Genomic DNA, 41846 nt, shown 5'->3' on the forward strand with positions numbered 1-41846 from the left:
GGCGTGTCGGCTGTTCGCCACACAACACCGTCAACAGCTAATAGGTTCAAACCATTCCATGTTTCGAATGACTGTTGCTTATACATTGATTGAGCAGATTTATTGAAAACGTGTTTAACGGGATCATCACCTAACCTTTGTCTCGCCTGTACCATCGCACTTGGGGCAACGAGTGGGTTCTTGCCAGGTAACATGATATCTAGCTTATTAGCGATATTCCAAACTGATTCTTTTCGAAACAATGCCATGCCAATAACTGACCACAAAACGGCTTCAAGCGGTAATCTTCGCTTACGAACGGTTGCAATCCCTGCTTGTTGAAAACCTTGTTCAATGATTTCAGGGTCAAGAATTTCTGATAATTTTTCAAAGGTATGGTATCGGCTGCTTTCTTCAAGTGTTGCTTGCAGTGCTTGTTCTATATTCACAAAAAATCCGTAGTTAGTTTCCTAACTACGGATTTTGCATGATCGTTTGGATCGGTCAACCGGTCATTTTCTTAACTGATCGGCATTAACCTTAGGGTGCTTTTTTTATGTCTAAAATTTACCACTTCTTATCTTATTTAGCTTGCTCGAGCTACATCACACCTTGCATAACTATTTCCTATTCTTATTCTGAGTATGCATAAACCTTTGCAGACAAATTGATAGATATTCTCTATATTTTAAATAGTACAAATTTTAACTAGGTTGATAAAAGTAGCTAACGTGGGCTTATCTGTTTTTAAAGTAGTGTAGTAGGCTGTTATTTTAAGTTTATGATGATACGTTAAACATACATTTTTTTAATATTTTAATAGACATAAACGCACCTCAAAACTTACTTTTTTGGTGAATTTTTATTTATCAAATGTTTATATAATCCTGCAAAGTTACTGAAAAACCTCTTAAAATTAAAGGATATAGCATATAACAGGATAGACCTGATATTGCTTGGAATTTAAAAATAATAAGGGTATCGTACCCCAAGACTCCACCTCTCACTTTAACTTAAATTGCAGGATACCATCGCGTTATGTCTGACTTTCGTGAACAAGCACTACATTATCACTCACATCCCGTACCTGGTAAAATTAGCATTGAGCTAACAAAACCAGCTGAAACAGTTCAAGACTTAGCCCTAGCTTATAGCCCAGGTGTCGCTGAGCCTGTACGTGAAATTGCCGCAGATCCTGCAAATGCATATAAATATACCGGTAAGGGTAACATGGTTGCGGTTATCACTAATGGTACTGCAATTTTGGGCTTGGGTAATTTAGGTCCTTTAGCGTCTAAACCAGTAATGGAAGGCAAGGCGTTATTGTTTAAACGTTTTGCAGGGCTTGATTCTATTGATATTGAAGTAAAGCACAAAACAACAGAAGACTTTATTAACACGGTTGCCAATATTGCTGACACATTCGGTGGTATTAACCTTGAAGATATTAAAGCACCAGAGTGTTTTGAAATTGAAAAAGCATTAATAGAGCGTTGTAGCATTCCTGTTTTTCATGACGACCAACACGGCACCGCCATTGTTACGGCTGCCGGCATGTTAAATGCGCTAGAAGTACAAGGTAAATCAATTGAAGATGCAATAATTGTATGTTTAGGTGCAGGCGCTGCTGCAGTTGCGTGTATGGAACTGTTAATTAAGTGTGGTGCACTGCGTGAACACATTTATATGCTTGACCGTAAAGGTGTTATTCATACTCGTCGCGATGATTTAAATGAATATAAACAGCTTTTTGCTAACAATACCGATAAACGCACATTGCAAGATGTAATTGCAGATGCTGATGTGTTTGTTGGTGTTTCGGGTCCTAATTTGTTAGCTGCCGAAGATTTAAAACTAATGGCAGAAAAGCCGATCGTGTTTGCATGTTCAAACCCAGATCCAGAGATCGATCCTGCACTTGCTCACGGCGCACGCAACGATTTAATTATGGCAACAGGGCGCTCTGATTACCCTAACCAGGTTAACAATGTTTTATGTTTTCCGTTTATTTTCCGTGGTGCACTTGATGTACGTGCAAGCGCGATTAACGATGAAATGAAAATTGCTGCAGTTGAGGCTATTCGTAGTATTGCCAAAGAGCCTGTACCTGCAGAAGTTTTAAAAGCCGCAGGCGTAGATAAGCTAGAGTTTGGTGCGCAGTACATTATTCCAAAACCAATGGATCCGCGTTTACTACCGCGTATAGCTAAAGCTGTAGCACTTGCTGCGGTTGAGTCGGGTGTTGCGCAAATTGACTTGCCGGAAAATTATATGGCGTAATATATAACGCTTAAACAAAAAAACCTCAGCAATGCTGAGGTTTTTTTATTAAAAAGGTAACGATTTATTCTTCGTTTAAAATAGGCACTTCTAAACCCATTTCTTGCATTATCTTTTTAACTTCTTCTGGTACTTTTTCTGCGTTGTCTTTACGTAGGTCATCGTCATTTGGTAAAGGTTGACCAGTAAAGGCATGCAAAAACGCCTCACATAGCAATTCACTATTTGTTGCATGGCGGAGGTTGTTGATTTGACGACGCGTACGCTCATCCGTTAAAACTTTTAATACATTTAGCGGGATCGAAACGGTGATCTTTTTAACTTGCTCTGATTTTTTCCCGTGTTCTGCGTATGGGTGAATATACTCACCATTCCATTTAGCCATAAGATGTATCGTTGCCTCAGATTATTAATTTCTCACACGGTATAAAAAGCGTGTAAATATGCGTGAAATTCTATCGATTTAAAAAAGATAGTCAAATAATAGATACCGATCTATCTTAATAAGCCTATTTGGGATGTAAAAATAAGCTCACTTTTGTGAGCTAAAATATGATACTAGCAAACGCCTTCCCTAACTTTAGCCATCTAGAGCTTTAAAATCCTTTGACTTATTAAAACGGATAACTTACTCTTTTAGACGTCTAAACATCCAAATTAATCAGGTGACGAATATGAGCGAAAAAAACAAAGCGACCATTGCTGTACGTAACGGCGTTGATGCTGATAAACATCATGGTGCAGTGGTGCCGCCAATTTATTTATCAACGACTTATTCGTTTGCCGACTTTGATACTAAGCGTGAGTATGATTATGGCCGCAGTGGTAACCCTAATCGTGATATTTTAGCAGAGACGCTTGCTAAGCTTGAAGGTGGCGCTCGTGGCATAATTACGGCCACTGGTATGGCTGCCGTGCATTTAGCTACTCAGCTACTTAACAGTGACGACACGTTAGTAATTCCACATGATTGTTATGGTGGTAGCTATCGTTTATTTACATCGTTACAAAAACGCGGACTATTGAAGCTTGAAGTATTAGATTTAACAAAAGAAGAAAGCCTTCAACAAATTTTAGCAATTAAACCTAAGCTTATTTGGATAGAGACTCCAAGTAACCCAGTACTTCGTTTAACCGATATTAAAGCGGTTACCGATGTTGCTAAGCAATGCGGTGCATTGGTTGCCGCAGATAACACGTTTTTGTCTCCTGCCTTACAAAACCCTATTAAGTTTGGTGTAGATATTGTGGTGCATTCAACTACTAAATATATTAACGGGCACTCAGATGTAGTGGGCGGCGCTGTTATTGCTGCAACACAAGAGCTTGGTGATGAGCTTGCTTGGTGGGCAAATAATATTGGTATTACGGGCGCCCCTTTTGATAGTTATTTAACGCTTCGTGGTCTACGTACTTTAAATGTGCGCTTAAGGCAGCACCAAGAAAATGCGCTAGCAATAGCTAAGTACCTTGAAAGCTCCAATTTTGTAAGCCAAGTTTACTATCCAGGACTTGAGTCACATCCTCAACATGAGCTTGCTAAAGCACAACAACTTGGCTTTGGTGGCATGGTTAGTTTTGATATTAAAGGCGATATAAACGACGCCGCAGCATTTTTAACTAGCCTTAAAACGTTTAGTTTAGCTGAGTCACTAGGTGGCGTAGAGAGTTTAATTTGTCACCCTGCAACTATGACGCACGCAGGTATGGAGGCAAAGGCACGTTTAGAAGCGGGTGTGGGCGATACGCTTATTCGTATTTCGGTTGGGATTGAAGATATACACGATTTAATAGCTGACTTTGAACGAGTATTTGAACTTGTAAAACCAGGGAAAAATAAAAATGTTGGCCGTGTAGGCAAAGGTGCTGGCACTTCTGGTGGAAACGTTAAATTAAGTGCAGCCCGTCCAGCGCTTTGGTAAGTAATACCAATCCGCAATAATACCTAATCAATTTGAGGGATTAAACCGCACGATAACATCGTTAAAAATTCCTAATATAGAACAACTAAATAACGAAATTTTTGCCTTGTTATCGATACGGTTTTTTACCTCAAAATAGACAACTTAATTAAGCGAATTGGTATAAATATGGTCAATTGTGTACATAAATTTGGTGGTTCAAGCTTAAGCTCTAGTGAGCGCTATCAAAGCGTAGCTAAAATAATTATTGGGCATACTCAGCCGGGTGACTGTGTTGTGGTATCTGCTGCAGGTAAGACTACAGATACACTTGTGTCGTTGTGGCAAAGTTATCAGCTGCAAGACACGCAAGCTGTCGCTGATATTTTACTGCAGTTAAATAACCATCAAAGCGATTTAATTGAGCAGTTATTACAAGCTGATTTAAAGCGCTGCGCACTTAAAACACTAAATACCGAGCTTAGTAATATTGCAGAACTTGCTCAAGCTGAGCAGCTAAAAGAGGCTGCGTTACTTGCGCATGGGGAACTGTGGTCAGCACGTTTACTCGCTACTTATTTACAGCAGTTAAATATTGAGGCGTGTGCTCAAGATGCCCGTAGTCTTTTTACCTTAAACGATGGTGAATTAATGCATGCGCAAAATGCGCAGCAATGTCGACAGTCAATTTTACCTAATAAGATAAATGTTGTTACTGGGTTTATTGCCGCCGATACGAAAGGTGAGACCGTAACACTTGGACGCAACGGTAGCGATTATAGTGCAACACTACTTGCAAATTACTGTAATGCTAAGCAAGTATGTATTTGGACCGATACACAGGGTGTGTTTAGCACTGATCCTCGAAAGGTAAAAAAGGCGATTAAGTACGGCAAAATTTGTCGTGGGCAAGCTAATTTATTAGCTCGTTTGGGTAACCCTGTATTACATGCAAAAACATTATCGCCACTTAAAAACACAGATATTAAGCTAGCTGTTCGTAGTAGTTTTGATGTGCAAGCAAGCCCAACAGATATAGTAAAAGAAGGTTCAGCAAAGAAAAAGCGCTTTATAACCACGCTGCAAAATGTTGATCTGTTAATGGTTGAAGGATTAAGTGAAGGTGAGGTCGCAAGCGTTAGTCAGCTTATTCAGCATAGCCTTCATCATTTTAACCATAATGGTGAAGTGTATTTAGTAGTACCGGCTGCACAAACATATCAAGTTATTAATTACTTTGCTGGTAGAGCTAATATTAGTGAGTCAAATTTAAATGGCTGTGCAATTGTTGCCCCTGAGCAAGACGTTAGCGTACTAAAACTGCAAGCTTTAGAGGTATTAGCTGAGCAGACTATAAATCCGCGTTTTGTGCATCAAGATAATGGTTATGTTTTATTACTAACAGACCAATTTATAGATAGCGATATACAAAGCGCCTTACACGATAAGCTAATCAATAAAGGCCAAGAAATAGCCGTTATAGTTGCGGGCCTTGGCAATGTAGGCGATGCTTTTATTGAGCAGTTATCGGCACAATTTGAGCGTTTATCAGACGACTTTAGTATTAAATTGGTAGCGCTGGTTCGCTCTAAACATATGTTATTTAATGCAAGTGGCATAAATATACCGCAATGGAAAACTCAATGGCAGCATGAGGCGAATAGCTATGAAGCTGCGGATTTACTTAATGCGATAAGCGAGCTTGACTACGAACATAAAGTGTTAATTGATATTACTGCAAGTGAGCAGTTTAGCTTTTTATATACAGATTTTGTAGACAGAGATTGTCATTTAATTAGTGCTAACAAATATGCAGGTACAGCACCTACTTCATGGTATAAAGCACTTCGTAGTAACCTTGGCGAACGTAATTTACATTGGCGATATAATACAAGTGTAGGCGCAGGCTTACCTATCAATTTTGCTTTGGCTGATTTGCAAAATAGTGGTGATAAAATTACGCGTATTGAAGGCGTGTTCTCGGGTACACTTTCGTGGTTATGTAGTAAGTATGATGGTACGACTGCTTTTTCTGAGTTGGTATTAGAAGCACAGAAAATGGGGTTCACAGAGCCTGACCCTCGCGAGGATTTATCTGGACGAGATATGCAGCGTAAGTTACTTATTTTAGCCCGAGAGTTAGGTATAGAGCTTGAGCTTGGTGATATTAGCTTATCGGCATTAATGCCCGGCGAGCTTGCGCTAGGAAGCTGGGAAGACTTTCTAAACAATAAAGCCCAGCTAGATGCGTTCATTGAAGAGCATGCTGATACAGCAAAAGCTAATAACTCAGTACTGAGATACACAGGCCTATTAGATATAACAAAAACTGAAGTTATCGCTAAAGTAGGAATTACGTATGTCCCCAATGGGGATGCGTTAGCAAACCTTACACCTGGCGATAATATTTTTGTAATTAATAGTAAATGGTATAGTGATAACGCGCTTGTGATTCAGGGGCCAGGGGCTGGGAAAGAAGTAACCGCTGCGGGTGTACACTCTGACTTATATTGGCTTGTTCAAAACTTAAAATAAGCGATTATTTAAATTAAAACGGCAGCTTAAATAAGCTGCCGTTTTTTGTATTACAGAGATATTATTAAAATAGCTCTTCTTCGGTTTTTGTGTCTTCTTCAAATATATCGTTTGGCTGAGATAGCACATACTTTGTCGGTGCAGTGCCTTTTTCGAAGTATTCAAAGCGGCTGGTGTAGTCATTTTTGTGGCTTAGCAAACCAGTGGCTAAATCAATACGAATCGAAACAAGCCCCTCAGGTGGCTCAATTGGCGCTTCAGGTGTTCCCTCAAGTGCGGCTTTCATAAATTCAATCCATGCAGGCTGCGCTGTTTTAGCCCCCGATTCAGCACCAGATATTTGGCTGCTATCTAAGTTGTTATTGTACGTAGAACGGCCAAGAGCGTTACCTGGGTTATCAAAGCCCACCCACACAGAAGTCATTACTTTACTGTTAAAACCACTAAACCAGGTGTCTACAGAATCGTTAGTTGTGCCTGTTTTACCCGAAAGATCACGACGTTCTAAAGCTTGTGCGCGCCAACCTGTGCCACTCCAACCCGTTTTATGGGCCCAACTACCGCCGCCCCAAATACCACTGTGCATTGCATCAGCAATTAAAAATGCATTCTGCTTAGAAATAATTCTCGGTGCACATTTTTTTGTTGGTTCCACTTCATCACTACTATTATGAAGTGAGAATTCATTGCGTGTTGGTAAAGGCTCTTCATCACAGGCTAGGGCAGGGTTTGCTTTAAACAATACATTACCGTAAGCATCTTGAACTTCTGAAATAAAGTAAGGTTCAATTAAGTGGCCACCATTGGCAAATGCACTCATGCCACGAGCAAGTTCAAGTGGTGTAATGGAAGCACTACCCAGTGCTAGTGATTCACTGCGATTAATGTCTGAATCTTTAAAGCCAAACTTTAATAAATGATCAGCTGTACGTTGTAATCCAACGCCGCGTAGTAAGCGCACCGAAATAACGTTTTTAGATTGTGCTAAAGCACGGCGAATTCTTATCGGACCATTATATACAGCAGGGCTGTTTTTAGGGCGCCATGCTACGCCTTGGCTTTTATCCCATTGGTTTATAGGAGCATCGTTTAATATAGACGCAAGCGTGTAACCTTTTTCAAGTGCTGCTGAATATATAAAAGGTTTTATATTAGAACCTACTTGACGCTTTGCTTGTACCGCTCGGTTATATTGACTTTGCTCAAAGCTGTAACCACCTACAATAGCTTTAATTCTGCCATCTTGTGGGTCGAGTGACACAATAGCACTTGATGCTTCTGGTATTTGGCTTAGTAAGTAGCTGTCATCTTCATTTTTACGCACCCATATTTGCATTCCTGGCGTTAAAATATCTGTAGCTGCTTTTGGAGCAAAACTTTGGCGGTAACGAGTAATATATTTACGCGCCCATTTTAAGTTATCCCAAGTAAGAGTTGTGCGCTCGCCACTTTTAAGTAATACCGACGCTGTTTTATCATTAACACTAAGCACGGCTGCTGCTTTCAAAGTACCCAACTCATTTACGCTTTGTAATTTATTGAGTATTTGTTGCTCAGTTAAAGCAGGTTGTGTTTCAGGATCCCATAAAACATCTGTTGGTCCTCTAAAACCATGGCGCATATCGTAATTATGTAAGTTGTTTACAAGTGCGTTTTGCGCTGCTTTTTGAACTTTAGACTCTACCGAGGTGAAAATTTTAAAACCTGAGTTGTAAGCTTTATCTATTCCATAACGCGAGACCATTTCAGCGCGCACCATTTCAGAAATATACGGGGCGTATAAATTTATTTCAGCACCATGAAAATAAGCGGTGATAGGTTGGCTCGTTGCTTCGTTATATTCTTCTTGAGTAATATAATTTTCAGTTAATAAACGCCCTAAAACAACATTTCGGCGTGCTTTTGCACGCGTTGGGTTACGAATTGGGTTTAAAGCTGAAGGGGCCTTCGGTAAACCTGCAATCATCGCCATTTGTGCAAGTGTTAAATCTTTTAACTCCTTACCGTAATAAACTTGTGCTGCAGCACCAATACCAAAAGCGCGATTACCCAATTCTATTTTATTAAGGTAAAGCTCTAAAATTTCGTCTTTTGTTAATACACCTTCAATATGTAGCGCTATAAATATTTCTTTAACTTTACGAATATATGCTTTTTCGCGAGTTAAAAAGAAATTACGAGCAAGCTGCATAGTAATAGTACTTGCGCCTTGTTTTTTCTCGCCGGTAGATATAAGAACAATAGCCGAACGTACAATACCTATAGGATCTATGCCTATATGATCGTAAAATCGATTATCTTCTGTCGCTAAAAATGCATTAATGAGGGTTTGAGGAATTTCATCAATAGTCACTGGAATACGACGCTTTTCACCAAATTGATTGATTAAAAGCCCATCTTTTGTGAATACTTGCATAGGAGTTTGTAATTGCACGTCTTTTAAAACTTGCACACTGGGGATATCAGGTTTAACGTAGTAATAAAGACTGACCAAAGTGATCAGACCAATTAACACACAAATGATAAAAAATTGTAAAGTTCGTTTTAATAAAATCACTTATATTTCCCTAAATGGACTCCCAATTGCGAGTTTTGACTGCTAGTATATATTGATTAAAAAATGAATAATATTTTTTCAGATAAAAATTATAACTTGTTTATTATTAAAACAAAGGCCAAGTTGAAACATGCTAAGTCAACTATTTCAAAAACCGTCCCCGATGATGGTAGGAATTGATATTGGATCGCACTCTATCAAAGCGGTGCTTTTACGTGAAATTGAAACTGGATTTCGACTAGAAGCACTTGCAATTGAGCCTATGCCAAAAGGTGCGATGAGTGAGCGCACAATCCAAGATATTGAAGCGATTGGTAACGTTATTACAAAATTAAGAAAAAAATTACCGAAGTCGTTAAAATCTGCTGCAGTGGCTGTTTCTGGCCAAACAGTTATTACAAAAGTGATCTTCATGGATGTATCGTTAACAGATGCTGAACTTGAATCGCAAATTGAAATTGAAGCTGATAGTTTAATCCCTTACCCGCTTGATGAAGTGAGCCTCGATTTTGAGAAGCTTTCGACGAATGAGGCCGATCCTAGCAAAATGAATGTTTTGCTTTCGGCTGCTCGTACTGAGAGTGTTGAAGCACGGGTGGGCGCTTTAGAAGCCGCAAATTTAGAAGCCAAAATAGTAGATGTAGAAAGCTACGCATTGAGCCGTGCTATGGACGTTTACTATCAACAATTACCTAGCGATGCATTTAATAAGTGTGTGGCTGTGGTCGATATTGGCGCAGTTTTAATGCTTGTGAGTGTTGTGCAAGCTGGGGAAACCATTTATACCCGTGACCAAGTTTTTGGTGGCGATCAATATACAAATAGTATTGTTGCTTATTATAATAAAGGCTTTGATGAAGCCGAAATAGGCAAAACATCAGGTGATTTACCGCCAAACTATACCTTTGAAGTATTAGCCCCTTTTCAAACTTCGTTACTTCAACAAGTTCGCAGAGCTGTGCAAATGTTTTTAACAACCAGTGGTAAAGAGCAAATAGATTATATTGTATTAACGGGCGGTACATCGATGATAAAAGGTATCGACCGATTGCTTATTGAAGAACTCGGTATCCACTCAGTTGTTGCAGAGCCTTTTATAAATATGGAAATTTCCCCAAAGGTAGACCGTAATATAATGCAGCGTCACAAAACGCAGTTTGCAATTGCAACAGGGTTGGCATTAAGGAGTTTTTCAACATGCCACATATAAATCTACTGCCTTGGCGTGAATCACAACGCGAAGAATCGAAAAAGAAATTTGTAACTATACTTGTTGGTGTCGTCATACTTTGTTTTGCAAGTATGTATTTATTAAGTTCTTTTTATAGCGCTTTAAAAGACGGTCAAAATTTAAAGAATAATTATTTAAGCTCAGAAATTAGCATGCTAGATAAAAAAATAAGTGAAATACGAAGCTTAGATAAAAGAAAGGAAAATTTACAACAGCGTATGAGGCTCATTGAAGAATTGCAAAGCAGCCGTAATTTGGGTACGCAAATAATGGATGAAGTTGCCAAAATAGTGCCAGGTGGCGTTTATTTAACAAAGCTGGAGCGCAAAGGCAGCCAAATACATGTTTTAGGACGTAGTGAATCTAATAATCGCCTATCAACAATGCTCCGCCAAGTACAAAGCTCATATTTACTAGAGAATCCTTCAATGCAGGGCATTGTTGCAGGCGATCAATCTTCGCGTTTACTTAGTGATTTTAATATGGAATTTTATGTAAAACCATTTGATAAAATTGGTGAGGTTAGCGATGAACCTTGATTTTAAAGCACTGAGTGAAATTGATTGGAATGAAATAGAGCTTGATAACATTGGTGATTGGCCAATTGCTGTTAAAGCAATTTGCTGCACATTTGTTGCGGGCCTTGTATTGTTTTTTAGTTATAGCCTATTAGTTTCTGATGAAATTGACAGCTACCATAGTGCCGTGGCAAAAGAAGTTGAACTACGAACAACTTATCGAACTAAGTATGCAGTAGCGAGCAACCTTGAAATATATCGTCAACAAATGATTGAAATGGAAGATAAGTTTTCACAGCTATTAAAGCGTCTACCCACTTCGAACGAAACTCCTGGTTTACTTGATGATTTATCATATGTTGGGACAACGAGTGGTCTGACTTTTTTAAAAATAGGTTGGCTGCCAGAAGTTGAAAAAGAATTTTATACCGAGCTACCTATTAAAATCGAAGTAATAGGTAGCTACCATGAGTTTGGTGAGTTTGTAGGTAAAGTGGCCCAGTTACCCCGAATTGTAAGCTTACATGACTTTTCTATTTTATCATCGGGCGATAAACAGTTAACATTCAGTGTTGTTGCAAAAACATATCGTTATGAAGAAGGGGTTAAAAAATGAAACTCCTTCGCGTAGTACCTTTAGCTATAGCGTTTGTTTTAGCTGGTTGTAATGATGACACTTCTGAGCAAAAAGAATTTATTGATCAGGTAAAAGCAAGCACCACACCAAAGGTTGAGACGATTCCTGAACTGACAAAGTTTGAAATATTTGAGTACAGTGCTGGTCAGCTACGTAGCCCGTTTGTAGCGCCTCAGCCTGAGATTATTCAAAATAAACTAACGCAAGTAAAAAACTGTTTGCACCCAGATCAAGAGCGTCGCCGCGAACCGTTAGAGAAATACCCGCTAGATAATTTAGCAATGAAAGGCACAATTGGCTCTAGTGGACAAATATGGGCATTAATTACAGCAACAGATGACACTTTGCACCGCGTAACGGTAGGGAATTATCTTGGAAGTTATGATGGCAAAGTAAAAATAGTAAGCAACGACTATATAGAATTAGTGGAATTAATCCCTGATGGGTCTGGCTGTTGGAAAGAGCGCCTGACGAAATTAGAAATGTTAGAGGCGGCAACAGATGGCGCAAATTAATAATAAAAAAGGTAAAAATAGGATGCATAAGGATGTACTTTGGCTTCATCGTATTTCACGGACATTACTGGCTGCTGTTGCTTTAGTCACTGTAAACTCAGCCATAGCTGGGCCATTGCTTTATGATGTTCGTTATAATCCATTACTTAAAGGCGAAACTGAATTACAGCTTGTTTTTGATGAAGAGTTAACCTTTGAACCAAAAGTTCAAGTGTTTAATAGCCCAGCCCGAATCGAAATGTTTTTTGATACTGCAGAGTTAGAAGTTGGTTTAAATGATGTTGAAGTTAATCAAGCTGGAATTAGCAGTGTTACTAATGTTTTAACTAACAGTGGTTTAAAGGTAACGATAAACTTAGATAGATTAAAAATTTATGAGACTGAAGTTCATAATAATTTAGTATCGATACGTGTCTCTGATAACCCTCTTACAGAATCTGAAAATGAAGATGTAGTGATGGACTCAGGTGATGTAAGTGGAAATTACATTAACCGTATCCAGTCAATTGATTTTAGACGTGGTGAGAAGGGTGAAGCAAAAGTACTTGTATTTTTACAAGACACTCAAGCTGCAATTGAAGTCCATGAAAGTGGCGGGAAAATTTATGCTGACTTTCATCACACCGATATTTTAGACGATCTACTTTATGAATTAGATGTATTAGATTTTGGAACTGTTGTAAGTAATATCGAGACTTTTAAAGAAGATGGTTTAAGTCGTGTTGTTATCGAACCTAATGCTCAGTTCACGTTTACGTATCAGCAAATAGATAATATTTTAACGTTGACAATAGAAAAAGATGAAACGCAAAATGCGTACTTAGATGGTGGGGTTGAGTATCAAGGTCGTCCTATGACCTTAAATTTTCAAGATATCTCTGTGCGTGCAGCACTGCAAATTATCGCGGGTTACAACGACTTTAACTTAGTAACCAGTGATTCAGTAACGGGCAATATAACGCTGCGCCTAGATGGTGTACCGTGGGATCAAGCGCTTGACGTAGTACTACGTATTAAAGGGCTAGATAAGCGCATGGATGGCTCTATATTAATGGTAGCGCCTGCAGAAGAACTTGCAGCACGTGAAGCCAAAGATTTAAAAGCTAAACAGCAAGTTGAAGACTTAGAGCCTCTATATAGTGAATACATCCGATTAAACTATGCTAAAGCCGAAAATTTTGCTGACTTATTAAAAACAGATACAAACAGTATTATAACTGCCCGTGGTAGTGTATCTGTTGATCAACGTACAAATACTTTGTTAGTAAAAGATACTGTTAAGAGTATAGAAAACATTCGCCGCATGATTGAAACGCTTGATATTCCAGTGCAGCAGGTTGTAATAGAATCTCGGATGGTAACGGTACGCGATAACGTTACTGAAGACTTAGGCGTACGTTGGGGCTTTAGTGACCAAGGCAGTAGTGTTGGTATTTCAGGCTCTCTTGAAGGCGCAGAAGGTATTTATAATGCGACATCTACTTCAGATGCACCAAGTATTTCAGACCGATTGAATGTAAATTTACCTATCACTAACCCTGCGGCTAGCATTGGCTTACACATAGCAAAACTGGCTAACGGTACGCTGATTGATTTAGAACTAAGTGCGCTTGAAGAAGAGAATAAAGGCGAGATTATTGCAAGTCCACGTATAATAGCGGCTAATCAGCAAAAAGCGCGAATAGAGCAAGGTACTGAAATTCCTTATACAGAGTCAGCTTCAAGCGGTGCTACTACCGTAAGCTTTAAAAAAGCGGTACTGAGCTTAGAAGTTACACCTCATATCACACCTGATAATAAAGTAATTCTAGATTTAATTATTACTCAAGATACACGTGGTGATACTGTTCAAACAGGTACTGGTGAAGCGGTGTCTATTGATACTCAAGAAATTCAAACACAAGTGTTAGTCGAGAATGGCCAAACCGTAGTACTCGGTGGTATTTTCCAACAGCAAATCATTAATACTACGAGTAAAGTGCCAATTTTAGGTGACATTCCTTACGTAGGAAGACTATTTAAAACCACAAGTGAGTTTAATGAAAAGCGTGAATTACTTATTTTCGTGACACCGAAAATACAAATTGATTAAAATACAGTGGTTTTATGTTAACCAACGGGTGATTATTTAGATTAATTGCTCGTTATATGGCTTTTTATTCTAATTGACTTGAAATACCCCTGCAATTACTGAGATAATCCCCTCCTTAATTTTGGGGCCAGGTCGTTAGGCGGGGTTTTATTTCAAATTTTAGAGTTTGTTTGTACTAAAAGATATGGCTGAGAAACGTAATATATTTCTAGTTGGCCCCATGGGGGCTGGCAAAAGCACGATTGGTCGTCACATCGCTGACCAATTACACCTTGAATTTGTTGATTCTGATCAAGAAATCGAACGCCGCACAGGTGCAGATATTGCATGGGTATTCGATCTTGAAGGTGAAGAAGGCTTTAGACTTCGAGAAGAGTCTGTTATTGGCGATTTAACCGAGATGCAAGGTATTGTACTTGCTACCGGTGGTGGTTCAGTAATGAGCAAAGAAGTTCGAAACAAGCTTTCGGCTCGAGGTATCGTTGTATACCTAGAGACACCTATAGAAAAGCAAGTTGCACGCACGCAACGCGACAAGCGTCGCCCATTACTGCAAACTGAAGAAGCACCTCGTAACGTACTAGAGCGCTTAGCAGAAGAACGCGAGCCCCTATACAAAGAAGTTGCCGATTTTGTTGTACGTACCGATGAGCAAAGCGCTAAAGTTGTTGCTAACCAAATCATCGAGAAATTAGATTTTTAAAAACCAATAATAAGGAAATAACTAAGCATGCTTAAATTAACAGTTAATTTGGACGAGCGAAGTTATCCTATTTATATTGGGCAATCTGCACTTCAAGATAATGGCCGCCTGGTTCACCACATTGGTGATTGTCGGCCTATCATCATTACTAATGACACAATAGCGCCTTTATATTTACAAGCGTTACTTGACTCATTAGCAGATCAAAATCCGCTATCTTTTATTATTCCTGACGGTGAACAATATAAATCACTTGAATGGTTTGAAAAAATATCAGCATTTTTACTCCAAAATAACTGTGGCCGAGATACGTGCTTAATTGCGTTAGGTGGCGGTGTTATAGGTGATCTAACTGGTTTTGTAGCGGCGTGTTATCAGCGCGGCGTACCGTTTATTCAAATACCAACGACAGTGCTTTCACAGGTTGACTCATCGGTAGGTGGTAAAACGGCAGTAAATCATCCTTTAGGTAAAAATATGATAGGGGCATTTTATCAGCCTCAAGCGGTTTTTATTGATACACAAACATTACACACCCTACCAGCAAGAGAGTTTGCAGCAGGTATGGCTGAAGTAATTAAGTATGGTCTGATTTACGATACCGAATTATTTGCATACTTAGAGCGAAACGTAGCTAATTTGCAGCAACTAGATGAAACATGTTTACAGCATATTATTTTTAGATGTTGTGAAATAAAAGCACTTATAGTTGCGCAAGATGAAAAAGAGCATGGTTTACGTGCTTTATTAAACTTAGGTCATACATTTGCCCATGCAATTGAGGCAGAAATGGGCTACGGCATTTGGTTACATGGCGAAGCTGTTGCAACAGGCATGGTATTAGCAGCTAAACTTGCCAAGACACGCCAAGATTTAAGCGCAAGTGAAGTTGATCGAATTATTAAGCTGCTTGAGCTATATAATTTACCAACAGAAATTCCAAAGCAAATGACTAGCGAGCAGTTCCTAACGCATATGCGTAAAGACAAAAAGAATAAAAGAGGCACTATACGCTTTATTCTACCTACCCAATTTGGCCAGTGTGCATTAGTTGATGATGTTTCTGATGACCAAGTTAGAGACTTAATCGAGCAGTAAATGCAGTCACAAATTTTACCAAGCCGTGCGGCTTTGGTGGATAGAATCGCACTGCAATTTGAGTACGGACAAAATTTAATAGTTTTACTTGGCACATCGGGGCTAGGTAAAAGTTATATGCTCGAAACCTTCATTACAGATAAATACAATGACTTTAATAAAGCGTTTGTGCAAGTAAGTGCACAAATGACTGACGCTCAGCTAATGAGCGATTTATTAGAGCAAAGCTTTAATTCCCCTTTGGTTGATCATAATTTAAGTTTACCTGAAAACTATTACCAGCTGCTTGAGCAACAGCAGTGCGGACCTTGTTTATGGGTGCTTGATGGCGGTAGGCAACTATCTGAAGAGATACTAATTGAGCTTGAGCTGCTTTCTAAAAATAGCCCTAATACGTTGTATATCATAATTGCATCACAGTCTAAACTTGCTTTAAATGACGCTGTCGAAATTTACTTGGAGCCACTAACGCTTCGAGAAAGCAAGATGTTATTGCAGTGGTACTTTACTGATTTACCTTATGATGAAGACCCTGTTTTTAGTACTTTTTTAGCCGAGGCTCATGGTAACCCCAGTTTATTGCTTGCTTGGCAACCTAGCGAGCACATAGCCGATATTATCGTTAAAGATAAAGTATCTTGGCGATTACACTTATTGATTTTGATGTTGTTAATTATGCTTTTAATTATTGGTCTGCTTTATAAGTCTGATATGACGCAGTGGTGGCAACAATATTATCAGCAGGAAGAAACACAAGTCCTAAATACAGCAATATCTGTAGAGCAAGTAAGTGAGCCGGTTATAAAGCAAAATGACTCAGTAGTTACCTTAAATGACCCTGAAGGAGTTGAGCCAGATATTGAGCCAAAGAGCGTACACATTAATGATGTGCCTGCTATCATGCAAAGTCTTAGCGAACCTGCAAATACAGTTAAGGTATTAGACAATGCTATTGATAATAGCGCTAAAAACAAAAGCAGTGAAGCAGGTGACGTTGTATCTAAAGCTCTAAAAGTAGAGAAAGTAAATACAGCAGAGCAAACTCAGATAAGCCAAGATAATATTTGGTACATGCAGCAAGCAGATACAAATAGTGTTATTCAATTATTAGCGGTAACTCAGCAGGAAGTTCGCGATAATTTTATTGCTCAATTCAATCTACAGCAGCAAGCACACACTTACCAAACGAAGCGAAATAATCAAATATGGTGGGTTGTTACATTTGGCAGCTTTGAGAGTATAAACGAGGCAAAATCAGCAATGGATACTTTACCCCCTGGGGTTAGAAAAAATAAACCTTTCTATAAAAAAATTAGTAAAATAAAGCAAGAAATAGCAGTCGTTGATCAGTAAAACACACTGCTTTAGTGTAAAATCGCGCAACACCAGATTGAAGTAAAGAGCCAATGCAGCAAAAAAGTAGAGCCTTCCTTAAATGGGCCGGCGGAAAATACAGCCTAGTTGAAAACATTAATGCGCGATTAAACCAAGCTAGCAAGCATGCTGATACTTTGGTTGAACCTTTTGTTGGTGCAGGCTCTGTGTTTTTAAATAGTGACTTTAAGCACTATATCCTCAACGATATCAATGCAGACTTAATTAACTTATATAAAGAGCTTAAAAGCTCTCCAGATGAGCTTATTAGTGACGCTAAAAAGCTATTTGTTGATTTGAATAATCACGCAGATGCGTATTACGAATACCGTGTGCAGTTTAATCAAAGCCGTGATGTATACGAACGTTCAATCTTGTTTTTATACATGAACCGCCATGGTTACAACGGACTGTGTAGGTATAATTTAAAAGGCATTTTTAATGTGCCTTTTGGTAAGTATAAAAAGCCTTACTTTCCTGAAAAAGAAATGTATTTTTTTGCTGAAAAAGCACAAAAAGCAACGTTCACTTGTTTAGATTACGATGACGTTTTTAAGTTAGTACCTAACAATGCTGTTATTTATTGCGACCCGCCTTATGTGCCATTAAGTAAAACGGCTTCTTTTACGTCATACGCAAAAGGGGGGTTTAATTTAGATGATCAGGCTAACTTAGCTAATTTGGCAGAACAAGCCGCATTTGAAAATAACACGCCTGTGCTTATTTCAAATCACGATACCGTGTGGACGCGTAAAATTTATAGCCAAGCATCGCTTGAGCAAATTCAAGTAAAGCGCACTATTAGCCCCAAAGGTGGCTCTAGAAATAAAGTTGACGAGTTGATGGCTATGTATTTAGCACCCAAGCAACCACTGCGTAAATTGCGATAACAAAAGCAACAAATAGTACAATCGCAATTAAAATGATGGATAAAGGGGAATGTTGTTTAAAATCGACTTGGCGTTTATTTTCAGATTGAACACCAAAAAATGCAGCTAGCACACTTTGCAACGCGCTAAAAAATTGTAGCATTATTTAAAATAAAGGTTTTAAAGAAGGAGCGTTTTTAGAATCTTCAGAACTAGTAAGTAGTTCCAGTAAATCAAGGTAATGAAACTGAGCACTACGGCTATCGCCAGTTAACCACGAAAACCATGATGACTCTTCTTCAGCTTTAATACACGCAGTTAAAGTGTTTTGAGCACTTACCACTTGTGTATTATGACAATTACTCACTGAGCTTAATTCTTGCTCAGAGCTTGAACCAAAGCTAAACGCCCCGATAAGCAGTAATGCCGACGCAATTAATATCCCAATTTTAAAAGCACGCATGATGAAATCCAATAATTTGTTACTTTTTTAATCATAGCAAATACTGGTTAAATATCAAACTTAAAGTTACCTAAAATGGGGGCTATTACGCCATATTACTTGGGTAACATCTTCAATTAAGTTACATTAACGCAATACACTATTTATTGATGGAGTTAATCATGTTTAACCCAGAGCAAAAATATTTAATAGCCCCTTCTATTTTGTCTGCTGATTTTGCAAAGCTAGGCGAAGATGTTGATAAAGTTCTCGAAGCGGGTGCTGATGTGGTTCACTTTGATGTAATGGATAATCACTATGTACCTAATCTCACAATTGGTCCTATGGTGTGTAAAGCACTAAGAGATTACGGTATTACAGCACCTATCGACGTACATTTAATGGTTAAGCCTGTAGATAGCATAATACCTTTATTTGCTGAGGCTGGTGCTTCTATTATTACTTTTCATCCTGAAGCCAGTGAGCACGTCGATCGTACAATACAGTTAATTAAAGATCACGGCTGTAAAGCAGGCTTAGTGTTTAACCCAGCAACAAGCCTAAGTTATTTAGATCATGTTATTGATAAGCTAGATACCATTTTACTAATGTCGGTAAATCCTGGGTTTGGCGGGCAAAGCTTTATCCCTCATACGCTTGAAAAATTACGCCAAGCCAAACAGCGTATTATTGAATCAGGCCGAGATATTCGCTTAGAGGTTGATGGTGGTATTAAGGTCGATAATATTGCAGCAGCGGCTCGAGCGGGTGCTGATATGTTTGTTGCAGGCTCAGCTATTTTTAATCAACCTGATTACAAAGTGGTGATTGATCAAATGCGTGAGCAGCTTGGAAGTGTTAAGTAATGAAGTACGATGTCGCCTTATTTGATTTAGATGGTACTTTGGTTGATAGCGTTTACGACTTGTATATCGCTATTAATTTAACCTTGAGCGATTTTGCTTTTCCTATTGTTAGTCAACGCTTGGTTGAAAGTTGGGTTGGTAATGGTGTTGAAGTCCTTGTAAAACGCGCTTTGAGTGGCGATATGCAAGTGAGTGAAAATTTAGATGAGTCACTTAGTGGCAAAGCAATATTACAGTTCTATAAGTATTATGAACAACAAGTTGGTGAGTATAGTGTTTTGTACCAACATGTAGAAACAGGGCTTGCAGCACTTCGCGGTATGCCTAAAGCATTAATCACTAATAAGTCTCGAATTTTTACAGAGAAACTACTCGATAAACTGGCACTAACGAGTCATTTTGATGTGGTTGTATGCGGTGACGACATGGCAAAAAAACCATCGCCAGAACCATTGCTATTTGCCTGCAAAAAACTAAATGCGGAACCTAATAAAGCAATAATGATAGGTGATTCTAAAAGCGATATACTTGCAGCTAAAGCCGCTAATATAGACGTAATTGCACTTAGTTATGGCTATAACCAAGGTGAAAGTCTTGAGGATTATAATCCGCAGTACCTATGCGATAACTTCTTAGATATAATACCTGTTCTAACGCAGCGTTAAATATTATTCATTAAGCAAAATAAAGGAAAATCATGAGTAAACCAGTAGTTTTAAGCGGCATTCAGCCAACCGGTGGTATGACAATAGGCAACTATGTTGGCGCTATTAACCAGTGGCTAAAGTTACAGGAAGACCACGAAAGTTTCTTTATGTTAGTAGACTTACACGCTATTACGGTTCGCCAAGAGCCTGAATTACTGCGCTCTCGAGTGTTAGATGGTATTGCTCTTTATGCGGCATGTGGCATTGATCCTGAAAAATCTGCGTTATTTGTACAATCGCAAGTACCTGAGCACGCACAATTAGCGTGGGTACTAAATTGTTACGCGCAAATGGGTGAGCTTAATCGAATGACTCAGTTTAAAGACAAGTCATCTAAGCACGCAAATAACGTAAACGTGGGCTTATTTTCATATCCGGTATTGCAAGCTGCAGATATTTTATTATACCAAGCTGATCAAGTACCAGTAGGGGATGATCAAAAGCAACACTTAGAGCTGACTCGCGATATAGCCACACGCTTTAATAATTTATATGGCGACGTATTTAAATTACCAGAGCCGTACATCCCTGAGTTTGGTGCACGCGTAATGAGCTTGCAAGATCCACTTAAAAAAATGTCTAAGTCTGACGAAAACCCAAATGGTTACATCATGTTATTAGATGAGCCTAAGCAAATTGTGAAAAAGCTTAAAAAAGCAGTAACTGATTCAGATGAACAAGCACGTATTTATTTTGATCGCACAGAAAAGCCTGGCGTATCAAACTTGCTTACTTTATTGAGTGTTGCAACTAAGCGCTCAATTGAAGACCTAGTCCCTGAGTATGAAGATAAAATGTATGGCCATTTAAAGAAAGATACAGCAGATGCAGTTGTAAATATGATTGAGCCAATTCAAGCACGCTTTAAAGAGATCAGAGAAGATCAAAACCTACTTGATGGCATAATGAAGTCAGGTGCTGAAAAAGCAAGTGTACGCGCTGAGAAAACATTGAAATCGGTATACGATGCGCTTGGTTTTATTCCTCGCGGGTAAGTTTATTAAAATAAAAAAATGCCGCTTGTTAGCGGCATTTTTTATATAGCACATATCAACATGATAGACCCAAATAGAAACAGTAGCGATATCGCTAGTTTGTCTGTTTTATCCATTATTCAGCCCCTCTTACTGCTATATCTGCCGTGCTATCAATATCAACTAGAGAAACTTTATAGCCCTTGTTTTCAAGTAAGGTAAGTAAACTATCTTGTCCTGCAAGATGGGCAACTCCAACAAGTACAAACTCATTTTTGTCGTTGTTAAACATGGCTTCTACCTTTGGTAACCAATCATTATTTCTATCTGTAATGAGTTGTTTATAACTATTCGGATCATTTTTCTGCATATCTTCAAGTGCCACTTTATTCAGTGTGTCTGTATCACCTTTGCGCCAGGCAGCTAAAAGTCCTTTAAACATATCGCCATAGTTGTGAAGCTCGGCTAAGTTACGTTTAATGAAGTCGTTTTCGTTGCCTTGACCCATTTTTTTAAAAAGCTCTAACTGAAATTCGATTGTTTCTAAGTAATTTTTTGTTTTGTTATCTTCAGTCGCTTTTTTAGTAAAGTAAGCATCAACACCTTCACCCATTAAATTTTGCTTTTGAAGCTCCATCGACATTAAAACAATACCAACCATAGCAGGGCGAAAGCCATCTAACTTAGCGAGATTAGCGCCAAACTTGTTAAGCTTATTTTCAAGTGATGCCTTAATCTCGGGTTCTAGTTTTTGACTTAACGTTTCGTTATTTGTATACGATAGTGCGCCTAACATTTGCATTTGCGCATTAGTATCGGCTGGGTCAGATAACGGTGCTTCTAAAATAATTGTATCCGCTTGTTCATAAGCATGGTTAAACTCAGCGGGTAGTGGCATTTCGGCTTTAGGTAGTATGTGAACTGTACCGCCAATAAATAGTGAGTCATTACCATTGCTTACTTGCCATACAGAGCTTTGGGCCTGTGCTGTATTTGCTAAAAGACTACAACTAAGTAATACGCTGGCAGATACTAATTTTTTTGTGAATTTTTTCATGATAATTCCTTTATGTAACTTTTAATTTTATTGTTTTTAGTTCGATAACACAGTGCTGAAATATGCAGTGATTGAGGATGTTACCTTTGAAAGGTTTTTATCAATTTGCGAGTTTATTTTGCTCATTGAAGAGTCAAGCTCAGCTGATATTTTTTCATCTATCGAAGAAAGTAACGTTTGTGTATCAACATTACTTTTTAAAGACTCAGTGGCGTCTATGTTGTTTGTTTCTTGCTGCTTTTTATTAACTGGGTTAATCGCCTCTACGCTTTCACCAATTATGCATTGATTAAAATTGCTTTGAACGTTGTGTTGTTTAGCGTCAGCTGCAATAACTGAAGTTGTATTAAAAGCAGTTGCTAGTAGTAAAGCCGGTAGTACTTTTTTCATTGTGCTATTCATAATTAAACCTTTTATATTTTTAATTGCAGCCAATTTAGAATCACAAATGATTTTTTACTAAGCTGCTTGTTGATGACGGTTTAAAGAATATCGCTGAATTTATTGAGAGTCGCTTATCTAGTTATGAGCAATTAATAGATAAGGTTTTTAAATTAAATAATTGTTTTAATTTAGAGGGTTAGCCTTAAACCTTATAATGCTAATATAAGGTTTAAAATGCTTTTTCTATAAAATAAAGTGTAGATGTGATACGGTTTATAAAAATAAAAATACGTAAAGACTATGAATTATCAAATCGGACCTTGGCAATTTATTAGTAATCGCTGTGTGGTTACTTCAAACCATTTAGAAAGGGAATTAGATCCACTTTTAGTAAAGCTATTACTTCACTTTATAGACAAGCCTCAACAAATTGTTTCCCGCCAAGAGCTTATTGAGAGTGTGTGGCAACAGAGCTTTGTTGATGATAATGCGATTAACCGTGCAATCTCAGAGTTAAGAAAGCAGCTTGCCCACCCAATTGAAAAAGCGCCGCTTTTAAAAACGCATTACCGTAAAGGATATAGCCTAACAGTAATACCTGAGCGTTTAACGCAAGCAAACGTTTTGAAAGAGCCTGTAAACATTTTGCCTGACTCACCGGGTATTTCTGCCAAAAATGAAGAGATAGCTACTGCAACTACTTCTCAACCAGTTCAAAAAAAGAATAGTAAAAATTTTTTGATTTATTCTTTACTCGTCATTATTTGCCTGTGCTCTTTAGTATGGTTTGGGTTGTTTTTTATTAATGCACCTTCTAGCGAAAAGATTAACCAGATCACGGTTAATAAGGTAGCAAGCACGTGGAATATAGGCAGTGAGGTTCACCCTGAGATGTCCTCAGATAAACAATATTTAGCTTATACAAATGTTGAACCTGAAAGTGACATAATGCATGCATTTGTAAAGCGACTATCTGATCAAAGGGAGGTTGAAATTACCTATCCTGGCTTTCAAGTATCTATTTTATCGTGGCAGTTAAATCAGCACGCAGTGCTTATACAAGCTACAAACTTAAAACAACAGCAGTGCGAAATGGTACTGGTTGATTTAAGCCAGTTTCCTATTGTTGGTGAGGCTACATTAATTAAAAAGTGTGACCTTAGATACACCGGCTACGCACAAGTAGACGAAAATAATGAATATATTTATTACACTGAATATAAAAATGAGCAAGATGGCTCAGGTTTATATAAATTTGATTTAGAGTTACAAAAAGAGTCCATTGTTATTCCACCACCAGGTGTAATGTATGGCGTAATAATGCCGCGCTTATCTTCTTCAGGTAATAAAATAGCATATATACTTAGTCAAAAAGGTCAGCCTTTTTCGGTGTTCAGCTACGACTTTTCTACGCGTGAGACTAAGCGGTTATTTAAAGCAAACAAAAGTATAATTAGCTTCGCGTTTGACTGGCTTGCAGACGATAAAGGCGTGATTGTTTTTGAAGACTCTGACCTTTCAACCATTGTGTTTGATGAAAATAATATTATTAAACGCACACTAACGGTTACCCCAGCAATTTCACCTTATTATATTGCAGTTCAATCTGCTAATAGCCTCTTTTACTCAGCAAATAAAACACAAGCATTTTCGTTAATTAAAGCGACTAATCTTTTTAGCGATGTTCCTGAGTATGAAGCACTCTACAAAAGTGATGAAGACGACTACCACATTGTAGAAGTCATTAATGAGAAAGGGCCAGCGCATATTTTTGTATCCGAGCGCTCTGGCAGCAGTCAGTTGTGGTTATCTCAAAATGGACTTACAAAGCAACTTAGTAACTTTACTTATGAAGGGAAATCTACCTTTGCTATTGGCGGGCTAAGAGTATCGAGTAAGCAAGATCGTGTTTTATTAAGAGTTAATAGCGATATTGCATTTTTTGACGTTATGTCGAACAAACTCTATACCATAGCTGAGTTTAAAGGGCGAAAAATACTAAACTATGTATGGTCTAAAGATAATGAAAGTATAATTTATTTAGAGCGAAGTGGTTCAGAAAACCTATTTGCTCAGTTTAATTTATTAACGCGAGACACAACTATATTAGAGGATATTAAAGCCAACAAATTAATTTCAGGCGCTGACGGTACTAATTATGCAATTACTAATAATCAGTTAATTAAACTATCAAATAAACAGAGTTGGGAATTACCCAAAGACGCGCGACAAGCACAACTTTTTGCTATTAATGGTAATTACCTTTACTACTCTGATGCGATTTCAAGAGTTGCTCGGCTTAATTTAGAAGATAAGACAGTAAAAGATGTGCACGTGGATTTTAAACCTGTCGCATTTTTTATTAGTGATAACAATCAAATTTTCTTTACAGAATCAAAATATAAAGACATGCAAATAATACAGATAAGTTGGAATGACTAGGGTCTGTTGATCTTTCAAGGTTAAATTTGCAGCAGTGTGTTGTTTTTCTTTAATAACATTTTCGATTGGTATTATGTTGATAAAAGAAAAATTAGAGCCAAAAAATAGCGAGAAGTAACTCTTCTCGCTATTTTTAATTAAGTGCAATCTCGACAGTTAAATAACCTCAAAGCCGATTAATTTGTCACAACTGAACCTCTATTTATTTAATAGAGGTTTTAAGTAATGCCCAGTATGTGAACGCTCACACTCAGCTACTTCTTCTGGTGTACCTGCAATGAGTATTTCACCACCGCCAGCTCCGCCTTCAGGTCCTAAATCGATAACCCAATCTGCTGTTTTAATAACATCGAGGTTGTGCTCAATAACAACAATAGTATTGCCGTGGTCGCGCAAGCGATGAAGTACAACAAGCAGCTGTTCAATATCAGCAAAGTGTAAGCCTGTTGTTGGCTCATCTAATATGTAGAGTGTTTTACCGGTATCACGCTTTGATAGCTCGCGCGCTAGTTTTACACGTTGCGCTTCACCACCTGAAAGCGTGGTAGCGGCTTGACCTAAGCGGACATACGATAAACCAACGTCCATTAGGGTTTTAAGCTTACGGGCAATAGCCGGTATTTTGTCAAAATACTCATGCGCGTCTTCAACAGTCATCTCAAGTACTTGGTGTATGTTTTTACCTTTGTATTGGACTTCGAGTGTTTCACGGTTATAGCGTTTGCTCTTACACACATCACACGGTACATACACATCAGGTAAAAAGTGCATTTCAACTTTAATTAAGCCGTCACCTTGGCACGCTTCACAGCGTCCGCCTTTAACGTTAAAACTAAAGCGACCTACTTTGTAGCCACGTGAACGCGCTTCTTGTGTACCTGCAAATAACTCACGAATGCCGGTAAATATACCTGTGTAGGTTGCCGGATTTGAACGCGGAGTACGACCAATCGGGCTTTGATCAATATCGATCACTTTATCAAAATGATCTAAACCGCTAATTGATTTATACGGTGCCGCTTCGGCAGTGGTTGCGCCATTTAGCTCTGTATGAGCAAGTTTAAATAAAGTGTCGTTTATTAGCGTTGATTTACCCGAGCCCGATACACCTGTCACACAGGTCATTAAACCAAATGGGATTTTTAAATCCACATTTTTAAGGTTATTACCCGTTGCGCCAAATAGCTCTAGCCATTTGTCGTTCGTTGGGTGACGCTCTTTTGGTATTTCTATTTTACGTACGCCTGATAAAAATTGGCCCGTAACAGATTCTTTGCTTGCTAAAATATCGTCGCGCGTACCTTGAGCAATAATATGCCCACCATGAACACCCGCACCTGGGCCAATATCAATAATATGATCTGCAGCACGAATAGCATCTTCATCGTGCTCTACCACAATAACGGTGTTACCTAAGTCGCGCAAATGGACCAATGTTTGTAATAAACGGTCGTTATCGCGTTGATGTAATCCAATAGATGGCTCATCTAGTACGTACATTACACCTACAAGACCGGCACCAATTTGACTGGCTAAGCGGATACGTTGAGCCTCACCACCTGATAATGTATCGGCGCTACGTTCAAGTGATAAATAATTTAGGCCAACGTTAATTAAAAACGATAAGCGGTCGCGAATTTCTTTTAATATTTTTTCAGCTATTTGGCCTTTTTGTCCGGTTAACTCTAAACCTTCAAAAAATTCCATGGCTTCACCAATACTCATGCATGTGATTGCAGGTAAGTTGGTTTGTCCAATAAATACATTTCGAGATTCTTCGCGTAAGCGCGAGCCATGACAGCTAGGACACGCTTGGCTTGTTTGGTATTTAGCAAGCTCTTCGCGTACAGAGTTTGACTCGGTCTCACGGTAGCGGCGATTCATGTTATTTAAAACGCCTTCAAACTCATGGTTACGCGTAATTAAATCGCCACGGTCGTTACGGTAATTAAACGCAATTTTAGTGCTACCAGAGCCATCTAAAATAATTTTTTTCGATTCGCTGTCTAAATCTTGATAAGGCACATCTAAATCAAAACTATAATGCTCAGCAACGGCTTGTAGCATTTGATAGTAATAAAAGCTGCGTTTATCCCAGCCTTTAATTGCACCGCCAGCAAGGCTTAACTCTGGGTTATGCACTACGCGATTAGGATCAAAATATTGACGTATACCTAAGCCATCACAGGTTTGACAAGCACCAGCTGGGTTATTAAACGAAAACAAACGCGGCTCAAGTTCAGTCATTGCATAGCCACAAGTAGGGCAGGCAAAATTTGCTGAAAATAGAATCTCTTCAGCGCTGCTATCGTCCATGTATGCTACATGTGCAACGCCATTAGACATTTCAAGTGCAGTTTCGAACGATTCTGCTAAGCGTTGTTGTAAGCCATCTTTTACTTTAAATCTGTCTATAACAACTTCTATTGTATGTTTTTTATGAAGCTCAAGCGTTGGAGGATCAGACAAGTCACATACTTCACCGTCTATACGGGCGCGAATATAACCTTGGCTAGATAGCTGTTCTAATAACTTAACATGCTCACCTTTACGCTCTTTTACTATTGGCGCAAGCAGCATTAATTTACTGCCCTCAGGTAGAGCCAAAACAGTATCTACCATTTGGCTAACGGTTTGCGCAGCAAGTGGTAAATCATGTGTAGGACATCGTGGTTCGCCAACGCGGGCAAACATAAGTCGTAAATAATCGTAAATTTCGGTAATAGTACCTACGGTTGAACGCGGGTTATGAGACGTTGACTTTTGCTCAATAGAAATGGCAGGAGAGAGGCCTTCGATGTGATCCACATCAGGCTTTTCCATGAGCGATAAAAATTGTCTTGCGTACGCAGAGAGTGATTCAACATATCGGCGTTGTCCTTCTGCATAAAGCGTATCAAATGCAAGTGATGACTTCCCCGAACCAGATAGACCCGTAATAACTATTAATTTATCACGTGGGATGGTTAGGCTGATGTCTTTTAAATTGTGCGTTCGGGCGCCTCGGACTTCAATGTTTTCCATGCTATCTCGTTTATTACCAAAATTATTTACTCAGTATCGCATAATACGAAGCAATATTAATCCTTGATCAATGAAAAATCCTTACTTATAGGCGATTAATTATTGCCAAGCTTATGGTAGAATCCCAACCTCAATTTTTCATAGAGTAAGATCACGCAGATAATGACCGCATCTTCACTTAATTCACGAGAAAAACGCGCCGCTGTATCACTGGCGAGTGTGTTTGCATTTAGAATGCTCGGCTTGTTTATGCTGATGCCTGTATTGGCTATTTATGGACAATCGCTTGAAGGTTTTTCGCCTATTTGGATTGGTTTTGCCATTGGTGCGTATGGTTTAACGCAAGCTGTACTACAAATACCTATGGGTCGATTATCCGATAAGATTGGTCGTAAAAAGGTTATTGTTGGTGGCTTAGTTGTATTTGCTATTGGCTCTGTCGTTGCTGCATTAGCTGACTCTATCCAAATGGTTACCGTAGGCCGTGCTTTACAAGGTATGGGCGCAATAGCCAGTGCGCTACTCGCGTTTGCTTCAGATTTAAGCCGCGATGAGCAACGACCAAAAGTAATGGCCGTTATTGGTATGAGCATAGGAATGAGCTTTGCCTTTGCTATGTTACTTGGGCCAATTGTTGCAGCTTCGTGGGGTATTGCTGGTGTATTTTGGTTGACTGCTATTTTAGCTGTCTTTGGTATATTTATAGTGACCATGCTAGTGCCAAAGGCGGTAAATAAAGCGCCCAAAGGCGATACATTAGCAAGCTTCAGCGACATTAAAAAATTAATTAAACATCCTCAGTTAGCACGATTAAATGCAGGTGTATTGTTATTGCATTTAACGCTAACCACAATTTTTGTGGTACTGCCGAGCCAATTAATTAAAGATGGCTTGGTTGCCGACCATCACTGGTATTTGTATATTCCAGTGCTATTTTTAGCATTTTTATTAATGGTACCAATAATGATTGTGGCCATTAAAAAAGAGAAAGAAAAACAAGCATTTATTGGCTCAGTAGCCTTGTTAACTATTAGTATGTTAGCAATGTCGGTATGGGTTAATAGTGTAGTAGGTATTGCTGTGTGTATGCTGCTTTATTTTGTGGCGTTTAACTTTTTAGAAGCCACTATGCCTGCGCTTGTATCGCGAATAGCACCAGCAAGCCAAAAAGGCTCAGCAATGGGTGGCTACTCATCGAGTCAGTTTTTAGGCGCCTTTTTGGGCGGTATGTTAGGTGGCTATGTAGCACAAACTACAACGACGCAAGCTGTGTTTGCGGCAGCGGCACTTGTTGGGTTAATATGGCTTATTATTGCGTGGAAAATGCAAGTCCCACCCAAAAGTAAAGTTATTAGTTTAATGACCAAATTAGATTCTGAAGAGCATGCTCAAGTACTTGCTTCTCAGTTAGTTGCTTTACCAGGTGTAATAGAAGCAACTGTAGTTCGCGATGAAAGTCGCAGCTATTTAAAGATTAATGATAAAGAATTTGACCTAGACCAAGCGCGTAAAGTCGCTGGTTTAATCTAACATTTATAGGAGATGGTTCCATGGCACGCGGTGTGAACAAAGTAATTTTGGTTGGTAATTTAGGGCAAGATCCTGAAGTTCGTTATATGCCTAACGGCAACGGTGTAGCAAATATTACCCTAGCAACTTCGGATAGCTATAAAGATAAGAACACTGGCCAAATGGTTGATAAAACTGAGTGGCACCGTGTTGTATTTTTTGGCAAGTTAGCTGAAATTGTTGGTGAATATTGTCGTAAAGGTTCACAAATTTATGTTGAAGGTAAACTTCAAACACGTAAGTGGACCGATCAACAAGGCCAAGAAAAGTACACTACAGAAATAGTTGTAGATGGCTTTACTGGTCAAATGCAAATGTTAGGCGCACGTGGTGGCGATCAGCAAAGTGGTGGTTACCAAGGTAATCAATCACAAGGTGGGCAACAAGGTGGAGGTTACCAAGGTAATCAAGCGCAAAGTGCTCAACAAAGCGGTGGTTACGGTCAAAATAATCAAGGCCAAAATAACCAGCAACAAGGTGGTTATGCTCCACAACAGCAAGCAGCACCTGCAGCGCAACCTCAGTCAGCGCCAGCACCACAACAAAATAATCAATACCAACAACCGCAAGGCGGCTTTGCACCACAACAAAATAGTGCACCGCAGCAGCAAGGTGGTTTCGCTCCTAAACCACAAAGTGCTCCGCAAGGTGGTGCATCAAACCCAATGGAACCAACCATTGATTTTGATGACGATATCCCATTTTAATTTCTGATAAAGTTATTTTTGTATATTAAAATAATTTAAAATCCCATTAGTCTTTATAAATAGTAGCCTTCGCCTATATTTATAAAGAAAGTGGGATTTTTTTTGTATATTAAAAAGTTGCCATCCATTTTAGTTATGCTAATATAAAATTTGTATAGTATAGGGGTGGTTGATGCGAGTAACAGACGAAATACTTTCAGACGGAGAGCGAAGGCCTCTTATCATTAATGACGACGGAACAATCGATTTCTGGTCAACGCTTTACGTTACAGTAGAATTACGTGCAGACGGTAAGCAAAACACGATAAAAAAAGAGCTGTATAACATCATGCTTTTGCATAAATGGGAGCGTTCTACTGGTAGGGACCTGTTTGCAGAATTCCGTAGGCAAAAACTTTTAGACAAAGAAACTATACAGTCCATCAAGAACTTTTGTAGATTGTCAGCTAAGCAACAAAACCGCAAAACTGAAAAAGTAGTTCACTTTACTCGCCTCGCTAAATCCGAATCACCGCTCAGTGTTGTTGATAAAAATTATCAGTATCAGCGTATGACAGGCATAAATCGATATTTAAAGTTTTGTGCGTGGGAAATTTGCAAATTTAAACCCAATGCTAGTGATTTAGTGGATCGCATAGATAAGATGGAGGCGCTTTTCAAAAGCCACTATCCGAAAGGATTAAGTAACCTCTCAAAGGTAACTCATGCGGAGGCCGCTGTTTTTGAAAACTTTCGACAAGTAACCAGAACTGATCACCCAGACAATCCATTTAAGAATTTTGATACACGATTACGTAATTATCTACTACTGGAAATTTTGTATTGGACTGGCTGTAGGCCATCAGAAGTTTTGTCGTTAACACTCGACGACATCAATCATGACATAGAGAGTCCACAGTTGCGGTTTAAAAGGCGGCATGATGATCCAAATGACCCGAGAAAAGTCCAGCCAACTCTTAAAACACAGGAACGTGATATTGAGATCCCCCCAGCTTTGTACACAGATCTTGAGTACTACATCAGAAAAGTTAGACCAAATTATAAATTAGCCAAGAGTCATCCTTATATTTTTATATCCCATAAGGGTGAAAGTTCTGGTTCTGCGATGAGTGATAAAAACTTTTCATCGGGAGTAATAACGCCGTTAAAGCGCGTAGATAAAAATTTTACAAATATTCAACGTAGGGGCTTCCGAATTTATTTCAACGAACGATTTTCAGATCGTATTGATGAGCATAACTCAAACATATCACAACAAATTCAGGAGGCAGAGGCGCTAGGCGAGGTCGATACTGTAAAGCGTCTGCGTCAACAGCTAATTAAAGATGGGCACGAGATCGATACTCGGATGAGACTTATGGGACACTCAGATCCTAAAAGTGCTCGACCTTATTTGGATCGACGTGTTACGAAGATCGCTAACAAAATCCACAAGCAAATGATGAATGAAACAAGCGCAACCGTTAAGGATATAATAGATGCTAGACAAAAAGGTTAGCTTTCCCCTCGCCGAAGAAAAACAAAGAACAAGTAAGATGGGATATGACTTTGATGTAACTCAGAGGACTTGGAAACTTGACACCTCGATCACTCTAAACTGGGGACTACTTCCTAATGAGTGTGATTTGAACTTCATAGTTGGTTTCAAAGAGCAAATGGCAGATTATGCCTGTGAGCTATCGGCTAGCAGCTGTTCAATCATTTTTAATGAAATACTCGCGATGCTTCGTAAAACAAAAAGTGTCACCTTAGACCTAATTACTGTTCAAAACTATTTAGGACAGCTAGATGCCAGCAATGAATATAAACTCGGCTCGATTAGAGCCTTTTTGCTGAATTGGCATGACAAAGAAATTGATGGAATTGACCCTAAGCTTGCTCCTTGGCTAGAGCAAATAACTTTAAAAGGTATCGCGAAAGGTGTCCCAGTTGCGAAAGGTTGTCCCCACACTGGCGCATACAGTTTGCAAGAACAACAAGCGATACTTTTTTGGGGAGTGAATGCCTTTTTTGACGATCGAATGTCGCTTCGTGATTACACATGGCTTTTGTTAAATGTGTACTTAGGTGCTAGGCCAACTCAGTTTTGTCAGCTAAAAGCATGCGACCTAGTGAAGGAATCAAAAAGCGGTAGTACAGAATTCAAATTAAACGTTCCGCAAGCCAAGAAGCATGGCTCTACAAACTTTAGGGAGGTAATGAAGGAATCTGATATTGATGAAGATCTGGCGCTCTTGTTCAGTAATCAAGCCACTCGAACCTTGAACATGATAGAGACGCAAGTAGGCAAACTGCCAGAAGAACTGCGAGCACAGATGCCATTATTCGGTTTTCCGAAAGCAATTAAGAATTTATCTTCTGTTCGCCAACTTATTGAAATAATGAATAAAACCCCTGACGCAATTCATCTGCCGCGCCGAAGTAGTACAAAAGTTTTGTTTCAAATTAGCAAAAAATGCATGGCCAAATCTGAGCGTTTAGATGGGGAGTTTGTCCACTTAACAGCAAGACGATTTCGCTACACAATGGGGACAAATGCAGCTCGCAGAGGACTTAGTGCATTCGCAATTGCTAAAATATTAGGGCATGGCGGCATACAGAACGTAAAAGTTTATACCGAAAACGTTAAGGAATTGACGGAGGAAATAAACGAGGCACTTGCGCCAGTATTAGCGCCATTGGCTCAAGCGTTTGCAGGCACACTGATTGCAAATGAGGCCGAAGCGCTGCGAGCAAACGATCCTCATTCACGCATTCGCAATCAAAAAGGGGATGGAGTTGGCAACTGCGGAACTTATGGTTTTTGCGCGAAAGGCGGCAGAGCATGTTACACATGTGTAAAGTTTCAGCCTTGGATTACTGGTCGCCATCAAGTTATGTTAGATGGTGTGTTAGCTGAGCGCGAGAGGCTTAGGGAGAGGGGGGCGAGTAAGTTCGTCATTCAATCGACGGATAGGCTTGTGTTAGCGATCACCGAAGTTGTCCAACTTTGCGCCGAAATTGAAAAAAACGAAGGAGTCGTTAATGAATAATGTAATCAAAATTTGGGAGGCTAAACACCAGCAGGATGGTAAAAAGAATCTCGAAGAATTTGTAAGGTTTGCAAAAGACGATTTGACGATTTATCAAGAACAAGGTTGGGAAGTTGAAAAATGGAAGCCTAACAAGGGGCAAACACTCGTTTTTGGCTTTCAAGACGGTAACTATGCGCCTATAGAACCATTTGAGAAGCCATTTATGGATTTTGCTAAAGCGTTTATAAGGCAGCAGATGACGATCAAAGAAGTCTCTTCTGCCCACATGTGGATTGCAACGTTTCGTAAACTATATCAAGTACTGCAAGAACAGTATGCCGATTTGCCGCCATGCATACTTAATGTTAATAACCAAACGATTAAGAATACTGAGCAAAAGATAAGAGATGATAATGTTGTTCCAATGCGCAAATATCATCTCGGTGGCAAGCTACAAGCCCTTGTAAGCTGGCTTTTAAAAAATAAAATTTTGCTAACTTTGCCGGTATACAAGAGTCCATTCAAGAAACCTGCCCATACATCTGAGCAATTAGGGGAGGAAGGCGATAAGTTTCGAGATGAACGCTGCCCCTCAATGCATGAAATGCTTTGTTTAGCCGATTGCTTTGCTAGAGCGAAAACTGTTGCAGATAAATACTATACTAGTGCATTAGTCTTGTTATGTTTTGCGCCCGCCCGATTTAATGAACTTGGAGGGCTTACCATTCATTCACTTCAACAAGGCGATGATGGTGATTGGTATGTCGTCTGGTTCGGTTCAAAAGAGTACCGGGATCACCGCAAGGGTGTACCAATGCTAATGTTGGACACCGTCAAGTCTGCCTTTAAGAGGTTAGTTGATATTAGCGAACCCGCTAGAAAGGCTGCAAAGTGGGCATATGATCACCCAAACACTTTCTTTCGCCATAAACAGTGTAAAACTGAGCCAGAGCATCTAGAGGATGCACAGTTGTCACATAGTGAGTTTGCTTATGCAATGAATGTAGTTGGATCATTGCATCATTCTGATAAAGAAAAGCTAAACACGCCCACAAAATGGATAAATCAGCTTTTAGAGGAAAATAAGTTAACCTATCGACGCTTGAATTCGCTAGTGCACGAAAAGTATAAGAAAAAGAAGTGGCCAAATAACCCTAAGAGTGACAGGCCTATTTGGGAAAATCTTTTGCTAATTCGAGACCTCGAACTTAAACCAGCTTCTGCAACAAAAGACTTTAGTTGGGTCATGCCTTCCGTTGATACATTTAATGTTCAGACTACTCGCAAAGATAAAAAAATGAGTAATCTTTGGGAGCGATTTGAAATGGTCAATGAAAATGGCAAGCCACTGTCATTGACAACCCATCAGTTTCGCGTTTGGTTGAATACTCATGCAAAAATAGGTGGTGTTGACGATTGGAAAATCGCGCAATGGTCTGGTAGAGCCGATTTAACCCAGAACGCAGCATATGATTTGAGAACCCTTGAACAAAAGGATCTTCTAAAAACAGAACTTATGGTAGCGAGCTATGAAGACAGCCCAAGTGCATTAGTGTTGCGAAAAGCAAGGTTACCAGTTCCGCTGAAATCTATTGGAGTTAATCGAGAAGGTGTAGCTGATTTTACTGGTATCGGATTTTGTGTTCATGATTTTGCTCGAACACCCTGCACCAAGGCTGGGGAATGTGTGACCTGCAAAGAACATGTTTGTATAAAAGGGATACCAGAAACGCTTGAGGAGTTGGAATTATTAGAAATAAACATAGCGACTCAATTAGACCATGCGTTGAAGGAGGCTACTGATGACACGTTCGGCGCTGATCGTTGGGTTACACATTTGGGTTGGAAGTTAGCTCATATTCGCACCCTGATTAAAAATAAAACCGATGAGAACATACCAGACGGCACAATCATCAGAATCCCCGTTGAGCATGATCCATCACCAACACGTTTAGCTTTAGCAGACAAGGGATTAAATACTGATCTTAATGAGACAAAATCCGAGAAAGACGAAGATAAGATCTCCTCAAATATTAGTGTGAGACAACTATTGGGGTTTAGCTAATGCCAAAAATAGTTATCAGTGACGATGTTCACAAAAGCATACTCACCTTATTGTCCACATGGAAAGGCAAGTTAACGTGGAAACTATTATGCGAACGCATTACTAGAGAGTTTGGATTAAAAAAAGAGGTATCTAGGCATACTTTATTGGCCTACAAAGATATTGAGATAGCATTCAATAACCGTAAAGCTATGTTAAAAGAAACTCCTAGCCAATATCATGGTACTGAGGATGTTCAACTACAAAACGCATATAAGCGAATAGACGAGTTGGAATCAAAGAATAAGAGCCTTCATAGTGAAGTTACTGCTATGAGAGAACAAATTATCAGGTGGATGTACAACCTATATCAAATGGAACATAACATGGATGAGATGAACGCTGCAATCCCAGTTAATGCTGACATTGAAGAGGTAAAAGATAGAGCGCTACCGCGTAACGTAGACCCTGAGAGTTTAAATCGACCGTTGCCAAAGATAACACGAGCAGATGATAAAAAACGCAAACGAAGTCGCCATGATTAAATCAAATCTATTTAAAAGTGATGGAGGTGAATAATGGCCAATGGACAACAAAAAGCTAAGCAAAACCTCAATAGTTTTCAGACATGGGTGGCAACTCAAACCGATGAAGATTTCAAACAAATTATTTTTAGAGGGCAGTTAAATCGTGGCGAAATAGCTAAAGCTGTTGGGTGCGGAAAATCTGCCTTAAATCAAAATCCAGAACTCAAAAATGCATTGGTGGAACTTGAGGATATACTACGGAAAAGACAAATTCTTCCGCCACTAACGCTTGCTGCACAAAAATCGGTCAGTACGCCAAAACAATACGATCAAACAGCTAGTCGAAAATTAAACGACTCCTTGAGGTTATCCCAATTAGAGCAAGAGAACATCGAATTAAAAGCCCAGCTAAGTGAGTTAAAACAACAACACGAAAACTTCCAAGAACTTAGTGAAACACTATTTGAAATGGGCTTGATGTCACGATGAATAAAGCTGTTGATGATGGGAAACTTTTTACTGAAACAGTGCGCATTACGAGCATTAAGTTTCTTAGCAGCAAATACGTTATATTTGTTGGCGTACCCATCGATCGTGATTCTTTCAAAGTCAACAATGGTAAATATTATGTTTCTGTCAAGACAGAGCTTGCTGTTTTGCCTATTGATTCTTCATCTCAAAAGCCTTTAGAACCGACAATAGGCCAAAATTGGATAGTAAAAGGTATTCGTTCGATACAGGAAATAGCAGAGGGTGATTATGTAATGCAACAGCATGTATATGATTCACCTCGCGCAATATTTTGCACATTGCCAGAGAGCGGAGCAGCACTCATAAATTTTATTGCTAAAGGATCAGACTTCAAAGGGATAGGTGAAGTAAAAGCTAGAGAGCTTTGGAGGGCATTAGGCAAGTCTTTTCATTCAACACTGAGAACTGATAGCGAAGAATCACGCAAACGCCTAGAAGGGCTTCTTAGCAGCGATTCTATTGATGCGCTATATAAGGGCTATGCTAAATACAAAAACCTTAGCCATTATGGTTGGATGTCAGAGCATGGTATACCTGCAAAAGTGCAAGAGCGATTATTCAAGTATCATCAAGAGAATTCGATAGATGCGATTAAAGCTAACCCATACCTTTTAATTAGCTTTGGTATGGCGTTCAACAAAGTCGATGCTTTAGCACAGTCAAAGTTTGGAATCACAAAAGATGATCACAGACGATTAAGTTCAGCACTTGAGATTTCAATTCATAATGAGGTAGGAAAAGGTAACACCTACGCCAATCGAGAACACATTACTCCCCACTTAAAGAAGCTATTAAATGAAAAAGAGCTAGTTTCACAAGCATTTCTGGTGGGCTACAATAAAGCTCAGTATGTTTTAAACAAAGAACAGGGCAACTTCCATCCAACTGCTCAATTTCTGATGGAGACAGTTGTTTTTAAGCGTTTGTTAAAACTAGTAAAACAAAAAGACTTGTATGACGAAAGTGCCGAAGCAGCATATCAATATGCTACTAAAGAGTTGCCATACGATTTAACTAAAAAGCAAGTGCAAGCAGTTTTGGCATCACTTGATAATGCCGTTAGTTGCATTACAGGTGGAGCAGGAACAGGCAAAACAACAGTATTGAGAACGACGCTTAGGGCGTATTTTAATTTAGGGTTTATGATTCACGCAGTTGCTCTCTCGGGCAGGGCGGCGCAACGACTGCACGAGTCTATTGGATTCGAAACCATGACAATAGCCCGGCTTTTAAGAAATGAGCCTATTTCGCCTTCGTCGGAACAAAGCCTCCATGTTTTAGTGATTGATGAGGCCTCAATGGTAGATTTACCAACCATGTATCGCTTAGTTACTAAACTTCATCCATCCGTCAGAATAATATTGACAGGCGACCCCGACCAACTCCCGCCAATCGGCTGCGGTAAAGTTTTGGCTGACATTGTTGAATCAAAATTAATAGTGAATACAACATTGGATATTGTTAAACGACAAGAGGGTGCTACTGGTATTCCCGAATATTCAAAGCAGATAAACAAAGGGCTGATACCAGCGTACTTAAGCATAGGTAACATCTACTTTCATGAAACTGCGGCAAGTGATATTGCCAATGTATGCTCTAAGCTATACCAGCAATCCGCCTCAAACAGCCGTATTCTAGCGGCAACCAAAAAAATGGTAGCTGACATAAACAGGTTGACTCAAACACAGCATAATCCAGATGGATCAGTGCTACAATTTGAGATGAACGGAGAGCTGTTTTATCAAAACTTACGGCTTAACGATGCTATATTATTTACCCAAAACAATTATGATAAAGGCATTCAAAACGGCTCACTTGGAACACTTAGTAGTGTTAAGCCAACTAATACTCACTATGGTGTCGTAACTCTAGACACTGGTTCTGAGATTAAAATAACTCAAGACGTTCTTGATTGTATGGAGCTTGGATATTGTATTACCTTGCATAAGGCGCAGGGGTCGCAGTTCCCAAGAATCATTGTGGCACTCCAAAATAGCCGCATTGTTGATAGGTCTTGGTTATATACCGCAATTACACGAGCAGAGCATGAAATACATATTGTAGGAAGTAGAGCCGACTTTGAAGCAACAACCATATTGCAGAGTACCGTGCACAGTAGAAGGAGTTATTTGTTTGATTTGTTGAAAAGTTCAAAGAATGACTGAATATGTGCTTTTATGATAATGTTCAGTGGTGAATGTACGCAATAAATTTTTAAATTGTTGTTTACATGGCAAATTACTTCAATTGTATATGTGAATATATTTTGGGGGTGTAGATGAGAAGTGAAACTAAAACTCAAAAATGGTTCTTGGATGACCCAAGAACACGGAAATGGATAAGACAGTGTGCTGCTTGCGGTCAATATGGTAGAGATACTAAAACGCCGGATGATATTCCAAAAGTTAATTTTGAGAATATGTTTCCAGTGATGGAGCTTGATGAACGCGGATTATGTCAATTTTGCGGACCAAGGTTTAAGTAAACAATGCACTAGCGTGCAGCACCCAACAAGCACGGTAAGCGGGAATTTTACTCTCTGACTTTCCGTCAAAGCACTAGTAAAATTAACATTTTAAGGCTGCTTAAGCCTATAGGATATCGTACATGGAAGAAAATAAATTCTTTAAATTAGTCTGGCGTTTTAATGGTTTGCTTATCTCAGTTGCAGGAGTCCTAGCAATTTGCGTTCTCTTATTCGGTATGTATCAGATTTTTAAAGAAACTACGAGGGACCGCAACACCCAAAATATAGTTAACGTCGAAGAAAATAGCGCGGTAAAAGAAAACTGGATGGTTGGTCGTTTTATCAGCTTGACGGATCAAAATATCCTAATAGTTCCGCTGAATTCTGATCAAAGTTTTGATCGTGGTTATTTTAGTAAATCTTCGAATTCAACTAGAAATTACCTATTCATTGATACCCGAACTAATTCAAAAAAATGGCTTTTTGAACATACAAATTACCTTATTGAGGAAGCAAGTCACTTGCGTATTGGCGATGACTTTAACCTCAAAAAACCTGTTTTAGCTATCCTTTACACTCTAGTTAAACTAGATTCAAATAATGACAACCGCTTAACTCCGAGTGATAAAATAACCATAGCCATATCAAAGCCTGACGGTTCAGGCTACAAAGAAATACTAACCAACATTGAACAAGTAATTGATAGTCAAGTTTTATCAGAGAATGAGTTGTTTATTATGTTTCAGTCAAATGGTAAATATTTTAGTTCTACTTTGAACTTGAATAGCTATGACTTAGGTAATCAAACAGAACTTCCAAAAGTAAGCTTGCAACAAAAGCCGTTCAATTAAAGTGAAAGCTACTAAGCTTTATCGAATGCATTTGGGTTTCGAACGTAAATATAATCTGAAATGCAGGTCTATAATTAATGAACCAGTACCAGCCATTGATTTGGTCTTACGGAATAGCATTCATAAAATTATGAAGCTAAACTAATTGCACAAAATGATGTTCAAATTTGTATTATTTAATCGTATAGATAGCTATTTTTTGGTTTTAACTATACAATGACATAATAACTGTATAATTAAATTTTAGGTGAGTGTTGCTTTGAGGTTTATAATTTAAGTGATTCACTCACTCACTCGCAGTTAATATTGGCATTTTATTGGTTATTACCATTTTAACCACAGTTAAACTAAGAGTGTAAGAATAGAGATCTAAGCATACCATAACCCAGTGTCATTACTGGGTTTTTTATGCGTATTGCGCTGTGATGATAATCAAAAAACTATCAATATTAGACCTCATTAGGCTGTAAAGTGAAATAGTATTGTTGGTAATGTTAAATTACAGTAAATTTTATCTTGTATTTAATTGATATATATCGTTAACACTTACCATTAAACTACTTTCCCCTGATTACACAATGAGAAACATGAAAACTAATATCTTATTTTTATTTCTTGTTTTTCAATTCTTGAGCCCTAGTTCACACGCTCAACCTCCTTCAGACGTTACTCATATTTTATTTATAAATTCAACAAATCAAGATATGCCTTGGTATAAAAGTGTTGAGCTTGGACTGCGTACAGAGCTTACAAAACGTTCTTTTAGTTATGAACTATTTTTCGAAAATATGGATGTAAATCGCTTTGATGAAGTTAATCAAAAACAGTTAATGAAAGACTACCTCAAACAAAAATATAAAAATAAGCACATCGATATCATCGTTACTCAGTCGCCATCTGCAGCGACGTTACTATCTCAATTAGATGATTTTTTTATAAATGCTCCACGAATATACTTAGAGCCAGGCACCCAGTTTAATCTACCAAAAAAGACTAGCGGAGCTGTGATCCAAGCTAAATTAGATTATGCGCAAGCAACAGCAAATGCTGTTAATTTAATGAAGCCTAAAAAATTGATCGTGATTTTAGATACAAAAAACGATATTGGTATGAGCTTTCATCGAGGACTATTTTCGGTTATTAACCGTGATTTTTCGTATTTAAATGTAGAAAAGTGGTTTGATCTTCCATTACCAGAATTACTCACCAGAGTAAGAAATGCCCCAGCAGATTCAATTATTTTATTAACCCCCATTTTTAGGCGTTTCGATAATAAATCACTTAGTCCTTATCAGCTAGTAGAGCGATTAACTGAAGAAAGTCCGGCGCCAGTGTTTAGCTATTGGGAAGTACTATTAGGCTCAGGTGTTGTTGGTGGGTATGTTTTGTCGGGTGAAAAAATAGGTAAACGTATTGCCGATTCAATAGTTTTTTATAATGAAAATAAAGCGTTAAATGAAATTAGTGGTGAAGGGCTTAGTACATACTCATATGATTGGCGACAATTAAGTAAGTTTAATATTGCTCCGCAGAGCTTGCCAGAAGAGTCAATTATCTCTTATTACGAGCCAACTTACTTTGAGAAAAATAAAATATTAATTTACAGCGCTACTGCAATTATTTTTATTCTTAGCAGTTTTTTAGTTTTTGTTTTTAAACCAACGCCGCATTCAACTTTTAAAAGAGCTTGATGAAGAAAAGCAAAGATTAGAGTCGCGCGTTGAAGAGCGCACTGAAGAGCTTTTGCACGCCAAGGAGGAAGCAGAGCATCTGACATCCGCTAAGTCTGAGTTTTTAGCAAATATGAGTCATGAGATTAGAACCCCTATGAGCTGTCTCTTATACACAAATCCCTGCTAAGAAATTAGCGGGGATTTTTTTGAACTAAATCTCAATGTCATGATCAGATCTTCAAATCTTGTTTGAGGGCACATTATGATTAACGAACATA

36 protein-coding genes are annotated in these 41846 nt (G+C 38.8%); 28 read left to right on the plus strand and 8 right to left on the minus strand.

The window, feature by feature from the left end:
* Nucleotides 1–428 (minus strand): transposase domain-containing protein (locus I6F10_RS15250; protein WP_197099089.1); only part of this gene is annotated, 428 nt, incomplete at its 3' end.
* Between the two features lie 589 nt (nucleotides 429–1017).
* Here I6F10_RS15250 and I6F10_RS15255 point away from each other — a divergent pair.
* Nucleotides 1018–2259 (plus strand): malic enzyme-like NAD(P)-binding protein, encoded by a 1242-nt coding sequence (locus I6F10_RS15255; RefSeq protein ID WP_024596313.1) that lies wholly within the window; start codon nucleotides 1018–1020, stop codon nucleotides 2257–2259.
* A gap of 64 nt (nucleotides 2260–2323) precedes the next feature.
* Here the strand turns inward: I6F10_RS15255 and metJ are convergent, their stop codons facing one another.
* Nucleotides 2324–2644, minus strand: a complete 321-nt coding sequence (gene metJ / locus I6F10_RS15260) for a met regulon transcriptional regulator MetJ (protein WP_002958371.1) — start codon at nucleotides 2642–2644, stop codon at nucleotides 2324–2326.
* A gap of 289 nt (nucleotides 2645–2933) precedes the next feature.
* On the opposite strand from metJ, the gene metB reads away from it, so the two are divergent.
* Together metB and metL are read left to right on the plus strand one after the other, a co-directional pair.
* Nucleotides 2934–4181, plus strand: a complete 1248-nt coding sequence (gene metB / locus I6F10_RS15265; protein ID WP_165742859.1) for a cystathionine gamma-synthase — start codon at nucleotides 2934–2936, stop codon at nucleotides 4179–4181.
* Nucleotides 4182–4349: 168 nt separating this feature from the next.
* Complete coding sequence (metL, locus tag I6F10_RS15270; RefSeq protein ID WP_165742860.1) at nucleotides 4350–6695, plus strand: bifunctional aspartate kinase/homoserine dehydrogenase II; 2346 nt, start codon at nucleotides 4350–4352, stop codon at nucleotides 6693–6695.
* Between the two features lie 64 nt (nucleotides 6696–6759).
* On the opposite strand, the gene I6F10_RS15275 is transcribed toward metL, so the two are convergent.
* A complete protein-coding gene (locus I6F10_RS15275) occupies nucleotides 6760–9252 on the minus strand; it encodes a penicillin-binding protein 1A (protein WP_165742861.1) in 2493 nt (830 codons plus the stop codon).
* Nucleotides 9253–9382: 130 nt separating this feature from the next.
* On the opposite strand from I6F10_RS15275, the gene I6F10_RS15280 reads away from it, so the two are divergent.
* From I6F10_RS15280 to I6F10_RS15320, 9 genes are all read left to right on the plus strand, one after another.
* Nucleotides 9383–10462, plus strand: a complete 1080-nt coding sequence (locus I6F10_RS15280; RefSeq protein WP_165742862.1) for a pilus assembly protein PilM — start codon at nucleotides 9383–9385, stop codon at nucleotides 10460–10462.
* Nucleotides 10450–11022, plus strand: coding sequence for a PilN domain-containing protein (locus I6F10_RS15285; protein WP_002958376.1), 573 nt, complete (start codon nucleotides 10450–10452; stop codon nucleotides 11020–11022). Before I6F10_RS15280 ends, I6F10_RS15285 begins: the two co-directional genes overlap by 13 nt.
* Nucleotides 11012–11617 (plus strand): type 4a pilus biogenesis protein PilO, encoded by a 606-nt coding sequence (locus tag I6F10_RS15290; protein ID WP_002958377.1) that lies wholly within the window; start codon nucleotides 11012–11014, stop codon nucleotides 11615–11617. Before I6F10_RS15285 ends, I6F10_RS15290 begins: the two co-directional genes overlap by 11 nt.
* Complete coding sequence (locus tag I6F10_RS15295) at nucleotides 11614–12153, plus strand: pilus assembly protein PilP (protein ID WP_024605281.1); 540 nt, start codon at nucleotides 11614–11616, stop codon at nucleotides 12151–12153. Before I6F10_RS15290 ends, I6F10_RS15295 begins: the two co-directional genes overlap by 4 nt.
* A complete protein-coding gene (locus I6F10_RS15300) occupies nucleotides 12140–14245 on the plus strand; it encodes a type IV pilus secretin PilQ (protein WP_165742863.1) in 2106 nt (701 codons plus the stop codon). Before I6F10_RS15295 ends, I6F10_RS15300 begins: the two co-directional genes overlap by 14 nt.
* A gap of 184 nt (nucleotides 14246–14429) precedes the next feature.
* Nucleotides 14430–14948 (plus strand): shikimate kinase AroK, encoded by a 519-nt coding sequence (gene aroK / locus I6F10_RS15305; protein ID WP_004589350.1) that lies wholly within the window; start codon nucleotides 14430–14432, stop codon nucleotides 14946–14948.
* Nucleotides 14949–14975: 27 nt separating this feature from the next.
* The gene (gene aroB / locus I6F10_RS15310) at nucleotides 14976–16046 is read left to right on the plus strand and encodes a 3-dehydroquinate synthase (RefSeq protein ID WP_197099090.1); all 1071 of its coding nucleotides are present in this window, start codon (nucleotides 14976–14978) and stop codon (nucleotides 16044–16046) included.
* Nucleotides 16047–17399: an SPOR domain-containing protein gene (locus tag I6F10_RS15315; protein ID WP_165742864.1), complete on the plus strand. Its 1353-nt coding sequence runs from the start codon at nucleotides 16047–16049 to the stop codon at nucleotides 17397–17399. It abuts the gene before it with no gap.
* 53 nt (nucleotides 17400–17452) lie between these two features.
* Complete coding sequence (locus tag I6F10_RS15320) at nucleotides 17453–18310, plus strand: Dam family site-specific DNA-(adenine-N6)-methyltransferase (protein WP_002958383.1); 858 nt, start codon at nucleotides 17453–17455, stop codon at nucleotides 18308–18310.
* Here the strand turns inward: I6F10_RS15320 and I6F10_RS15325 are convergent.
* Together I6F10_RS15325 and I6F10_RS15330 are read right to left on the minus strand one after the other, a co-directional pair.
* Nucleotides 18267–18452 (minus strand): DUF2970 domain-containing protein, encoded by a 186-nt coding sequence (locus I6F10_RS15325; RefSeq protein WP_002958384.1) that lies wholly within the window; start codon nucleotides 18450–18452, stop codon nucleotides 18267–18269. The two genes, I6F10_RS15320 and I6F10_RS15325, sit on opposite strands and share 44 nt — an antisense overlap.
* Before the next feature lie 3 nt (nucleotides 18453–18455).
* The gene (locus I6F10_RS15330; RefSeq protein ID WP_002958385.1) at nucleotides 18456–18752 is read right to left on the minus strand and encodes a hypothetical protein; all 297 of its coding nucleotides are present in this window, start codon (nucleotides 18750–18752) and stop codon (nucleotides 18456–18458) included.
* A gap of 161 nt (nucleotides 18753–18913) precedes the next feature.
* Between I6F10_RS15330 and rpe the strand changes: the two genes are divergently transcribed.
* The 3 genes from rpe to trpS are packed head-to-tail and all read left to right on the plus strand — an operon-like array spanning nucleotide 18914 to nucleotide 21299.
* A complete protein-coding gene (gene rpe / locus I6F10_RS15335) occupies nucleotides 18914–19597 on the plus strand; it encodes a ribulose-phosphate 3-epimerase (RefSeq protein ID WP_002958386.1) in 684 nt (227 codons plus the stop codon).
* Nucleotides 19597–20262, plus strand: coding sequence for a phosphoglycolate phosphatase (locus I6F10_RS15340; RefSeq protein ID WP_024595274.1), 666 nt, complete (start codon nucleotides 19597–19599; stop codon nucleotides 20260–20262). The genes rpe and I6F10_RS15340 overlap by 1 nt, the downstream gene beginning before the upstream one ends.
* A gap of 32 nt (nucleotides 20263–20294) precedes the next feature.
* On the plus strand, nucleotides 20295–21299 hold the full coding sequence (gene trpS / locus I6F10_RS15345) for a tryptophan--tRNA ligase (RefSeq protein ID WP_002958388.1): 1005 nt from the start codon (nucleotides 20295–20297) through the stop codon (nucleotides 21297–21299).
* A gap of 115 nt (nucleotides 21300–21414) precedes the next feature.
* Here the strand turns inward: trpS and I6F10_RS15350 are convergent, their stop codons facing one another.
* Nucleotides 21415–22335: a TraB/GumN family protein gene (locus I6F10_RS15350; protein ID WP_197099091.1), complete on the minus strand. Its 921-nt coding sequence runs from the start codon at nucleotides 22333–22335 to the stop codon at nucleotides 21415–21417.
* 36 nt (nucleotides 22336–22371) lie between these two features.
* Nucleotides 22372–22737, minus strand: coding sequence for a hypothetical protein (locus I6F10_RS15355; RefSeq protein ID WP_154903930.1), 366 nt, complete (start codon nucleotides 22735–22737; stop codon nucleotides 22372–22374).
* A gap of 282 nt (nucleotides 22738–23019) precedes the next feature.
* Here I6F10_RS15355 and I6F10_RS15360 point away from each other — a divergent pair, with 282 nt between their 5' ends.
* Entirely contained in the window at nucleotides 23020–25161 is a 2142-nt protein-coding gene (locus I6F10_RS15360; RefSeq protein WP_197099092.1) for a transcriptional regulator, read from the plus strand.
* A 198-nt stretch (nucleotides 25162–25359) separates the two neighbouring features.
* On the opposite strand, the gene uvrA is transcribed toward I6F10_RS15360, so the two are convergent.
* Nucleotides 25360–28185 carry an excinuclease ABC subunit UvrA gene (gene uvrA / locus I6F10_RS15365; protein WP_165742869.1) on the minus strand — a complete coding sequence of 942 codons (2826 nt, stop codon included), beginning with the start codon at nucleotides 28183–28185 and terminating at the stop codon, nucleotides 25360–25362.
* A 162-nt stretch (nucleotides 28186–28347) separates the two neighbouring features.
* Between uvrA and I6F10_RS15370 the strand changes: the two genes are divergently transcribed.
* The 12 genes from I6F10_RS15370 to I6F10_RS20485 all read left to right on the plus strand — a co-directional run bounded on the left by I6F10_RS15370 (nucleotide 28348) and on the right by I6F10_RS20485 (nucleotide 41755).
* On the plus strand, nucleotides 28348–29715 hold the full coding sequence (locus I6F10_RS15370; protein WP_149602041.1) for an MFS transporter: 1368 nt from the start codon (nucleotides 28348–28350) through the stop codon (nucleotides 29713–29715).
* A gap of 20 nt (nucleotides 29716–29735) precedes the next feature.
* Nucleotides 29736–30461 carry a single-stranded DNA-binding protein gene (ssb, locus tag I6F10_RS15375; protein ID WP_039485810.1) on the plus strand — a complete coding sequence of 242 codons (726 nt, stop codon included), beginning with the start codon at nucleotides 29736–29738 and terminating at the stop codon, nucleotides 30459–30461.
* Between the two features lie 172 nt (nucleotides 30462–30633).
* Nucleotides 30634–31959 (plus strand): site-specific integrase, encoded by a 1326-nt coding sequence (locus tag I6F10_RS15380; RefSeq protein ID WP_165742871.1) that lies wholly within the window; start codon nucleotides 30634–30636, stop codon nucleotides 31957–31959.
* Nucleotides 31940–33493 (plus strand): site-specific integrase, encoded by a 1554-nt coding sequence (locus I6F10_RS15385; protein WP_165742872.1) that lies wholly within the window; start codon nucleotides 31940–31942, stop codon nucleotides 33491–33493. The genes I6F10_RS15380 and I6F10_RS15385 overlap by 20 nt, the downstream gene beginning before the upstream one ends.
* Nucleotides 33486–35540, plus strand: a complete 2055-nt coding sequence (locus tag I6F10_RS15390) for a hypothetical protein (RefSeq protein WP_165742873.1) — start codon at nucleotides 33486–33488, stop codon at nucleotides 35538–35540. The genes I6F10_RS15385 and I6F10_RS15390 overlap by 8 nt, the downstream gene beginning before the upstream one ends.
* On the plus strand, nucleotides 35540–36064 hold the full coding sequence (locus I6F10_RS15395) for a hypothetical protein (RefSeq protein ID WP_165742874.1): 525 nt from the start codon (nucleotides 35540–35542) through the stop codon (nucleotides 36062–36064). Before I6F10_RS15390 ends, I6F10_RS15395 begins: the two co-directional genes overlap by 1 nt.
* A gap of 33 nt (nucleotides 36065–36097) precedes the next feature.
* On the plus strand, nucleotides 36098–36535 hold the full coding sequence (locus tag I6F10_RS15400; RefSeq protein ID WP_165742875.1) for a VPA1267 family protein: 438 nt from the start codon (nucleotides 36098–36100) through the stop codon (nucleotides 36533–36535).
* Nucleotides 36532–38742 (plus strand): AAA family ATPase, encoded by a 2211-nt coding sequence (locus I6F10_RS15405; protein WP_197099093.1) that lies wholly within the window; start codon nucleotides 36532–36534, stop codon nucleotides 38740–38742. The genes I6F10_RS15400 and I6F10_RS15405 overlap by 4 nt, the downstream gene beginning before the upstream one ends.
* A gap of 113 nt (nucleotides 38743–38855) precedes the next feature.
* A complete protein-coding gene (locus tag I6F10_RS15410) occupies nucleotides 38856–39062 on the plus strand; it encodes a hypothetical protein (protein WP_165742877.1) in 207 nt (68 codons plus the stop codon).
* A 122-nt stretch (nucleotides 39063–39184) separates the two neighbouring features.
* A complete protein-coding gene (locus I6F10_RS15415) occupies nucleotides 39185–39895 on the plus strand; it encodes a hypothetical protein (protein WP_165742878.1) in 711 nt (236 codons plus the stop codon).
* Between the two features lie 587 nt (nucleotides 39896–40482).
* Nucleotides 40483–41586, plus strand: a complete 1104-nt coding sequence (locus I6F10_RS15420; RefSeq protein ID WP_231619980.1) for a diguanylate cyclase — start codon at nucleotides 40483–40485, stop codon at nucleotides 41584–41586.
* Nucleotides 41587–41698: 112 nt separating this feature from the next.
* A complete protein-coding gene (locus I6F10_RS20485) occupies nucleotides 41699–41755 on the plus strand; it encodes a hypothetical protein (RefSeq protein ID WP_331461833.1) in 57 nt (18 codons plus the stop codon).
* Nucleotides 41756–41846: the final 91 nt, after the last annotated feature.

Source organism: Pseudoalteromonas sp. SWYJZ98 (assembly GCF_015864495.1).
Taxonomy (GTDB): domain Bacteria; phylum Pseudomonadota; class Gammaproteobacteria; order Enterobacterales; family Alteromonadaceae; genus Pseudoalteromonas; species Pseudoalteromonas distincta.

Coding starts and splice junctions, on each gene's coding strand:
- I6F10_RS15330 (WP_002958385.1), bottom strand. CDS start 18,752: ATGCGTGCTTTTAAAATTGGGATATTAATTGCGTCGGCATTACTGCTT.
- uvrA (WP_165742869.1), bottom strand. CDS start 28,185: ATGGAAAACATTGAAGTCCGAGGCGCCCGAACGCACAATTTAAAAGAC.
- ssb (WP_039485810.1), top strand. CDS start 29,736: ATGGCACGCGGTGTGAACAAAGTAATTTTGGTTGGTAATTTAGGGCAA.
- I6F10_RS15395 (WP_165742874.1), top strand. CDS start 35,540: ATGCCAAAAATAGTTATCAGTGACGATGTTCACAAAAGCATACTCACC.
- I6F10_RS15370 (WP_149602041.1), top strand. CDS start 28,348: ATGACCGCATCTTCACTTAATTCACGAGAAAAACGCGCCGCTGTATCA.
- I6F10_RS15340 (WP_024595274.1), top strand. CDS start 19,597: ATGAAGTACGATGTCGCCTTATTTGATTTAGATGGTACTTTGGTTGAT.
- I6F10_RS15400 (WP_165742875.1), top strand. CDS start 36,098: ATGGCCAATGGACAACAAAAAGCTAAGCAAAACCTCAATAGTTTTCAG.
- metB (WP_165742859.1), top strand. CDS start 2,934: ATGAGCGAAAAAAACAAAGCGACCATTGCTGTACGTAACGGCGTTGAT.
- I6F10_RS15285 (WP_002958376.1), top strand. CDS start 10,450: ATGCCACATATAAATCTACTGCCTTGGCGTGAATCACAACGCGAAGAA.
- I6F10_RS15320 (WP_002958383.1), top strand. CDS start 17,453: ATGCAGCAAAAAAGTAGAGCCTTCCTTAAATGGGCCGGCGGAAAATAC.
- I6F10_RS15420 (WP_231619980.1), top strand. CDS start 40,483: ATGAAAACTAATATCTTATTTTTATTTCTTGTTTTTCAATTCTTGAGC.
- I6F10_RS15360 (WP_197099092.1), top strand. CDS start 23,020: ATGAATTATCAAATCGGACCTTGGCAATTTATTAGTAATCGCTGTGTG.
- I6F10_RS15280 (WP_165742862.1), top strand. CDS start 9,383: ATGCTAAGTCAACTATTTCAAAAACCGTCCCCGATGATGGTAGGAATT.
- rpe (WP_002958386.1), top strand. CDS start 18,914: ATGTTTAACCCAGAGCAAAAATATTTAATAGCCCCTTCTATTTTGTCT.
- I6F10_RS15405 (WP_197099093.1), top strand. CDS start 36,532: ATGAATAAAGCTGTTGATGATGGGAAACTTTTTACTGAAACAGTGCGC.
- I6F10_RS15300 (WP_165742863.1), top strand. CDS start 12,140: ATGGCGCAAATTAATAATAAAAAAGGTAAAAATAGGATGCATAAGGAT.
- I6F10_RS15385 (WP_165742872.1), top strand. CDS start 31,940: ATGCTAGACAAAAAGGTTAGCTTTCCCCTCGCCGAAGAAAAACAAAGA.
- I6F10_RS15415 (WP_165742878.1), top strand. CDS start 39,185: ATGGAAGAAAATAAATTCTTTAAATTAGTCTGGCGTTTTAATGGTTTG.
- I6F10_RS15380 (WP_165742871.1), top strand. CDS start 30,634: ATGCGAGTAACAGACGAAATACTTTCAGACGGAGAGCGAAGGCCTCTT.
- metL (WP_165742860.1), top strand. CDS start 4,350: ATGGTCAATTGTGTACATAAATTTGGTGGTTCAAGCTTAAGCTCTAGT.
- I6F10_RS15355 (WP_154903930.1), bottom strand. CDS start 22,737: ATGAATAGCACAATGAAAAAAGTACTACCGGCTTTACTACTAGCAACT.
- I6F10_RS15325 (WP_002958384.1), bottom strand. CDS start 18,452: ATGCTACAATTTTTTAGCGCGTTGCAAAGTGTGCTAGCTGCATTTTTT.
- I6F10_RS15255 (WP_024596313.1), top strand. CDS start 1,018: ATGTCTGACTTTCGTGAACAAGCACTACATTATCACTCACATCCCGTA.
- aroK (WP_004589350.1), top strand. CDS start 14,430: ATGGCTGAGAAACGTAATATATTTCTAGTTGGCCCCATGGGGGCTGGC.
- I6F10_RS15315 (WP_165742864.1), top strand. CDS start 16,047: ATGCAGTCACAAATTTTACCAAGCCGTGCGGCTTTGGTGGATAGAATC.
- I6F10_RS15350 (WP_197099091.1), bottom strand. CDS start 22,335: ATGAAAAAATTCACAAAAAAATTAGTATCTGCCAGCGTATTACTTAGT.
- metJ (WP_002958371.1), bottom strand. CDS start 2,644: ATGGCTAAATGGAATGGTGAGTATATTCACCCATACGCAGAACACGGG.
- I6F10_RS15390 (WP_165742873.1), top strand. CDS start 33,486: ATGAATAATGTAATCAAAATTTGGGAGGCTAAACACCAGCAGGATGGT.
- I6F10_RS15295 (WP_024605281.1), top strand. CDS start 11,614: ATGAAACTCCTTCGCGTAGTACCTTTAGCTATAGCGTTTGTTTTAGCT.
- aroB (WP_197099090.1), top strand. CDS start 14,976: ATGCTTAAATTAACAGTTAATTTGGACGAGCGAAGTTATCCTATTTAT.
- trpS (WP_002958388.1), top strand. CDS start 20,295: ATGAGTAAACCAGTAGTTTTAAGCGGCATTCAGCCAACCGGTGGTATG.
- I6F10_RS15290 (WP_002958377.1), top strand. CDS start 11,012: ATGAACCTTGATTTTAAAGCACTGAGTGAAATTGATTGGAATGAAATA.
- I6F10_RS15410 (WP_165742877.1), top strand. CDS start 38,856: ATGAGAAGTGAAACTAAAACTCAAAAATGGTTCTTGGATGACCCAAGA.